The following is a 53,292-nucleotide window of genomic DNA, read 5'->3' on the forward strand; positions in this document are numbered from 1 at the left end:
AAGAAGCTGCCGCCTGCAACATACAGGCAACAGCTTCTTCACGTATCCTAACCTTTTTTAAAATGTCCTTTACAAGGGGTACAGTTTAGTATAAGGTCCCTCCTTTTTTTGTATTTCACTAACGCAGCACGCTATGTTGATGTGACTCATGTTGTTATCGGCAATCATGCAGAAGGTGTCTGATGTTCCGGAATAGGATCCGTCATCGCCTGATCCTCCTGGGACAGAAGCGCCTGTGCCCGTTTCTGCCGGCGTCTGCGGTTCAGATAAAGTCCGAGCAGCACCAGCGGCACGGCAATGATGAATATATACATAGACACATTCTTGACCATTCCTTCGGCACTTCGGCCATAAAAGTAAAACAAAATGCCTACTACATAAAACTTTGTCGCTCTCCCCAGAGCGGCATAAGCCATCAGACGCCAGAGCGGAAAGTTCAGACATCCTGAAAGAATAGTAAACACCTTAAAGGGAATCGGCGTAAATGAACCGACGAGTATAGCAGCCTCCCCATTTTTCTGGAAGCGGTCCGTCGCGGCATCAATCCATTCTTTCTTGAGGATTTTGTAAAGGACCGACTTGCCAAGAAGTTTCCCGATCATATAACCGACAGGGGTTCCCAGTAGACAACCGACAAAACCGGCGGTAGCCAGCCAAAGTGCAGATGACGGATGCAGGATACTCAGGGAAACCTGAAGAAAAAATGCCGGGACAGGAAATATAACGGCATCAAAAAAAGAATGAATGAACAACCCCCATGGACCAAACCTCATTAAAAAATCCATTACATCCTGAAACATAACTCAACCCCTAGATAGTTTCTCCTTACCAGACCCTTGCTTACAAAGTATATCATATAATGATGCCATAATCCGGTGCATATTGGTGAAAAAGGAGCACTCCGGGAGTCGATCCCGGCAGTGCTCCTGTATGGAGTAACGAATATTACGTTCTCAACGCGATGATCTGTGTGCTGAATGACGGGTAGGTCCAACGAACTCATTCAGCTGGAATCCGTTCGCAATCGCTTGGGTCACAAAAACTTTAGCCCGTTCAACAGCTTCGGGAACCGAGAGGCCATTGGCCAGATTCGCCGTGACCGCCGCAGAAGAAGTGCAGCCTGCACCGTGCGTAAACGCCGTTGTGACGGTATCCGACTCAAACCATTGAAAGTCTTTGCCGTTATACAGCAGATCCATCGCTTTGCCTTCTCTAATTTTGCCCCGGTCCTTGATCAGAACATGTTTTGCACCCTTACTGTGAATAACCTCGGCAGCTTCCTGCATCTGATCTATGGTACGAATCGGCCCGGATTTGGCTAGCTGGGAAGCCTCAAACAAATTCGGTGTCACCAGATCCGCACGAGGAAGCAGGAATTCAATCATTGCCTCCGTGTTTTCCGGTTGAAGCACTTCGTCTGTACCTTTACATACCATTACCGGGTCAATGACGACCCGTTCCAGCTGATAGCGGTCTATATACTTGGAAACCAGCTCAATGATCTCCACGGATCCCAGCATTCCGGTCTTCATGGCATCAAAGCCAATCCCCTCAATCACGGTTTTCAGCTGGGTTTCTACTATATTTAAATCAACGGGGAACACCTGATGATTCCAGGTGCCCGGCTCCATGCATACAATCGTCGTCAAAGCCGTCATGCCATAGACATCAAACTCCTGGAATGTTTTCAGATCTGCCTGAATTCCGGCGCCTCCGCTTGTATCGGAGCCTGCAATGGTCAGTGCTTTTTTTATCGTCATGATGATCTGTCCCTTCCTGATCCAAGATAAAAATGATTCCTCTATTATAAGGAACTTTACCGTTCCTTACAAACGCGATTGCTCTGTCAGAATCAATGGACCGTCTTTGGTGATCGCAATGGTATGCTCATACTGAGCCGACAGTTTACCGTCCGCCGTCCGGGCCGTCCAGCCGTCCTCATCGATCTTGACATTATAGGTACCGATGTTCAGCATCGGCTCGATCGTAATAACCATGCCTTCTTTCAGACGGGGACCGCGATGAGGTGGACCATAGTGTGGGACTTGAGGTTCTTCGTGCATCTCCTGACCGATCGCGTGGCCGACAAAGTGGCGCACAACAGACAGATTCTCGGATTCCGCGTAAGCCTGTATCGCATGGGAAATATCCCCGATACGATTTCCGATGACCGCCTGCTCGATGCCGAGATAGAGCGATTTGCGGGTTACCTCCATGAGATGCCGTGCTTCGTCTGAAATATCTCCTACGGCATAAGACCATGCCGAGTCAGCCAGCCATCCATCGAGACGAACGACCATATCAATGGTCACAATGTCCCCATTTTTCAGAGGTTCATCACGTGGAAATCCATGACAGATTTCATCATTGATCGATGCGCATGTTGCATAGGGATATCCGTGATATCCTTTTTGCTCCGGGGTCGCTCCGTTCTCTTCAAGGAACTTTTCTACGAACCGATCAATCTCTGAGGTGGTAACCCCCGGCTTGATCATGCCTGCTATCTGCCGGTGGCACTCGGCCAGGAGCTCACCGGCTTTTTGCATTTTAGTAATTTCTTCTCCCGTCTTGATAATGATCATACAGCACGCCTTCTTTCTCTCATCATTTAAAAAAGCCCTAACGGCCGGATTATCGCAAGGGACAAGGCCCTCGCGGCAAATCGACTGGTAAGGCTGCATTCTTGACGCATCCACTAAGACAGGTAACCGGACTTGCTGCGTCCGGCTCTGTCTTTAATGATATTATTGTACTCCGGGAAGGCTGTGAACACAACCGGGAACCAAGCCCGAATTCTAATGCTCCAGCTGTCTGCGCTCAGCATCGGTCATGTCCGATTTATCTTTGGACAAGAACCATCCCAATACCGCGATAAGAATCAGGATTCCCCAAAACGTCAGCTTCCAGCCTGCACTTTTCGGAAACGTCTTCGCAATGATAGCAATATCCGGATGTGCCAGTGTATATACGGCCAGCTTGATCCCTACCCATCCGACGATGAGAAATGCCGCCGTTTCCAGTCCGGGCTTGCGAACCAGAAGATTGACAAACTTGGAAGCTGCAAAACGCATAATGACCAGGCCGATCAGACCGCCGATCAGAATAACGAGGAACTGTCCGCCATCCATCCCGCCAATGGCCGGCAGGTTTGTTGCCGGGAGCGTCAGGGCCAGGGCTACAGCTGCCAGAATCGCATCCACGGCAAAGGCAATATCCGCAAGCTCAACTTTTAAAACCGTAACCCAGAAATTCTCTTCCTTCTTCTCGGCTTTTTCTTCATGCATTTTCTTCTTTACAAACAGCTGTTTCACAATGTGATTAATACTGATGTAAAGCAGGTACACCGCACCTAATGCCTGTACGTACCAGACGTCTGCCAAAAACGAGATAATAAATAAGGAAACGAACCGAAATACAAAAGCTCCGGCCAATCCGTAAAACAGTGCTTTCTTTCGCTTCTCTTCCGGCAAATGCTTGACCATAATTGACATAACAAGCGCATTGTCTGCTGCGAGTATGCCCTCCAATCCGATCAGTACCAGCAATACCCAGCCGTACTCCAATAATAATGCCGTGTCCAAGTGCATCGTTCCCTTCCGGTATAATAGATCCGTATGTCTCAGGGTTCCTGAAGGTAAAATAAAAAATACCTTTACCCCCGAAATTACGGCGGTAAAGGTATTTATCCATAAATCAATCGCAGGAATAGTACCTTTACCGTGTTCGGCAAAGGTCTCGCAAACAACTTTCGTTGCCAATAAAGCCGGAGACACGCATGGTGTCACGTAATGACGACTTTACTGTGAGAGCTACTCCCCTTTACTAATTAATCGCATTATAGCATGAGAAATGAAGCGAGCCAAGCATTAAATGCAGTGCTTTGCATTGTTTATGTGCAAGCCGTTTATTTATAAGCCGGCAGCCAGCTTCCATGGGCCTGAATCAGTTCATCGCATAGCGCTGTAATATCATCCAGAGACAATTCTGCAGACGTGTGCGGATCCAGCATGGCAGCATGGTAGATATGCTCTTTCTTGCCGGTAAGCGCCGCTTCCACGGTCAGCAGTTGGGTGTTGATATTACTCCGGTTCAATGCAGCCAGCTGAGGCGGCAGATCACCAACATATGTTGGTGTGATACCTGATGCATCAACAAGGCATGGAACTTCCACACAAGCTTCTTTAGGCAGATTGGTGATCAGCCCCGTGTTCATAACGTTACCGCCGATTTTGAACGGAACATTACTCTCCATCGCCTCCATAATATAGGAAGCATACTCCTTGGAACGGTTATGCTCGATATGTTCACTGGCAAACAGTTTCTCACGCATCTCTTTCCATCCGTTGATTTGCTTCACACAGCGGCGCGGATATTCATCCAGCGGAATATTGAACTTCTCGATCAGCTCAGGGTAGCTGCGTTTGATGAAATAAGGATGATACTCCGCATTATGCTCGGAGGACTCGGTTACATAATAGCCAAAACGGTTCATCAGCTCATAGCGGACCATATCATCATGCTGTTCCTTCTGCTTCTCTGCAGCGCGGCGTTTGATTTCCGGATACAGATCTACCCCGTTCTTCTTCACTTCCAGCAGCCAGGCCATATGATTAATGCCCGCAATTTTAGACTCCACTCCAGTGTGGTCCATTCCCAATGATTCGAATAGGTGGGATACACAATGCTGGACACTATGGCACAGGCCCACCGTCTTGACCCCACCCGCTGTGTTCATAACTGTTGTCAGGACAGCCATGGGGTTCGTGTAGTTCAAGAACCAGGCATCCGGACACACCTCTTGCATATCGCGGGCAAAATCAAGCATCACTGGAATGGTTCTCAAGTTGCGGAAAATGCCGCCAATCCCCACCGTGTCGGCAATCGTCTGCCGCAAGCCATACTTTTTCGGGATGTCAAAATCCGTGATCGTGCATGGATCATAGCCCCCTACCTGAATGGCGTTGACCACATACTTGGCACCTCTCAGCGCTTCTTTGCGGTCACTATAGGACTTGATCACACATGTGCTGCCCAGTGTATTCTTGATGCTGTTAAGCAGCCGCTCTGAATCCTGAAGACGTTCATGATCAATATCAAACAAAGCAAGTTCAAAGCCCTGCAGCGCGGATGTAGACATCACATCACCCAACACATTTTTAACAAACACGGTGCTGCCTGCACCGATGAAAGTAATCTTGGACATTATAATGATTCCTCCTAGTCATGACGCTCTGGTTAGCTCTAACTATACGTCTCACCCAGCATTTCAGACCATAGAACAACCCATTCATTACATGTCATAATCCCATTTTATCATCCAGAATGACGGACTCGCTGAGCAGATCAACCAGATGAACGGCCCGGACATGCTCTCCTGTTCCGGCACGCTCAATTCCCCATTTCATCTGCAGCAGACAGCCCGGATTGGAAGTCACGATCGTTTCAGCACCCGTCTGCTCAACATTCTCCATTTTATGATCCAGCAGGTCTGTAGACATTTCCGGCTGGGTCATATTATAGATTCCGGCCGAGCCGCAGCAAACCTCTGACCCCTGCAGCTCGCAGAGCTGCACACCCGGGATTCCCTGCATCAGTTCTCTTGGCTGCCCTTGAACGCGCATAACATTGCGCAGGTGACAGGAGTCCTGATACGTAACCTTGACCGCAGCTGTCTTTGGATCCTGCTCCTTGTGCAGCAGCGGCCGGCCAATTCCCTGCAGCAGCTCGGATATATCCTTTACCTGTCCGGCAAAGGTGACCGCTGCATTCCGGATGGAAGGATTCTGATCCTCTTTCATCAGATGGTCGTATTCCTTCAGCAGCGCACCACAGCCGCCCGCATTGCTCGCAATATAGTCTACGCCGGCTTCCTGAAAGGCAGATATATTTTTGGAAGCCAGATTCTTGGCATCTTCCATTTCGCCAGAGTGAGCATGCAGTGCACCGCAGCAGACCTGTGCATCCGGCACCGCCACTTCAAAGCCCGCCTGACGCAGCAAACGCACGGTATTTACATTCGTTTCCGCGAACATAACATCCATAATACAGCCGCGGAACATGCCAACTCGGGCGATTGTTTCGCCTACAGCGGGGATGATCAGCAGCTTGGCTCCGGAAGACGACTTTTCCGCACGAACCGGAAATCCAGCCTTTCTCCACAGATCCATCAAACCGTCGCCGCTAACCTCAGGCAGCGCCTTCTCCAGCTGCTGAAGGTGTTCTGGAAACATCTTCATTGCACCGGTCGAGCGTGCCAGCTTTTGCAGACCGGACTTCTGATAAAACTTCAGCGCTTTGCCCATAAATTTCATACGGCCCTGATGCGGAAACAGCCCTTCAAGAAAGGTCTTGCGTGCCAATTTGACCGGCATGGAGTACTTCTTCTCCTGGGCAATAGCTTCCCGGGTTTGCTCGATCAGCTGTCCATATTTCACATCGGATGGACAAGCCGGCTCACAGGCCCGGCAGCCCAGACACAAATCCATCTGAGCCTGAAAGGATTCGTCAGGCTCCATAATTCCGTCGACGACGGCTTTCATCAGCGCAATCCGGCCGCGCGGAGAAGCCGCTTCAAGGCCCGTCTCCAAAAAGGTCGGGCAGGCTGTCTGACAGAAGCCGCAGCGCATACAGTTCGTCAGCTGCTCCTCGTCCAGTGTCAGTCTCATCCGATCCGTTAAAGCTTGATGCTCTGTTCTTTGCATGGTCATCCCCCTATACCCCGGTCAGCTTCGGTTCCTGAACCACAATCCGCTTCCGGGTTTCCGCAAACATCTTGCCGGGGTTCATTATTCCCTGCGGATCAATGGCCTCTTTAATCCGCTTCATCATATCCATACCGGCTGCGCCAACCTTCCATTCCAGATAAGGCGCTTTGACATTACCAACACCGTGCTCTCCTGTAATCGTACCGCCCATAGCAATCGCCGCTTCGAAAATTTCTGCAAAAGCCTGCTCTACACGGTGAATTTCTTCCGGATTCCGTGCATCGGTCATGGCCGTAGGGTGAAGATTTCCGTCTCCGGCATGACCAAATGTACAGATCTGCACTTGATGCTTGGCCGCGATTCGCTGGACTTCGCCCACCATCTCGGCAATTTTGGAGCGGGGAACGGTTGCGTCCTCCAGAATGGTTGTCGGCCTTAAGCGTGACAGCGCCGCAAGTGCGCTTCGCCGTGCCTCCATCACTTTCGCACCTTCCTCCGGAGACGAAGCCACTCTCATCTGAACCGCACCGGATGCCATGCAGATTTCCTCTATTTTTTTCAGATCCCGCTCCACATCTTCTACCGTGCCGTCCTGTTCAATGGCCAGCATCGCTTTGGCTTCGACCGGCAGACCAATCTTGGCGAAATCCTCTACCACCTGCAGTGTGGGCTGATCCATAAATTCCAGGGTGCAGGGAAACATATGATTCGCGATAATGTTGGACACGGTTTTTGCAGCCGCTTCCAGATCATCGTACATCGCGACCATGGCCCGGCGGTAAACCGGCTTTGGAATCAGCTTGACGGTAGCCTCTGTAATAATTGCGAGCGTTCCGCCGGACCCGACGAGAAGACGTGTCAAATCATATCCCGCTACATCTTTAACAAGCTTGCCTCCGGTTCGAAGTATGCTCCCGTCCGGCATGACCGCTTCCAGTCCGAGCACATAATCCTTGGTCGTTCCATATTTCAGACCACGCAGACCGCCTGCACCCAAGGCAATATTGCCGCCCATGGTGCAGATAATCATGCTGCTGGGATCCGGCGGATAAAATAAACCCGTGCGTTCTACGGTCATGTGAAACTGCTTCGTATTTAATCCTGCCTGAAACGTCGCAGTCAGATTCTCACTGTCAATCTCCAGCAGCTTGTTCATGCGTGTCATGACCAGCACAACCCCGCCTTTCAGCGGTACGGTACCGCCGCACAGATTGCTGCCGGCTCCGCGGCCTACAATAGGAATGCTGTGCGCCGCACAGATTTTCACAATGTCCGAAACTTCCTGTGTACTTCCCGGAAAAATGACCGCATCCGGCATGGATTGATACAGCGGTGTGGCGTCATAGCTGTAGGAAACCAGGCTCTCCTGGTCATCCTTGAACCATTTGTCTCCGACCACAGCATTCATCTGTTCCCGAATATGCTGCTCCAGCATACATTTCACCCTTTTCTATTTCGATACTATATAAACTGAAATTAAGAGTTACCTTTCCGGATGGCTGCGATGGCAAGTGTTCTTACGACCGCTGTTGCCTCCAAAATGCTTGAATTATAACTGTCTGCATGTAGCATTTTGGAGGCAAAGCTTATGCTTCCGATGCTAGCTTTCCTCTGGAAAGCTTTGAGCCGACCGCTTCGCTTCTCCAGAATCACTTGTCACCTCCGCTATCGAAGGTAAAGTCTTTATTCATTCTTATATAAAATCTATATTACGGCAGGGCGATCTTGCCCATGACCGTCGATGTTTTGGCACCTGTTGCTGCCGGTATATTGTTAGGGATACCCTGCAGGCATGCATAACCGAGCAGTGCAAAGATGGCGGCTTCTTTGGCATCCTCATCAATACCGAGCGCTTTGCTTGTCATAATCTTCTGCTCCGGAAGCCGTTCCTGCAGCATACGGCAGAGCTCATGGTTGCGCGCACCGCCGCCGCTCAGAATGACTTCATCAATATGCATGACCGGAAATACATGGTGACGAAGGCTGGCTTCGATGGAACATGCGGTAAACGCCGTCGCGGTAGCGATCATGTCGGCATCACTGAGCCCTCTGTGACTGGCCTGCTCCATAAATGCTGCCGCATAACTTTTTCCGAACAGCTCACGTCCGGTCGATTTGGGCGGTGCCATTTGAAAGTATCGATGGGCCATCAGATCCTGAACCAGTCCTTCGTGAACATTCCCCTGAGCAGCCCAGACTCCGCCATCATCATAGGAGAGCTTGCCTCCGGAGAGAACCTGAACCATCTCATCGATGATCATATTCCCCGGTCCTGTATCAAAAGCTAGAAGCTCCCCGCTGGTGTTCCCTGCCGGGATGGCGGTACAGTTACCAATGCCTCCGATATTTTGCAGCAGCCGGCCCTTCTCCGGATGTCTGAACAGCATGAGATCGCCAAACGGAACGAGCGGTGCTCCCTGGCCGCCTACTGCCATGTCTGCGGGTCTGAAGTCGCCTACCGTCATCCTCCCCGTGTGCTTGGCAATAACGGACAAATCTCCGATCTGCAGTGTCGAAGGAATCAGGAAGAAATCCTGGGCCGAACGCTCCGGTATATGCCAGATCGTCTGGCCATGGGAGCTGATCAGATCAATATCCTCCAGCTTGAGTCCTGCACCTTCGGCAGCCTTCTGTGCTGCTGCTGCGAAGTGTTCACCCAGATACGCGTTCATTCCGCATACCGCTGCACTGCTGGAATGATCTTGACTGCACAATTTTTTAAGTGCTTCTCTCAGGTCTGGCGTGTAGGGCGCGGTTTCAAAATGAAGCAGTTTGCTCTCCAAGTCCATGCCGTGGCTGGTAATTTGAACAACCGCAGCATCAATGCCGTCGAGTGAAGTGCCTGACATTAATCCAATGACAACCGCTGAATCTTTATTTTTCCAGGCAGACAGCATGTCCGTAAGACCTCCCCATATGAAAACTATCGATTATAATGATGTATAAATACAGCTTGCAGTGATCGTGACTTCATTATAAAATTGTCGAAATATTATTTCAATAAAATATATTTATTTTAAAATTTTATTTTATAATATGGTATGCTGTTTTGTAAACTTTCAGGGAAAGTGATGTGAGCAAGTCATGAATATCTATATTGGCATGGATGGAGGCGGAACCAAAACCGAAATGGTTGCGGTTGATGAACACGGAGAGGTTGTATCCCGTTATGCCGGAAAATCCACAAACCCGTATGTCGTCACGTTTCAAGGGGCAATGGAGGAACTCGCCCGGGTGCTGGATGAACTACTGCCCCCGCTTCAGGTAACCGATCTTCTCTGCAAGGGAGCCTGCTTCGGCATGTCCGGTATCAGCTCGGAGGCGGAACAGCAGCAGGTGCAGGATTTTATGCGGGAATATCAGCAGCAGCGGAACCTGTCCTTCCCTCTGACTTTGACAACCGAAGCGGAAATTTCCTTAATGGCTGCACTGGAACAGGATTATGGTGTGCTGGTCATCTCCGGCACAGGCTCGAACACCTACGGCATTACAAATTCGGGGCAGCGATTCCGAGCCGGCGGATGGGGACATATTCTGGGCGATGAAGGCAGCGGATATCAGATCGGTCTGCTCACCTTAAAATCCATCATCAAAAGCCATGAAGGCATACTGCCGCCAACGATCATGACGGAGCGGATCAAGGAACATTATCATTTTCAATCCATGCTGGATTTAAAAGCTTATATTTATCAGCCTTCCATTCAAAAAAGCGATGTCGCCTCCTTCGCCCGCTTCTGTATTGAAGCAGCCCGTGACGGGGATGAGACGGCTATTGCAATCATAATGCAGCAGGCTGCAGAGATTGCGGATACGGCTGCTGCGCTCATAACCAGACATCCAGAGCTTTCGCAAACCGATGTGGTATGCACAGGGTCGGTTTTTAAATACTCAGAACTCTTTAATGAGACGTTTAAGCACCTTTTATTGGAGCGGTATCCGCAGATCACCTTCCCGAAGGCGCTGAATGATTACACGGCTGGCCACGGGGCTGCACTGCTTGCCCGCAAGATGTACCGCTGAACCCCTGCTCCTTGATCGCATCGATACAACAGGACCAGAAACATAAAAGACCTGGACACAAAAAAGGGCGCTTTCGCGCCCTCTTCCTGCAACAATGCGCAGGGGAGAATCATCTTTTTATCTCTCAATAAATCCGTTCAACTTCATATCCTTTCTCTTCAAGCTCACTTGGTACACTCGGATTAATTACAACATGCATGGAACCGATGATAGCAAAGTACGTCTGCCCGTCATCCTTTTGCAGAATTTCATCAAGCTTGTTCGCCATATTAACATTACGAATATCATTCATTTGTTGTTGATACTCATCATTAAAACCTTCAAAACTTCCTGACAACTGATCAACCATAGCATCGTTATTGTTATGAATCCAATGATATCCTAATTGATCCAATGAGTTCGCAGCATCCTCAAATGCCGCTACCGTACCTTCTAAAACTTGAACTTGTGTGTCCATACTAAAGCCGCTTAGAACATCATATTGTGATTCAATGGTTTCTAATTCAACGATCTTTTTATTATCCTCCAAAGCGCGCTTAAGAAAATATAAATCAACGCCATACTCTGGTGCTAACTCACTTTCTTGGTTACTAAGCTCGCCTAATAGCGATCCTACAAACCATGGCTGAAAATTTTCATAATCTTCTATCCTCATGTCGTTCTTCTCAAATATGCCTGAGAGCTTAGCATAAGACTCTTGCGATAAAACATCTTTCAGGTTCTTACCATCCTCAAATAATGCCATCTTATTATTTTCTTCTTCATCTACTTCCACTTCAAACATATTAATTTCTGGAAGTATAACATTTGAACGCTCATAAGCCTCTTCAATCTCAGGAGCAAGTGGATAAAAGTCTTCGTGACCCAAGTGTATAGTTCCTTGTACGTACACCGTTGTTTTGCCATGTACAACCTTCCACAAAAGTCCTCCATCACCTTCATATTTTGGACCTGTTTCACTTGTCTCCTGTTTCGTATCTTGCCCCGTTGAGACTTCATTTTGTTGTGACTCATTCATATTGTTTGAACAACCAACTGCTAAAATCACCAGGAGTAAAAAAGCAATCCCCATTAGACGTTTTACCATTAATCCTCACCCCAACCTGTAGTTTCGATATCAATTAACCAGTGATTCCGTAACATGAGAGCCCGTTCTAATCCAGCTGCAAATGCTGCAATGCCGATCCCGAGATTAGTCCCGACGGATAGTGTGATTGGAGATTGGAATGTTCCTAGATTTTCCGAAACCCATGGAATCTCCGATATTTTTTCCAACAATTGTGTCGAGCCTAAGGCGAGTGAGATGAATAAGATGATGACAGCAGCTACTCCAATACACGCACTAATCTTCGGCAGGCGTTTGTGGATCCACCATCGTAAACCTCTTATGGAGCGCTTATCCGGATATACGGAGAAACTGGCTTCTTGATCGGTAATAAAATGAATACCATTAATTCCACTTGAACTTTTAGTTACCTCAATGACGCCTTGATCAATGGGCAGCACTGCTGGAAGCTTAGAAAAGGCAATATGTCTGCCCTCCCGATACAAATCAACCATGGGCTCTTCCGTAAAATACCTGGATTTTATAGCGTACTTTGTGGTTTTCCCATCAGCAGCACTTCGTATTTCAACATGAAATAACGAGTGCGTGACTATATTCCAGATTTGATACTTTTTCAAAAGATGACCATCACCCCCCTTCACTTTTTTCATTTTTCGATAATGCCTGCGTTTGAGAGTAGATCGGAACATATTTACAACCTCCTTCTTTTAGCAAGAACTGATCATACATTTTAAATACTGATCGTTCAGTTAGTTTTAAGTCAAAAAAATATCACTTATAGTACATCACGAGTGCAATAAGATATTGCACCCGCTATTCTATTTAATCATCTTCAAAATGTTTTCCCTCACCTTTTCGCTGTAACCTGCCAATCTTGGATCATTTTCTTCTTGGGGTAAGGACATGGACAGTGAAATTGCACCTCTAATAATCATTGCAACTACTGTAACATCGAATGCCTGAAACTCTTTGGAAGTTTGTCCTTTGGTCAAGATTTCCTCTAACAAAAGATTCAACTCTTCTTCCGGATGCATTTCAACTCTAAAGTAAGGAACATTATTTGGTGTACGAACATTGAAGGCAATCTCTATCAAGGCAGTGGTATTCTCACGCTTAATACTTCGATAGGCAATACCTGCTTCTATAAAAGCCATTAATTGGCCTGTATAGCTTTGTTCCTTTTCAACTTTTTCTTTAATAAAGGCTTTCTCTTGTTCGGCCAGATAAAGCAACGTGTTATTCATCAGATCTTCTTTTCCTGAGAAATGATAAGAGATCAGCCCTGTGCTCGTTTTTGCTTGACTAGCTATTTTAGAAAGACTAGTGTTTATATAGCCATAGTCTCTTAACACCTCAATGGCGGCTTTAATGATCTGTTCTTTGCGTGCATCAGCTATTAAATATTGTTTGTTATTCATCCTTTACCCGCCTTCAATGTTTGTTCGACCATTTTTTATTCTGATCAGTTGATCAGTTTTATTGTAAAATGTATTTTTATTCCTGTCAATGTGCTGTTTAAAGATACTGCTAAATTAACCATAAAAAAAGGGCGCTTATGCGCCCCTGCCGACCTGCCCAACTTTAGGATTTACCCTTGTTGACTGCAAGTCCGATGATCATAACAATAAGTGCCAGCAATGCGATCAGCTGATCAATGCTCATACCGTCCGCCTCCTCATGTAAGGATGGCTCTTTTCGGACGGCTTCTGCTCTCCCGAACAAGATCGTGCAAATTGAAGATTTTGTTTCCCCAATCCTATGTCTATGCGGATGAATGAAGGATTATGATAAATATTAGAGATGCCGCACACAAAAAAGCTGTACCGATGTCATGACTCATGAACATGGGATACAGCTTGATTTTTATTCGTTTACAAGGTTGCTCGGTTCGTTACTCTGTTACGATGTCATGCACCAGCACCGGTGCTACTGCATCATCAGCAATCACGATGCTCTCATACAGCTTCTGGATGACATCGTCCACATTCTCACGGTTCGCATAGATCGTCACCAGTGACTCGCCCGGTTCCACAGCGTCTCCGATCTTCTTGTTCAGCATGAGACCGACAGCCAGATCAATTTGAGACTCCTTGGTTGCACGCCCCGCTCCGAGCAGCATAGCAGCCGTACCGATTTCATCGGCAACAAGCTCAGCTACTTTACCGGACTTCCGTGCAGGCAGCTCGATCTTGAACTTCGCCTGCGGCAGCTTCTCGGGATGATCTACAACAGATGGATCTCCGCCTTGGTTGGCGATAAACTCTTTAAACTTCTCCAGCGCTTTGCCGTTAGCAATCACTTCTTTAAGCTTCTCTTCCGCTTCTTCCAGAGACGACGCCTTACCGGCCAGGAATACCATCTGTCTGCCCAGTGCGAGGCACAGCTCTTCCAGATCCTTCGGCCCTTTGCCGCGCAGTGTGTCGATCGCTTCCTGTACCTCCAGCGCGTTGCCGATGGCTTCGCCCAGCGGCTGGCTCATATCGGAGATGACAGCCATGGTCTTCCGGCCAACATTGTTGCCGATCGAGACCATGGCATGAGCCAGCTCTTTGGCATCCTCTGTGGTCTTCATGAACGCACCTGCTCCGGTTTTTACATCCAGCACAATTGCATCCGAACCGGCGGCAATCTTCTTGCTCATGATAGAGCTGGCGATCAGCGGAATCGAGTTGACTGTACCCGTAACATCACGCAGGGCATACAGCTTCTTATCCGCAGGTGTCAGATTTCCGGTCTGGCCGATGACGGCAATTTTATGCTCATTCACCAGATGGAGAAACTGCTCCTTCGTGATCTCAACATCAAATCCTTGAATGGATTCCAGCTTATCGATGGTGCCGCCGGTATGACCCAGGCCGCGACCTGACATCTTCGCAACGGGAATATCCAAAGCCGCCACGAGCGGTGCCAGCACAAGAGTTGTCGTATCGCCCACACCGCCGGTGGAGTGCTTGTCGACCTTAACGCCTTCAATGCCGGACAAGTCAATCGTTTCACCAGAATGGACCATCGCCATGGTCAAATCCGCACGTTCACGGTCGTTCATATCCTGAAAGAAGATCGCCATAGCCAGCGCGCTGACCTGGTAATCCGGAATATCGCCTTTCGTATAACCCTGGATGAAAAAATTGATTTCTTCAGTGGTCAGTTCCTTGCCGTCACGTTTCCTGGCGATCAAGTCAACCATTCTCATCGTATATATTCTCCTCACTGTATAAGACTGTAGTTGGTGCGTATTCATGATGTTTTATAGTGGAAGATAGTGATCTATTATAGCGATGTTGCAGTATCCAGAGCGACTTCCATCATATCATTGAAGGTCGATTGACGCTCCTCGGCGCTGGTCTCTTCGCCCGTCAACAGATGGTCGCTCACCGTCAAGATGGTCAGGGCATGTACGCCTTTTCTTGCCGCAATAGTATAGAGTGCCGTTGTCTCCATTTCCACAGCCAGCACCCCGTGATCCATCAGCTTCTGTACAGCAGTTTTGTCCTCACGATAAAAGACATCGGAGGTAAAGACGTTGCCCACATGCAGGCTGAGCCCTTTATCAACACCGCGGTCATAAGCGGCTTTAAGCAGCGGAAAGCTCGCAATCGGCGAATAATCATAGCCTTGGAAATGATGGCGGTTCATCCCGGAATCGGTACATGCTGCCTGAGCCAGAATGACATCCCGTACACGCACATTCTCCTGCATCGCACCACAGGTTCCGACGCGCAGCAGATTTTTAACGCCATACTCCGAGATCAGCTCGTTGGTGTAGATTCCGATGGATGGTACCCCCATGCCTGTTCCCTGAACCGAAATGCGTTTGCCTTTATACGTACCGGTATAGCCAAGCATACCGCGCACTTCGTTATAACAGATGACATTCTCCAGATACGTGTCTGCGATAAACTTGGCTCGCAGCGGATCCCCCGGCAGTAAGATGGATTCCGCGATATCCCCCGGTTTTGCTCCAATATGTGTACTCATTTCATATGCCTCCCTTGTCTGTTTAACCCTTCAATTCTCCTAAAAAACTCGTGCCGTATTCCGGCATCTTCACGCCGAAATTGTCGGCAATCGTCGCACCAATATCGGCAAACGTTCTGCGCAGCGGCAGCTCTTTCCCTTCGCTCCAGCGAGGAGAGTACAGCAGCAGCGGCACAAATTCCCTCGTATGATCCGTCCCCGGATATGTCGGGTCATTCCCGTGATCCGCTGTAATGATGAGCAGATCATCATGCTTCAGCTTCTCCATCACTTCGGGCAGACGGGCATCGAACTCCTCCATTGCCCTGCCGTATCCTTCCGGATCCCGCCGATGTCCGAAAACCGCATCAAAATCTACCAGATTGAGGAAGGAGAGACCTTTAAATGTTTTATCCAGTACGATTGACAATTGATCCATACCGTCCATGTTCGATACCGTTCTGACTGCTTCCGTGACGCCTTCCCCATCGTAAATGTCAGCAATTTTGCCCAGCGCGATTACATCCAGGCCGGCATCTGCAAGTTCGTTCATAGTCGTGCGTCCGAACGGCTTCAGCGCATAGTCATGACGGTTTGACGTCCGTTTGAAATGACCTGGTGAGCCCAGAAAAGGACGGGCAATGATGCGGCCGAGCATATAAGGATCTTCTAAGGTGATTTCACGGCAGTATTCACAAATCTCATACAGCTCTTTAAGCGGCACTATTTCCTCATGTGCCGCAATTTGCAGCACGGAATCTGCGGAAGTGTAGATAATTAAAGCACCGGTTCTCATATGCTCTTCGCCGAGCTCATCCAAAATCTCCGTTCCGCTGGCCGGTTTGTTGCCAATCACCTTACGTCCTGTCTTCTCTTCAATCCGTTGGATCAGTTCATCCGGGAACCCGTTCGGAAACACTCGGAATGGCGTGTCGATATACAGCCCCATGATCTCCCAATGGCCGGTCATGGTATCCTTGCCGCTGGAAGCCTCCTGCATCTTCGTATAAAAAGCCTTCGGGTGATCTGCCTTGGCAACGCCCTGGATTTCCCGAATGTTGGACAGACCCAGCTGTCCCAGATTTGGAAGATTTAGTCCGCCGCATGCCTGTGCGATATGACCCAGTGTATCGCTGCCCACATCATGGAAAGCTGCAGCATCCGGTGCTTCACCGATGCCGACGGAATCCATGACGATGACATGTACCCGTTCAAAAGGTTTCATGAAAAGTTCCTCCACTTCTCGGATGTTATATAGAATGAGCTAAAGTTATCTTTTCGGAAGGCTGCCAGCCTATCCATGTATTGTAGCCCTGGTTGGTTACAGGAACAAGCCTGCAATTGTAGCTGAAAGCACGCTGACCAGTGTGGCACCATACAAGAGCTTTAATCCAAATCGCGCAACCACATTCCCCTGCTTCTCATTCAGCCCCTTGACTGCACCAGCGATAATGCCGATGGAGGAAAAGTTCGCAAAGGATACCAGAAATACAGATACAATACCTACCGTTCTGGCGGACAGATCCGTGAAATTCGCCAAATCCAGCATGGCGACAAATTCATTGGATACCAGTTTCGTGGCCATAATACTGCCCGCATCGACCGCCTCCCTGAAAGGCACCCCCATCACAACCGCAAATGGAGCAAAGAGGTAACCGAGCAGCTGCTGGAATGAGATTCCGAACAGGCTGTCAAAGATTCCGTTCACCATCGCGATCAAGGCAACAAAGCCCAAAAGCATGGCCGCAACGATAACGGCTACTTTGAAACCGTCCATAATATATTCTCCCAGCATCTCGAAAAAGGACTGCTTCTCCTCTTCTTGTACTTCCAGAATATCCTCATCCTTGGGCACTTCATAAGGATTGACGATAGATGCAATGATAAATCCGCCAAACAGATTCAGTACGAGTGCAGTTACGACATATCTGGGCTCGATCATCGTCATATAGGCACCGACAATGGACATGGACACGGTCGACATCGCGGACGCACACAACGTATATATCCGGTGTTTCGGAATAAGGGCAATCTGTTTTTTTACCGAAATAAAGACCTCGGACTGTCCCAGAATGGCAGACGCTACTGCATTATAGGACTCCAGCTTGCCCATACCGTTCACTTTGCTCAGAACGATACCGATATACCTTACAATAAACGGCAGCACTTTGATGTACTGCAAAATACCGATCAGCGCGGAAATAAATACGATCGGCAGCAGTACGTTCACAAAGAACGGTGCAGCCCCTTCGTTAGCCAGACCCCCAAACACGAACTCAATACCTGCCCCGGCATACCCCAGCAGCGCTTCAAAAGTATTGGCAATTCCCTTCACCATTACTTCTCCCAAACTGGTGTTCAACAATATATACCCGAGAATCAGCTGCAGCCCGATCATGACCGCAAGCGGACGGTAACGAATGTTTCTCTTGTCGTTACTGATCAGGAGAGCCAGTCCGAAAACGACTAATACGCCTAACACAGCAATTAAAACTTTCATCTGATGTTCCCCCAATAGTTGACTTGTCTGTGAATGTTTATTTACTGTTTGATGTTCAAAAAACTAGATTCATAGAGCGCTTTCATATTGTTTCTGTGAAACAGGGCTGTAATCAGCCCCGTTTATCCCATATCTTTAGCCTGGAATGCGCCAGGCAGCAGACGTTCAATATTCCACTCTTCTGTATGGCCGTGAAGATTACTCAGATAGATCCGGGTCCCGCTGTCGCAAAACTCGGCCAGCACCTGCCGACAAGCGCCGCAAGGGGATACCGGACCTTCGGTATCTGCTACAACAGCAATTTCTTCAATATGCTGATGCCCTTCGGAAACCATTTTGAAAATGGCAGTACGTTCTGCGCAGTTGGTGAGACCATAAGATGCATTCTCGATATTGCATCCCCGGTACACCTTCCCTCCGGCCCGAACCGCAGCACCGACCTGAAACTGTGAATATGGCACATACGCCTGTTTTCGCGCTTCCAAAGCTTCAGCAATCAGTTGTTCTCTGGTCATACCTAACGCCTCCTTCACCGGCAGGTGATTAGTAGTTCCCTTCCGACTGTCCGCCTTCCATAATCTTCACGCCAGAGCTCGCGCCGATCCGTGTAGCTCCTGCCTCCACCATGGCTTTCATATCTTCCAGACTGCGTACCCCGCCGGATGCCTTTACGCCTGCACGGTCACCGACGGTTTTGCGCATCAATGCCACATCTTTGAACGTTGCTCCTCCTGTTGAAAACCCTGTGGAGGTCTTCACAAAGTCAGCTCCAGCCTGCACAGCAAGCTCACATGCAGCCACCTTCTCCTCATCTGTAAGCAGACAGGTTTCGATTATGACTTTGACGAGTGCCCGTCCTTTAGCCGCATCGACAACCGCTTGAATATCGCGGAGCACCTGATCCTTCTGTCCCGATTTGAGCGCTCCGATATTAAGGACCATATCGATTTCGGCAGCCCCATTGTCAATCGCATCCTTCGTCTCAAAAGCTTTTACCGCAGATGTCGAGGATCCTAAAGGAAAACCAATCACTGTACATACCTTGACTTCTGTTCCCGCAAGCTGCTCTGCTGCATATTGTACCCATGTCGGGTTGACACATACCGAAGCAAACTCATATCTTTTCGCTTCCTCCGTCAGTTTGGTAATCTCCTCTTTCACCGCATCGGCTTTCAACAGCGTATGGTCAATCATTCCGGCTAAATTCATTGGGATTCACTCCTCATTGTAGGATGATATAACGTTTTCATAATGATGTCTTTGTCGGTTCGGGAACATCATATCATAAGGATGAACATATGTAAAATGTATACTGAACTTATGTTCATGGTCGTTTATGGAAGCATCACTTACATTGTTCTCCACCCCTTTCTATATCATGCATGCACAAAAAAAAGCACCGCGCGCAGATGATAAAGAGAACCTCCTCCGCAGCGGTACTTTCGCAACAATAATTGATTTAATTTACGCCCTCTTCAAGCAATGCCTGTGCTGTAAACTGATCGGTCACCAATGTATTGGCATACCGGCCATACAGAGCAGCCTTGATCGCCTCGATCTTGCGCTGCCCGCCCGCCACCAGAACTGAACGTTCTTTATACCGGAGATCTTCCAGCTCAATCCCGATCGTCCGGCTGTTAATGTCACTGCTGATGATCTCTCCCTGTGCATTAAAAAATCTGGAGCAGATGTCTCCAGCTCCCTGGCTTTGCAGCAGTTCCTGCTCATGCTCGTTAAAATAGCCGAGACGGAACAGAAGTGCATCATCTTTCACGGTCCCTACCGTAAAAACGGCAATATTGGCCTGCTTGCCCAGCTGAATGATGCGCTGGATGTGCCGGTCTTCCTCCACCATCCCCTTGAGCATCATGCTGTCAAAAATAACAGGAAGCGGCAGATGCCTCGCCATCGTGCCATAAGCCTCGGCGAACAGGTTGACGATTTCAGCAGCATACGTATTCACATGGGAATGACTCACCCCACCCTTCAGCTGAACTACCTCGACGCCCCGGACAGACTTCTGCTGCAACTGCTGCGCTACCGCATGCATCGTTGTTCCCCAGGTTACACCGATGATGTCTCCGTCCTCCACCGTCTCATCCAGAAATTGGGCTGCTGCCTTGCTGATATGTTTTTGAATCTCCTTGTACTCGTTACGAGGTGTATAACTGACCAGCACCTGATCTAGTCCGAACTTGTTTCTTACCTGTTCACCCAGGGCGCCAAGATCCTCCAGTGGATCCACAATGGTAATGACTACATACCCTTGTTCCTTGGCTTGCTGCAGCAAACGGGATACCGTGGGCCGTGATACACCAAGCCTGACTGCAATCTCCTGCTGGCTGTAGTCTGACAAATAATATAGCCGTGCTGCCTCAATGCTTAAGCGCTGCTTATCCTGATCCATATTGTTATCCCTGCTTTGTTTAGTGAATTGGCTACATTATACACAGTTCCCTGTTAAATATCGATAGGATGGCAGCACAAGAGACGGAATTCTCGCCGACAAGCAATTTTTCCGTCCCGTCCAATTGTGTACAAGCTTCATTTATGGTCTGTAGTTATCCACATATCACCAATGTGAACCCGCTCTTTTCAAGTTCCGGACAATATCATCAGTGGGTAACTGAAGTTATCCCGTATTTCATCCCCATTTGTTCACAAACCCTGTATAACTTTGGACTTCCGATTCACTGCTGCAGGATTTTATACACAGAGTCTGTTTTTCGTAAAATACATATTCTATACAACTAGTTCCGGTGTCCCGTTATTTGGCAGGTACAGGTTCACCCAGGCGACGTACAGGCCAATCAATACCGAAGCCAAGAGCAGAATGGATGCTATAAAGGTCAATTTCTTCAGTTCATATTGTGTCGATTTCCCCTGACGGACACTCTTGACCCTGACTTTTTTGGTCATTTGCAGCTCCCTCCCCCCATCCAACATCCGACTGCTTACAGCTTATGCCTTACACCGCACGATGGTTTCATGAAATGGACTCCCGCTGACAAACAAGGCCAAGAAGCCCTAATTCTAGTGTCAGGGGTTCTCGGCCTGTTCTTCCATATCGTTATTTTCTTCCGTAATCTGCTTTAATTTCTCCCCAGTCTTTCGTATGCCATTTGAGCACCTTATTGTTGTATGTATGTGTACGCAGCCAAGCCTCTGCCCGGTCAACCAGTTCCCAGATTTCACGCGTGGAAGCATCTCTCGGCAGCGTGGATACTGCCTTCTTCTGCTTGACCCATTTCAAGGCATTGGCGGAATCACTGTAAACCGTTTTGCTGCTCCCCTGCTGATGCAGATATGCCAAGGCATGTACAATCGCCAAAAATTCCCCCAGATTATTCGTCCCCTTCGGAATAGGACCACGCGAAAATATAATATCGCCGGTTTGGGTATCCACTCCCTTGTACTCCACCGGTCCGGGATTGCCTCGGGTCCCCACATCGACAGATATACTGTCATAGTCAATATCTCCGGGATCAACGGCCGGCGATTTACCTGTGCCTGTAGATCGGCTCTTGCCTGATTTAGAAGCTGTACTGGTTCCACCCTGCTTACCCCAGAAGGCTTTCCATCCCAGAGCATAAGCCTTTTCAGCTTCCGACCGGGATTCAAAAGCTTTGAATTTGGCCCCGGTAAACTGGTTGACCTGCTGCTGACACTCCCCCCAGCTTGAATATATGCCGGGCTGTGCACCGACCCAGACTACATAATATTTACTCTTTGCCACGTCCGTTCATCCTTCCTTTCAAGAAGCTTCTCTAGCGTACTATAGCAGTCCTCTTTCTGATGTGCAAAAGGCACCGATTCACACTTAAGCAGCCGCAACAAAAAAAGCGTCATCGTTTCCGATCCGCTTTTTATGCTTCACTTTTTGCAATATTTCCTGCTTGCCCGGTTTGATTCGAACATGCTGTGACAGGGCTCCAAAATCCTCATTCGTTCTCCTCATGCCTGATGCACACCAGGTTCCGGCCCGCTCCGCTTTACGGAGCGCCTTCTGTGTACGAGTACGCGCCATACGCTAATCACTCCTTGAACTCATTTGATGTTTCTTACTTCATTATATAGTATATTCCCCTTAAAAGCGCTGGCGTTCCGTCAACTTCACCCAGAATCCGCCTTTAAAGTTTTTCGGTTCATGCGAAATGATAAAGGCTTGTGGAGACAGCTTCTTCAATGTTTCCATCAAACGCTTTTCATTGCTTCGCTTCACAAGAACCTGGAGCACCAGACGTTTGCCTTCCTTTCCATCCGCGGTCCAGGAGGTCACGCCGTACCCTTTTTCCCGCAGCGTCACAGGCAGTTCAAGCTCAACAGAATCAACAATGACCTGTACGACCAGATATCCCAGGGCGAGGTACTCCTCAATTAAACTACCCAGATAAACGCCAAGGCCAAATCCCAGACAATAAGCTGCCATATTTACCGGATTGTCCAGATTTTGCAGCACCAGATTCAATCCCAGCAGGTATACAAAAACCTCCACCATAGCCAGAAAAGAAGCCAGTGCTCTCCGGCCCTTGATCATTAAAATGAGCCGCAGTGTAAAAATCGATACATAAACAACATTAATTCCGATGATGGAACCGATTAGTCCAAATGATAACGTCATGTAAGACCATCATCTCCTTATTTATATTATGAAGTGATATTACCCGTACTTACTCGTAAACACTCACACCTGCCATTTCCGTTTTAGGTTTTCGGATGTTTATATAATGTAACCGGATTGCTGAAAATAAGACGAGATAAGATCAGCGAGACCTCCATAGGAGATTCCTTCATTCCCGTGTTCAGCCAGTGCTGGATCACACCGAGCTGTGCGGAGATAGCATAGGAGGACAAATAGTCGATGGGTACGATTAATTCCTCCTGATCTTCGCCTAGCCGGGCCAGAATGCTCTGGGCCATCGTGCTGCTCATCACTTCTTTCAGCTTCACATGAAAGGCAGGATTTCCTCGGGGACCCAGAATCACTGTCATAAACTCGGCGTGCTCCTGTAAATATTCAAATAACTCCGCGACCAGCGGAAGCGGCTTATTCATGAAATCAAACACCGGAAGATCTTCTTTCTTGAGCATTTTCTTTTTCTTGGAGCGGATTTTTTGGACACCAGCCAAAATCTCCTCTTCACTCTGCTGCAGCAAGTCATATTTATCCCGGTAGTGGAGATAAAACGTACCCCGGTTAATATCCGCTCTCACCGTTAAATCGCTGACTGTAATTTCATCAAATGTTTTTTCCTTCATTAGTGAAGTCAGGGCGTCACGCAATGCTTTCTTCGTTTTTACAATTCTTCGATCCAGGACAGGTTCCTTCATATATCCCCCTTATGTCAACATTTAAATATGATTCCAAACAAAAATAGTAGACAAAAAACCTTACTCTGTCGATAACATGACAGATCGCGGAATATTGTTGATTGCATTGATTCATGGGTATATTATAATAGACTTCGCGACTATTAATAAACAGTTTGTTCATTATTTATTTTTATCGCTGCATATGGATTTTTATTTGACTGGAGGAAACATAGATGGAAACTACGAAGGAGCAGCCTCAAGTCGTTTCAAGATCGACTTATGGAATTATAGCCATCCTGCTGGCAGGGGCTTTTGTGTCTCTTCTCAGCAACACGCTGCTGAATATCGCGCTGCCGTCAATCATGAGACATTTTAACATTGCCAGCCCTTCAACGGTACAGTGGCTGACAACCGGTTATATGCTGGTAAACGGGATTATGATTCCTTCTACCGCGTTTTTAATCCAGCGTTTTTCTGTGCGCAGACTCTTTCTGATTGCGATGAGTTTGTTCACAATAGGTACGATTCTTGGCGGATTTGCCCCAACCTTCGCGCTTCTCCTGACAGGACGCATGATTCAGGCCTCCGGTTCTGCCATCATGATGCCGCTCCTTATGAACGTTATGCTGACAAGCTTTCCGGTAGAGAAACGCGGCGGGGCGATGGGCATGTTCGGTTTGGTCATGATCTTTGCTCCTGCTATTGGGCCTACCCTCTCCGGCTGGATTATTGAGCGTTATGACCGCTGGGATATGCTTTTCCATCTCATCTGGCCCGTCGCACTGCTTGTGCTGCTGCTTGGATTCTTCAAGCTGAGAGACAAAAAGGAGAGCATCGCGATTCAACTTGATGCACTCTCGATTGCTTTATCCAGCATCGGCTTCGGCGGGATCCTGTACGGCTTCAGTACAGCTGGAAATACAGAGCAGGGCGGTTGGGACAATCCCGTTGTATTCATCTCCCTGGCTGCGGGTTTTGTCAGTCTCATCCTGTTTATTGTTCGTCAATTCAAGCTGGATAAACCGATGCTGGACTTCCGGGTATACAAATACCCGATGTTCGCTTTATCCTCCGCCATTTCGATCTTTATGAATATGGCGATGTTCTCGGCCATGCTGCTCATGCCGATCTATCTGCAGACCATCCGCCAGATTTCTCCGCTGGATTCCGGACTGCTGCTGCTGCCAGGTGCCATCTGTATGGGAATCATGTCGCCGATCACCGGCAAATTGTTCGATAAGTTCGGTGCTAAAATATTAGCTTTCACAGGTCTTGCAATCTCTGTTGTTACGAGTTACATGTTCAGTCAATTAACGCTTGAAACACCATACAGTACATTGATCATTATGTATACCTTCCGGATGTTTGGCATGTCGATGGTTATGATGCCGATCATGACCAATGGTCTGAACCAGCTGCCGCTCCGGTACACACCGCACGGAACAGCGATGAACAGCACGCTGGCCCAGGTTTCAGGTGCAATCGGCACCTCACTCCTGATCACAGTGATGACCAACCGGACCAAGTCGTATGTGGAGAGCATGGTGAGTGACGCAGCCGCTGGGATGGGAACCCAGCCAACAGCCGCTGAACTGCAGCAGCTGACGGCGCAGGTATCCGGTCAGGCTACGGTACACGGAATCAATGATTCCTTCCTCGTGTCCGTGATACTTCTAGTGATTGCGATGCTGATGAGCTTGTTCATCAAACGTACCTCTCCTGCTGAGGATAAAGATCCTCAGACGTCTCCCGTGTCCAAGGTACGGCAGGTAAAGCAGGCATAATACAAAAGGCGATAGACTGGCTCTTGATGAGCAGCAGTCTATCGCCTTTTTTTGATTTGTAAGTTTTTCTAAGGGTGATGCTCCCGCTTCTTAAGAATAAATTGTCCCCAAACATCCACGTTTTTGCCCCTCTAACGGACTCCATGTCCGTTAGAGGCATCCTGGTTTTCGTTCGGTCCTGCGATGTCTCTTCTACCGCCAACATTAATGTCCTATGTATAAAAACCGCTCCTTTATATATGGCAGCCTCGTCACTGCCATTCTACATAAGGAGCGGTCTTGGGTAATGCACAATGCAGCGCAGCGTCTCCCTATATAGGAACAGCACCGCTTACTTCATCAAGTATTACAGTGCTTTGTCGTCCACGCTGTTCAGCCAACCTTGAATTTGATCAACCACAGACGCCACACAGCCATCTTCAAACGGAGACTTCAGTCCGGCGTATTTCACCAGCTCTACGAACGAACGGCTGCCGCCAACCTGACACAGCTTCAGATAATCCTTCCATGCCGCTTCATAGTTATCATGAAGCCTTACCCAGAACTGAAATGCACAGATTTGGGCCAAGGTATAGTCAATATAGTAGAACGGTGTTCTGAAAATATGAGCCTGCTTATGCCAAAATCCACCGTTCTCCAAGTAATCGTTATCGGCATAATTGCGGTGCGGCATAAACTTTTGTTCAATCTCGCGCCATGCTGACTTCCGCTCGGCTGGCGCTGCTTCCGGATTGGCATATACATAGTGCTGGAATTCATCTACAGCAACACCGTAAGGGATGAACTGCAGGCTATCCGCCAGATGATTGAATTTGTACTTGTCGCTGTCTTCCTGGAAGAACAGCTCCATCCAAGGCCAGGTGAAAAACTCCATGCTCATGGAATGGATCTCACAAGCCTCATATGTCGGGAAGTTGTATTCCGGAACCTGATATCCACGGCTTTCGTACACCTGGAAAGCATGGCCTGCTTCATGCGTCAGTACATCGATATCTCCGGAAGTACCGTTAAAGTTTGAGAAAATATACGGTGCGCTGTAGTCCGGAATGTACGTGCAGTATCCTCCGGCCTGCTTGCCTTTCTTGCTGACCAGATCCATCAGGTTATTGTCGATCATAAAGTTGAAGAACTCGTTCATCTCCGGGGAGAGCTCACTGTACATTTTCTTGCCGTTCTGGACGATCCAGTCTGCATCACCTTTTGGCGCTGCATTACCCGATTTAAAGCTGAAGCCTTCATCATAAAATAACAGATCCTCCACGCCGATCCGGCTGCGCTGACGCTCTCTAAGCTGGGTCGCCATCGGTACAATGTAATCCTGAACCTGTTTCCGGAAATTTGCCACCATCTCTGCATTATAATCCGTACGGGCCATCCGTGCATAACCCAACTCCACGAAATTGTTGAACCCGAGTTTCTTAGCGATCGTATGGCGGACCTTTACCAGTTCATCATAGATGCGGTCGAACTCCGCTTCATGCTCTGCCATGAATTGATAACGGGCCTGGAATGCAGCCTTCCGCGTCTCCCGGTCTGTAGACAACTCAAACGGAGTCAGCTGGGACAGCGTCAGCTCTTCTCCTTGAAATGGAATTTTCGCGGATGCGATCAGCTGGGAATATTCTGTAGACAGCTTATTCTCCTGCTGCAGGTCTTGAATGACCTCAGGACTAAACGTTTTCAGGGACAGCTCTGCAAGTGCAAACAGCTGGCGCCCCCATTTGGCCTCAAGCTGCTCACGGAAACGGGATTGGGTCAGTGCTTTGTAATAGTCAGTTATGTATTCCTGATACACCGGCTCAGCTTCATCCATATAATCCTGTTCCTGTTTATAGAACTCATCGTTCGTGTCAATGGAATGACGGATGCTGACCAAGGTCGACTGGGTATCCACGTTCTGGCGCAGCTTGTTCACAGCCGTCATCGCCTCGTCCTGCTCTTCAAAAGTAGATGCTTCGTTAAACTGTTTCAGCAATTCTTTAAACCGCTGTTCAATTTCTTTCATGTCCGGACGCTGATATGGATACTCTGTAAATTTCATGGAATAACCCATCCCTTCTAGTGTTTATAGGATTTTATTATACTAAATATTAATGGACTTAAATACCATAAATTTTCAGTCATTATAAGCTTCTTTACAAAAAAGCTGTCCGATGCATCCTTTCTCAATCGGATGTAACGGACAGCTTTATCAACATTAGGATGCCTGTCTTATGATCATATCCTCCAGAATTCCAGCAATATATGCCGGACCTTGCTGCAAATCCTGATCGTCCAGCATTAAACGGCCTTGCCGCTCATCCATATCGAAGGAGCGTTCCATCCAGCCGGAGATCCCTTTTCCCCTGCGGTCTACTTCCACAATAAGGGACAACCCGTCATGTTCAAGGAACATGATCAGCTCCAGCTCACGTACCTCAGAGAAGCCGGGACCTGGATAAAATTCAATCTCCTGTACAAAAGGTACTCCGCGTCCAAGGCGGGGATGGTATTCACATGTCGATCCTTTAAACTGGAAACCAAGCTGTGAGACAGCTTCCAGCACGACAGCAGCATATGGATGTGCCGTGACCTCAATATAGTCACGATCCTTTGGATCAATGGCATAGTCAATGTCCAGTCCAGTATGGATCCATACAGGCTGGCGGGACAGGGTCAACGGGGTTTCCAGCGGCAGCGGAAACTGAAACGGAATCTCCAGCTTCTCCCCCTGCTTAACATGGAGTCCATCCGAAACCTTGATCTTTGCTACAGTATACGACTGGTTGTACTTGCGGTCATCCTTTTCCTGAATGTATTCCGTCATCAGTTTGACATAGATCCCGTCTACCTTTTGATCCACACTGCCACCGGAAATATGGACGACCCCCTTCAAATCTTCGCCAGGCGCGTAAGAGGATTTCTCCAAACGTGTATCCACCTGTACAGCATCAATACCTACACTTGCCAGCATTTTATTGAAAAATGACATACATTCTTCTCTCCCAACAATTTCAATTTGTTGGAATATACGCCATGTATCACGCTTAGTTTCAAAATATTTATGATGTCCTCTTTTGCTTGATGCATCTTCCTAGATAAGCCTGTTTTCCAGGCTTATCTCTGGATGGGCTGGGCTCGGATGGGCTACCCTAGATTCGGCTGATCTGGGCTCGGCTCGGCTGGGCTGGGCTCGGCTAGGCTAGGCTAAGCTACCCTGGGCTGAACTCGCCCCTTCTACTCTCACGAGATTCCTCTGTCACGCCGGATTTTCGCACGATACTCCATACCGAGCACGGCAATGAGTACAGCCAGACTCATACTTATGACCGCCATCAGAATCCAGACATGCTGCTCTCCGCCGTTCTCCTGCTGCATCACGGACGGACTGCCTGTGTCACCACCCCCGGATGAAGAAACTGCAGGTTCAGTCTCTTCATCCGGATCCTCTGAAGTCAGCGGATCCTCCTTTTCACTCAAAAACGCCAGTTCCTCTGCCGCATCCGATATGTTCATCGTAGGAGCACATAACGGAAGTACCCACTGGTCCTCCTGTTTGTTTAGAAAGAGAAGATATTCTTTGCCAATATCTTCTGGTCCCCTTACAGCTCCCCAGGTGATATCGTCTTTCATCGTAATCTGCTGATTCTGAATCTCTTTGAAGCTCTTAATCACAGTGACCTTAACCTCATAATGATCCTTACGGCGAGTCACTTTCTCCACACGGCCGTGAATAACCGCGTCATACTTGTCATAGGCGTCTTCAGTAGACGGAATCTCTACACAGGACAAGGCATAGATGTCCGAAGCAGGCTGCATAGGGACTAACATCAGTAATGTAAGAATGATCATCATCGTTTTACGCATATTCCATCCCCCTTTGCTTATCCAGACGAAGAGAGTATGGTTTTAGTTGCCATTTCCAATAAAACAAATGAATATCGCTTGGATGTCTAAAAAGTCCCGATTCCCCGGATGAGCATTATACCCTTCAACCTCCAGCACCCTGATACCGATTCACGCCATACATCCAAAACCGATATCCCGCAAGGCAGCAGAGCGGCCCCATTAACGGCACCAGCCACATCACTTCATCAGACAACAGCATGGTATCGCGCGACAGCAGAAACGAAGCCGGGTAGTAATTGATAAAGGCAAATGGAATAACGAATGTGAGCAGAATCTGAATGAACGTGCCGAATACAGGAAGCGGGTACGAGATAAAATCTTTTATTTTGAAAAACAGATTAAACAGGAATCCCGATCTTACCCATATAAATGAAGTCGCTCCGATTGTGGTCAGAATGCCGGTCTGAATCAGTGCACCGCTGATTATTGTAAGCACGAGGTAAATAATCTGCATAGCGCTCCATTCCAGATCCAACGCCGTCAGTGCCCAGATCAGGACTGAGCCGGAGACGACCAGATGAGCAATATAACCCAGGTTAAATCCTCGGCAGATCAGATAAAGATACGGATTGACAGGTTTTACGAGCAAAGCATCCAATGTGCCGTTGTTCACCTGCCCCTCCAGATCACGCATCTGCACGAACGAAAAGGCTGCCCCGAGTGCGTATGTAAACAGACTGATACTGTAGAGCAGCGCGATCTCCGGCCACGTCCAGCCGGCAATGTGATTAAATTTCTGAATGAACAGCCATATAATAATGTAGTCTCCTGTATAGCTGATGATCTGAGCAGCAATGGCGAGAAAAAAATCTCCTCGATACTCCATCCTCTCTTTCATCAGCAGGCGAACCAGCTTCCAAAATAACCGCAGTGTCATACCTACCTCCTACATCTCATCCGCCTTGAATAACAAGCCGCCGAACTGCTTTTTTCCACAATTTATGTACAATCACAAGCAGGATGGCTGACCAGGCCACCCCCTTGACCAACAGCACCATGGTTTCTGTAACACTTAAGGTACCCAGATATACTGCGGCAGGAACATACCCTAGAAATTGAAATGGAAGCCAGCCTGCAGCGGACTGCCACGCTTCCGGGAAGAACCAGAGCGGCAGAAACGTCCCTGAAAAAATCGTAATGAATCCGCCCAGCATCCAATCCAGCGCAAAGTGATTCATCACCCAAAACGCGATCAGGGAAATCAAATATCCCAGCAAAAATGAGATGGATAACGCCAATCCAATCGCTGCCAGAAAACCTGCGAAATGAAGACCTGAAGCGGGTGGAATGAGTCCAAATGCGAACCAGGCGATCAGAAGCGACGGAATCACCGTAAACACCAGCTGATATCCTGAGCTCCCCAATCCGCTCGACAGCAGAAAGAGCGGATAGGACAGCGGCTTGGTCAGCTCGGATGCAATCGCTCCGGACTTCAGGCTTCCATCTACCTGGCTGCTCATGCGATGCAGTAGCAAGGCAAGCATGAGTGTGTTAATAATACTGTATGTAATCATTTGCTGAGCCGAGACACCGTCCACTTGTCCGCTGCCGATCACGGCCTTCCAGATCTCTGCCTGAATGAAGATTACGGCGAAATTACCCAACAGGCGCAGCCACACCTCCGAACGATAGGACATTTGCTTGGTGAACGATTTAACGCCGAACATGATATAAGCCTTCAAGTAACTTCCGCCCCTTTCACCCGATCTCCCGCCGTTCCCGCTCTTTCTGATCCAGCTGCTGATAGAGCTTTCGGATGACCGAATCAATATCCTCAGTCTCGATGGATGCATCCTCTACCGGATACTGGGCTGCTAATCGGCTGACGCATTCAAATACGGTGGTATGGCTGCGTTCGAAGAGGAAGGTTTTCCGGACACCGTTATCCTGTATCAGAGTTAAGCCTGGTGTCTCGATCGTTCCCGGATCGAAGCGGAAGTCAATCGTGACCCGCTGTTCATTCCCCAGCTGATTCCGCAGGTGAGAAACCGAACCGTCATAAACGAGATTTCCTTTGTTCACAACGATCATCCTGGAGCAGATGGCCTCAATATCCTTCATATCATGGGTCGTCAAAATTATAGAAACTTTCTTCTCCTCATTGACCGTTCTTAGAAACTGCCGGATTTGATCTTTTGCGATGACATCAAGGCCGATGGTCGGCTCGTCCAGAAACAGAATACGCGGCTCATGCAGCAGAGACATCGCGATTTCCACCCTCATCCGCTGGCCCAAACTTAACTGCCGTACTGGCTTTTGCATAAAAGAAGACATGGACAGCAGCTCCGTGCAGAAATCCAGATTGCTTCGAAATTGTGACTCGGGAAGCCTGTACACATATTTATGAAGATCGAAGGAATCCATCACCGGCAGATCCCACCACAGCTGGCTGCGCTGGCCGAACACCACGCCCATCTCGCGTGAGTTCTGCTTTCTCTTCTCATGGGGGATGTTCCCCAGTACACGTAAACTCCCTGAAGTGGGGACCAGAATGCCAGTCATCATCTTGATCATCGTCGATTTGCCTGCACCGTTCGGTCCCAGATATCCGACAGCTTCCCCTTCCCCAATGGAAAAGCTAATATCCCGCACGGCAGTCTCTTCTACATACTGCCTGGTAAACAAGCTGCGAACAGAGCCGAGCAGCCCCGGAAACCTCTTATACTGGCGGTATGTTTTTGTGACTCCATCTACCTCAATGATACTCATTTTTGTAATTCAACCCCCCGCCTGATGATCTATACTTTCATTATAGGTATGGATGAATCTTCCAAAGTACCTCAACATTTAGAGATCATTTCATATGGGAATCAGTGATTTAAACACAAACAGTCCGTAAACCAACCGGTTTACGGACTGTTTGATAGAACGTTTTTAACCTTTGATCGCGCCTGAGGCAAGTCCTTTTACAAAGTACTTCTGCAGGAACAGAAATATAATCAGGATCGGAATGATCGACATCGTCGTTCCGGCGAATATCATATCCCATCGTGAGGAAAACTCGCCGACATAATAGAAGATTTCTACAATCATCGTCTTCGGCTGTCCGGATGGAAGCACAAGCATCGGCATCAGAAAGTCATTCCAGATCCCCAGGCCTTGCAGAACAATCATACTAGCCGTGCAGGGCCCCAGAAGCGGAAACACGATTCTCCAGAAAGTCCCGAAGCGGGTGCACCCATCGATCTCCGCCGACTCCTCAATTTCACGGGGAACCCCCTTAAGAAAGCTCGTATACAACAAGCAGCCAAATCCCACTGAGCCTGCAACATATACGACGATCGGACCCGCCAAATTCCCGTACAAGCCGAACATTTTGAGTTCCTTAAATAAAGGAATCATGTAAGCCTGGAATGGAATCATCATCCCTGCCAGATAGAACGTGAAAATTACACGGGTCCAGGTCCTGTTATGACGTTCAATCGCATAGCCCGCCATGGGAATAATAAGCACCATGAACACAACGGACAGCACGGTAAGCAATAAGCTGTTCAGCATAGCCGCCGGAAACTCGGTTTCGGTCAGCAGATACTTGAAGCTTTCGATATTCAGCGATTTTGGCAGTGCAATTGCATCCCGCATGATCTCCGGATTTGTCTTAAATGCCGACATGAGATTGAAAAAAATCGGAAAGAAAAAGATAACGGCCAGGAGTAATGTAGCCATGAACATGAGCACATCATTCACCTTTCGGCGCTTTTCCATTACAACTGCACCTCCCTCTTACGGAAAAATTTCACCTGGATAATCGTAACGATCAGAATGAGCAGGAACAGGACTAACGCCATCGCCGTACCAAAGCCTTGACGCATCTCTCCGAATCCGACTTTGTAGATGATATAGGTCAGCGTTTCTGTAGCGAAACCTGGGCCGCCATCCGTCATGACGGCAATTTGATCGAATATTTTCAAGGCAGCAATCATGGACAGGACCATACATACCGTCATCGCGCCTGCCAATAGTGGGAAGGTAATATGCCGGAACTGCTGCCAACGGTTCGCACCGTCAATGCCTGCTGCTTCTGTCAAATCTCCAGGCACACTTTGAAGCCCTGCCAGATAAATAATCATATAATAGCCGGCCGATTTCCATACGGTGGAAAGGATGATGGACAGAAGAGCATAGTTGGGATCACCAAGCCAGTCCTTCATCCAGGATTCCAGACCCACCATAATTAAAAGCTGATTGAATACACCAAAGTTATAATTCAAAATAATCGTCCAGATAAAACCCATAACAATACCGCTAAGCAGAACAGGGAAATAAAAGATACTGCGGAACATGTTACGGAACCAGCGAACCTGATCGACAAGGACAGCGAGCACCAGGGCTGCCAGGTTTTCAAGAATAACCAAAGCAACCGTAATAATGATCGTATTCCTGAGCGCATTATGGACGCGTTCGCTCTGTATGATTTCTTCGAAGTTGGAGAGTCCGATATACCGGACCTCTGTGCTAATGCCGTCCCAGGAAGTAAAGCTTAAGTACACACTGCTCAGCGTAGGTACAATGACAAACAGGGTGTAGAGTATAAATGAAGGCAGTATGAACAGTAATGCATACCACTGCCATTTTTTTCTCTTCTTTTTGACGGCCGGCATGGCGATGGCTTTTGCTGGATCATTATGCTGCTGCTGAACAACCATGCTTGCTCCTCCTTTTCCTTAAAAAGCTGTTATAGCTTAAGAAAACCTCTGCCCAAGCAAGCAGCAGAGGTTCTCACATCATCCAATTACTGATTGTTTGCTTTTACCTGCATGTCATACTCGGTGTCTGCTTTCTTCATGTATTCAGCTACGTCCCCATCTTTCAGCACAAGATCCTGCATCAATTTATAGAACCAGTTCCGGAACTGAGGCGGGATCTGGTTTTCTCCCCACCAGTTATTAATGGCCAGCGACTTCTTGATCGACGAATCTGCCATTATATCAAGCACGGTCTGCATCTGCTCTGTCGCCTCATAGCTCACCTGCTCCTTCGTGGAAGGAATGCCATTCGATACTTCCAGGAATTTGGAGTACTGCTCTTTAGAGAAGAAAAATTTAATGAATTCATTAATCGCGTCCACTTTATCCGAGTCTGTAGATGCTTCTTTCGATAAACTCCATCCTGCTGGAGAAGGCAGTCCGAGCACATTGCGGTTTCCATTCCGATCCGGCAGCGCATAGAACCCAAATTCAAAGCTTGGATCCGCTTCCTGAATCTGTGTAAACATCCACGGTCCTGAGAACAGCTGTGCCGCTTTGCCTGAAACCAGAATCGAAGCGGTCTGATTGTCAGCCGTGCTCAGCCAGCCTTTATCCACATACTTGGTAAACAGTTCTTTATAATCTTTCATCGCCTGTACGACATTTTCGTCCGTAAAGCTGACTTCCTTCGCCGTACGTTTGGAGTTCCAGTCTGGATCCCCTGCATAGACCTGATCAATCAAAAACTTGTTCAGCCAGAAGCCCATGTGGAAAATATCTTTTCCTCCTACGACGATCGGGGTAATTCCGCTGGTTTTCAGCTTTTCCTGAATATCCAGGAATTCATCATATGTTTTCGGAAGCTCGGTAACGCCAGCATCCTCATATGCCTTTTTACTGTAAATGATCCCTTGCGGCGAAGTTAACACCATCGGTGCGTTATATATCTTTCCGTTTACCTCCGGCAGGGTATTGAACAATCCGCGTACTTCTTCTGGAAGCTCAACAATTTTATCCGCTTCCAGGAAAACCTCGGTATCCCTCATTTCTACTAGGTCTGGAAACTCCCCAACCGCGTCCATTGTTTTCAGCCAATCCAGGTAAGATGACGTCGTCCCTTCACTGACATCGGTAATCTTGATATTCGGGTTCTTTTCCATGAATGCCTTGATGGATTCCGAGATCGCCTTTTTACCAGCCGGGTCTCCTGTGGCATAACCAATCGTAAAGTTAACTTCTTTGGCCTCCGGTGCTGCTGTGTTTGGCGTTTCTCCGCTTGCTGTCCCGTTATTGCCTTCATTACCTCCGCAAGCTGAAATCATAAGTGTCATCGCCATGAGTACGCTTGCAAGTGTCTTTGATCTGCGTTTCATATTTATACCTCCCTCTGATATTAGGTAGACCTCCCGATATACTGCGGTCAAACTTCGCAGGAATGAAACTTCCTGTACAAAGATTATCAAATTGCTCCGTGAATCGTAATGAAATTTTTTTAGTTCCATGTGCGGTGTTTTCGAGTAAATGAAAAAACCGGGCTGTATGCCCGGTTAACTGCTGGATGGATGATGTTGTCTGTAATCATTAGGGAGCTGGCCATAGATTTTCCGGAAAATGTCGCTGAAATGCCGGGCGTTATTATATCCGACTTTATCCGCAATTTCATAAACCTTCATATCGGTGTGCAGCAGCATACTTACCGCATGCTTCATCCGAATTTCAGTAACATATTGTTTGAAGTTATGTCCGGTATGCTTCTTGAAGAAATAACTGAAATAACTGGGATTCATAAACGCAACACCCGCTGTGGATTCCAGCGTAATATCCGCATAATGCTCGTCGATATACTGCATCACTTTCGCCATCAAAGCCTTATCCTTACTTCCCGACTCTGCTTCAATGGCATGGAACAGGATTTCGCAGTATTCCAGCATGACCAAGCGAAGTGCATCAAACGCAGGAATCTGCTCCAGCCGGTGCTGGATTTGCTGTTTGTCCGGACCTCGTTCCGGCTTAATCAAGCCGCTTTTCCCCAATGCCTGACCCAGAACCATCAGGGTGGAGAAACAAATAGAGACCGCGAGGGACCGATTGCCGTAAGCTGCAGAGCGCACAACATCCAGCAGCCGGTTCATGCCTTCCCGCACTGCGATCCGGTCGCCGCTCATAAACGAATCTGCAATACGGTACTGCATCTCATACAGCTCCTCGTTATAAGACTTCGAAGCTTCAGCACGTTGATATTCAATGACTTTAAATGAAACGAGGAAATATTTCATATCCAGTGAATGCCGGGCTTGCTTGTACGCATCGGAAAGCGAATGAATGGATTCCATAACACTGCTGGTGCCAACCGCGGCTCCCAGTTTCAGAAATGTGGTTACCTTATTATGGATGTCATACGCCACCTGCCGTACATCATCAGGGTGATCATGACAGCACAAATACACCGGGTTCCCCTCCAGAACAAATACGTGTCCGGAGCCGCTGTCACGAACCACTTCCTGTACAATATTGACGACTGCGAATTCAATCAGCCGGTTCTCCTTCTCGCTCCACTTGTGCGGATGGCCTGCAAGGTCAGCTTCAATGATTCCCATACTGTACAGCGGACCAGACCAACGGCTGCTCAATAAACGGCAGACTTCGCTGTTGACATCCATCGTACCGTCAATCAGCGAGCTAATCCATTCCGTCAACTCTTCCTCATGTACTTTGCGTTCGTACAGTTTCAGCTTTCCCTTCCGCCGTTCTTCTTCATTATGCTTGTGAATGAATGAGGCTGCTTTGTGCAGCACCTGTTCCAGCTGTAATTTTTGAATAGGCTTGACCAGATAATCAACAGCTCCAAACGCTACGGCATCCCTTGCATAGGAAAACTCCTGATAAGCACTAATAAAAATCACCTTGATATCCCAGCCGTGTTCGTGCACATGCCTGATAATGTCTATACCTGACAAGTGGGGCATACTAATATCGCTGATCACAATATCGGGCTGCAGCTCTTTCATCTGCTGCAGCAGTTCCCTGCCATCACCGGCCTGCCCCACAATTTCCATACCCATACCGTCCCAGTCGATCAATTTACGGAGCCCTTTGATAATGAGCGGCTCGTCATCTGCCAGTACGATCTTAATCATTGTCCAGGATGCTCCTCTCTAAGCGGAAATTCCATTGTAATCACGGTACCGATGTGCTGCCTGCTTGATACTGATACACCGTACTCTTCACCGCACAGGGAGCGGATGCGTTCATGCACATTCTTCATCCCTACATGTCCCGCAGGCGTTCCGCTCTCAGAAAGCATATTTTGCACACGCAGCAGATCGGGCTCATCCATCCCTATGCCATCATCCATGATCATAATCATAAGCCGGTCTCCCCGCTTGGTGGCCGTTATACTCACCGTCCCCCGGCCCTGCGGCTGCAGCCCGTGCTGAACGGCATTTTCCACAAATGGCTGCAAGGACAGCTTTAGGACCGCCGTATCTCTGGAGACATCCTCTGCAATGTGAACCTTCAGGCTGTAGCGGCTTTCGAAGCGGACATCAATGATATAGAAATAATCTTTTAAGTGATCCAACTCTTCTTGGAGCGTGACCCATTCTTCCCCGTAGTCAATGACGTATTTGAGCTGGTTGGACAACGAAAGAATCATGTCTCCGACCTCGGGGTCATCATTATGTACAGCATTCATCCGGATGACCTCCAGCGTATTATAGAGGTAGTGCGGCCGGATCTGGCTTTTTAATGCATTCAATTCGGTTTGTTTCTGCTTCAGTTCGGCAACATAAGCTTCTTCGATGAAAGTCTCAAGACGCTCCACCATCCGATTAAAACCATGGCCCAGTCTGCCAATTTCATCATTCCCTTTCACCGCAACCCGAGCCTCCAGATTCCCGGATTCCACCCGGACCATCTGCTGAATCACCCGGCGAATGGGAGCCGAAAGCCTGCGGGAAAACCATACGCCCAGGCATACCAGAACAATTGAACAGATCCCCAGTGCCAAAAAAACAGTGAATCGGGTAATACTCAGCTGCTCAAACAAGTTATATTTCGAGATATTTGCCACAATATTTCCACCGAGATATGGAACAGGCTCACTAAGCGACAGCATATCCTTGTCATTCTGCTCCTGCATATCCAGCGTCTGCCCATACACGTCCTGATTGCTGAAGTATACTTCTCCATTCCGATCAATGAGATAAATTTCGTCCAGGCTGCCAAGCTTCAGTTCGGAAAAAAACTGCTGAAACACACTGACATCCACATCAAAAAACAGGGTTCCCACCACTTTGGGCTCCGTCGTTAAAGCCCCCGATATATCAATTAAATTTCTTCCGATGGTCATCACTTTTTGATTGGAGCCTTTAAAGTAAGCGGTCTCATGTGTCGGGAAGAAAGCACTCTTTCTAGGCTCGGCGTTCAAAGCTTCAAGCCACTCGTTCACAGGCAGTTTATCTTGAATAAACGCTGTGTTATAGCGTGAAGCATAATACAGCTTTCCGTCCATTTTCCGGACAAAATACGCACTGCTGATATAGGAATCACTGTAAAGCAGTGTTTTCAGATACCCTTCAATCGGAACAGAATTAATCTGCTCCAGTGTGTTCACCTTCTGGGCCTGATTGTCACTGGAACCCTCTACATATCCGTCATATCGTCCCGTGTACATGAGCTTGGACACCTCATCATATTCTTTCATGGCGGCATTCACGTTGTAGCTCATATACAGGACCATCTGCTGCAGATTATCCATCGTATACCGTTCCACATGAGAAGTGAAGGTTTGAATCGAATAGAAACTGAGCGATAAGAGCGGAATCAGTCCAGCCAGCAGGAAAGCCAGAGAAAATTTAAAAAACACACTTTTAGCCAAAAGCTGCAATCTTTTCACGGCGGTGGCCTCCCTCAGTATGACAGTATCATAATGTATTCAGCCTGCCTACTGATAGGGGATGAAGTTTTTTTAGCTCAATGTCTGATTTTTTTGGCTTATCTCGTCTTTCTGATCTCCCTGCTCCATAAGCCATGCTGGCTGCAGTGTGCGTAAAGGGTACCGCGGTACATTTTGGGGATACGGGTTTCCGCATTCTGTTCCGGATACAGCTTCACAAAGATCATCCGGTCATAAGCTACAAATGCGATAAATGAAATGAAGTGTTCCCGGCTCATCTCATGCTGGATCGTAACGTAATAATCGTCTTCAACTTCCTCCACAATCATATGATGATCTTCGTTCTCCCGCTGTGCGATCAGCGGCGCAAGCTTTCTGCCGCAGCAGGAAATGCCGGCATCGCCGGTGCTGCTCATGACATTCCCGCAATAGGAGCATGCATAAAATTTAATGTTTTTCATATTGCCTCCATCCGCTTCATTAGGATCCAGGTCCCCGTTTAATATCTGCTCAATGTTTACGCCAAGCGTATGTGAAAGATCGCGCAGCAATGATACATCCGGACATCCCAGACCACGTTCCCATTTGGAAATAGTCTTGTCACTGATATGCATCGCATCCGCTACCTCTTTCTGTGTCAGATGCTTCTCTTTCCGAAGACGGAGTATCAGTGCTCCGACTTTCCTGCAATCCATGTTCTTCGCCTCCTGATTACAGCATATCCGCTTCACCGCATTCTCACAATCCACGCTCCGTAGAGTGGTGCAGCCGCATACTGCGCGCTGTTTGCTGCATAAAAAAGAAGCCCGTGTAAACCAGGCTCCACCGATTGTTTCACACTAAGCGGGATATCCCTGCCGCTGGTTGTTCGCCTCTCTTTAACCTCCAAACTCTTTATAAAAATAAAGAGTAGCGTCCAGATCGCCGCTGGAGGACTTGGCGTACCGGGGAATCATCCCTGCCTCCACATACCCTTCTGACCTGTACAAGATATTGGAAGGGTCGCCGTGCCTCGTATCCAGTACCAGCAAAGTCCTGCCCTCCATGAGAGCCCTGGATTCCACTGTTTTCATCAAAGCTCTGCCAATGCCCTTCTGGCGCATGCCAGGATGTACCATTAATTTGGCCACCTCGGCCCTGTGAAGACCGTTTTCTTTTAAACATAAATGCAGTTGAATGGTCCCGCATACTCGTTCCTTATCTCTGACAACCCACAAAAGAACCCCTTCGCCCAATACCTCTCGCCAATAGTTCTGCGCCTTCGCCATATGCAGCGGAGCCAAAAACCCAATGGATGCTCCATCATCAACCACTGCGATTAACAAATCGCTTAACTCCTGAACAAGCGCTTCATCCATGCTCTTTATTTCTATGCACTGCAGATGACTATTCATAACAGATATCCTCACCCTTTCGCTGCTCATGTTCAGGCTAATTGAACCTTTTCCCATAATTTCCTTATCATACTCTGCAATTGTTGTGATTGCTCCCATCGATCACTGATCTCACTTTTACGTTCTGCATATTCGTCCACGGTTATAGCATATGGCGGGGGGCCAAGCTCGATGACGAACGGAAGCACGTCGCCTTCAGACGCTGCCGACAGCCAGTTCCTCATACCTTCGCTCCACCAGCGTTCGAAGTGTATGGTCATGGGATGTTCTCCCTGACGACCAACGTCTACTTGGATTTGTTCACCATTCGACATCCTGGCATGGAATGCCGCGGATCGTGTTAAGAGACGTTGAAACCATGCTTCTGCTTCGTCCGACACTGAATGCATTTCACCTGCAAGGACATAATGTGACAAGTCCATAGTCAATCGAAGCTCGTCCACCCTTTCAATATACTGTACCGTTCGCATTAAATCCTGCGTCATCGTCCCCCGGTGTGTTTCTATGTATGCGGGAATGCCAGCTTTTCGAGACAACTCGCTAATCTCGCGAAGCATCTGTACAGCAGGGTCCCCAGTCAAAAAAGGTCGCATAACCTGAACGTTAATATGCTGAACTCTTCCGAACTGATGAGCCCGCTCCAGGAACTGCGCCATGTCCTCCGATGTTTTCGGGTAAGCGTTCACACTTAAGGTTAAGCCATAACGTTCCAATAGCCGGATCCACTTCTCCTCTTCCTCGGAGGGCGGAATAAATCCGTTAATCCCGTCAAAACCTGCTTCTGCAATCATCTCAAATTGTTCTTCAAGCGATCCATTATGATTCAACCCCGACATAGCCCACCAAGACATCTGTACATCAAGTTTAGGCAAATTCAACACTGCGAAATCCTCCCTTCCAGATTAATTCCAAATCCACTTCTATCCCTAAAATAGAATACTTAAAGTACAGTATATTTTCAAAATGCTCACAAAGGGAGTAACTATTCTGCTGTTTAGTCACACGATTCTGCAAAAAAAGCCGAGCAACCCGGGAATAAGTCCTGGATATGCTCGACTCTGATACTACTCTTTTATAATTTAATACAAGAACTCTCTACTCCACCGTCACACTCTTCGCCAGGTTACGCGGCTTATCTACGTCATGGCCGAGGGCCAGGGAAGCATAGTAGGCCAGCAGCTGCAGAGGAACGACCGACAGGGCAGCTGTAAGCACTGGAAGGGTCTTCGGAATAGCAAACGCCTGATCCACCGACTTCAGCAGGTTCACGACATGCTCTTCATAAGTGATGACCATCACATCGGCGCCGCGGGCTTTGACTTCCTTGATGTTGCTCACGGTTTTCTCCATGACATCCTCTTGTGTCGCCAGTGCGATTACAGGAATGCCGTCCTCGATCAGCGCTAGCGTACCGTGCTTCAGTTCACCGGCAGCATAGGCTTCCGAGTGAATATAGGAGATCTCTTTCAGCTTCAGTGATCCTTCCTGGGCAACGGCATAGTCCTGACCGCGGCCGATAAAGAACAGGTGCTGATGCTTGGAGATCTGTTCGGCATAGTCCTTGATCGCTTCGGTGTTGGATAGCATGGATTCTACCTGCTCCGGCAGAGACCCCATCGCTGCAATGATCTCAGCAGCTGCCTCTTCTGCCAGTGTACCACGGACTTGTGCCAGGTACAGACCGAACAGATAAAAAGCAATCAACTGCGAACTGTACGCCTTCGTCGAAGCCACCGCGATTTCCGGGCCGGCTAATGTGCCGAGCACATCATCCGCTTCACGAGCGATCGAGCTGCCAACTACGTTGGTGATCGCCAGTACATGCGCGCCTTTGCTTTTCGCTTCACGCAGCGCAGCGAGGGTATCTGCTGTTTCCCCGGACTGGCTGACTACGATAACCAGCGTTTCCGGAGTGACGATCGGATTGCGGTAACGGTACTCGGATGCGACATCATTCTCTACTGGGATACGAACGAGCTGCTCAATCACGCTGCGTCCGACCAATCCGGCATGATACGCTGTACCGCAGGCCACGATTTGAATATTGGTAATGCTGCGAATTTGCTCTTCGCTCAGCTTAAGATCCTTGAATACGATTTTACGTCCGCTCTCATCAATGCGGCCCAGCATTGTATCGCGGTATGCCTTAGGCTGTTCGTGGATCTCCTTCAGCATGAAGTGATCGAAACCGCCTTTTTCCGCAGTCACTGCATCCCAATCGACATGAATCATTTCCCGAGAAATAAAATTCCCCTCAATCGTCATCAGTTCGACAGCATCAGCGGTAAGCAGCGCCATCTCCCCATCGTTCAAAATATAAACATCACGCGTATATTTCAAAATCGCCGGAATATCTGAACCGATGAAGTTCTCACCTTGACCCAGACCGATAATGAGCGGGCTCGCTTGACGTACCGCCACGAGTTTATCCGGTTCATATTCAGTCAATACGCCAAGGGCAAAAGCACCACGCATATGAGTGATCGCCTGCTGTACAGCTTTCACGATGTTCCCATCATACTCGCGTGCAATCAGGTGAGAGATCACCTCGGTATCCGTCTCGGATACAAACTGATGCCCCTGCTGTATGAGTTCTTCCTTCAGCTCCAGATAGTTTTCCACAATCCCGTTGTGCACGACCGAGAATTTCTGGCTTTCATCCGTATGCGGATGAGAGTTCACATCTGACGGCTTGCCGTGTGTAGCCCAGCGGGTATGGCCGATACCTGCGGTTCCTACCAGCGGAGCATCCTCCAGCTTCGACTCCAGGTTCGCTAGACGTCCCTTGGCTTTGGCTACTCGCAGACCTTCGCTCGTAAATACAGCAATCCCCGCAGAGTCATAACCGCGATACTCCAGCTTCTTCAATCCTTCGATCAGCACCGATTGCGTCTTTTCATTTCCAATATATCCGACAATACCACACATAGTATGATTCCTCCGTTCGGTAATCCATGATGGATGTGCGGAGAAATTGCGCAATATGCGGCATCGCGAAAGAAGATTGTACTATGCAGTTATCAAAAAACCGTCATGAATGCACACTTCTTTCCGCCGCGAATCATCGCGCTTCTCGCACACTCATGGTTCTCGTTTTTGTATAGTGGCACCTGCCGGCACGTTGTGGGAACAGTCGCCCATTCCTTTTCCGATCCGGCTTACGGCTGGTGCATCATACCGGGAGGTCCCCGCCGAACGTTTCGAACACCTCCACCTCGTCAGCTTGATATACCGATGGCCTTAAGAACACTAACTTCATGTTCCTTTGCCGTTCCCCGCGTATCCTCAAGCTCTGGCGCTTTGTACTGCTTAGTAACCTCACGACCCTGCCTCTCTATTCTTGAATAACATTCTCTATTATATGCATGCCATACTGCTTTGGCAACTGGACTTGTCACCCAGTTCAAACTTCCTCTATCTTCTAATCAACCCTATTTAAAAGCCGATGAAACGTCAAATCTCGTCCCACCGGCCTATTTATGAACTAGCCCGTTTGACCCCGTTCGAATTAACGCAGCCTATGCCAGCTCTTTCTTCACAACTTCCGCAATCTGATTAACATAACGATCCAGCTCTTCCTTGTCCGGACCTTCTGCCATCACCCGGATCAGCGATTCTGTACCGGAAGCCCGCACCAGTACACGTCCGTTATCGCCAAGCAATCCTTCTACTTCTGCGACCGCAGAGCCAATACCGGCGTTGCCTTCATATTTACTTTTATCTCCTACACGTACATTAACAAGCACCTGTGGGTATTTGCGCATGCTCTTCTTCAGTTCACTCAGCGGCTTGCCAGCGGAAACGATGGTATCCACCAGCTGGATGCCTGTGAGAATGCCATCCCCAGTCGTATTGTAATCCAGGAAAATCACGTGCCCGGACTGCTCCCCGCCCAGGTTATAGCCGCCGCGGCGCATCTCTTCCATCACATAACGGTCGCCGACAGCCGTCTTGGCTGTTTTGAGCTTCAGAGTTTCACAAGCCTTATAGAAACCAATATTGCTCATGACCGTAGAAACGACGGTACCTTCCTTCAGCTTGCCTGAACGGTTCATCGCATCGCCGCAAATGCACAGAATAAAGTCCCCGTCCACTTCTTCACCGGTACTGTCAATTGCAATGAGCCGGTCCGCATCACCGTCAAAAGCAAGACCCAGATCGGCTCCCTGACGCAGCACTTCTTCCTTCAGGTTCTCCGGATGGGTGGAGCCGCAGGATTCATTGATATTCAGGCCGTTCGGCTCTGCTCCAATAGCAATCACTTCTGCGCCCAGATCACGGAACAGCTGAGGTGCCAATTCAAAAGCCGCGCCGTTCGCGCAGTCCAGAACGATTTTGAGTCCGTCAAAACGATTGGTGATCGTGGTCTTCAAATACTCCAGATACTTGTACTTCGACTCCAGATCCACTGTCATGACGCCGAGGTCCTTGCCTACAGGCCGCGGGAGTTCATCCGTCTGTGCATCCATCAACTCTTCAATACGAAGCTCGGTTTCATCAGACAGCTTAAAGCCGTCTCCGCCAAAAAATTTAATCCCGTTATCTTCTACCGGATTATGAGACGCAGAGATCATAACACCTGCATCGGCCTGCAGCAAACGCGTGATATAAGCAACGGCCGGCGTGGATACCACACCGATTCGAATCACATTCGCTCCGATCGACAGCAGACCTGCTGCCAGCGAGGATTCCAGCATCGCTCCCGAAATTCGGGTATCCATCCCGATGACAATGGTTGGCTTCTCCTTGTTTCCGGTCAGGACATAACCTCCACAGCGACCGATACTGTAAGCCATTTCAGCAGTTAATTCCTGATTGGCAACCCCTCTAACTCCATCTGTTCCAAAATATTTCCCCATGGTTCTTGATCTCCTTCTGATATATGCTTCTTCATCATATGATTTATTCCGGTGGCGGGTCGCCGGATCCACTTGGAGGCTGATTATTTCCTTCCTCTTCCTCCGCTGGTGGTGTGTCAGTGTTCCCGTTTTCCGGGGTTTGATCATTACTGGTATCTTCCCCATTCCCGGAATCGGTTCCCGATCCGTTTCCAGGTGTGGTACTGCCATTATTGTTACTGCCATTACTGCCGTTATTTGTATTGCCACCGCTGCTGCTGCCATTTCCAGACCCCGTACCTCCAGATCCCTGATCCGGTTGTGGGTCAGGTTCCTCTTGGGGCTCTGGCGGCGGTGTGGTTTCATTATCAGGTGGCGGTGGGCTGACAGGCTGCGTTACCGCTGGCTGATCCGGCTGCTTGTCCGGTTCATTCAGCTGCACCTTGATCCGCAGCGAGCCTCCCTGAACGCGGGTGACAAACCTGGGAAGTGTGATCTCAAGCGGAATCTCATGGACTCCAGGATCCAAGCCTGCAGCATCTGCGGTAAGTTCCACATCTGCAGGCTCCAGGCTGTTCAGCAGCTCGGGTGCGCCTCGGAGTGCCATAGACATCAATGAATTACTCGGCTCCATCATGACCGCTTCAAGTCCTTCTGGTACATTGATCAGCGAGACCGGAATATCTTCCAGCGTCCGTTCGCTGTTGGCTACAGCCGTCACTTCCACTTCCAGCAAGCCCGGCTCGATTCTCTCAAATCCCGGCGGCGGCGTCAAGTCGGTCGAAAGCACCGTTGTTCCAGCTTCGGTAACATCCCCCAGATTGATGACAGCACCATTATAGGTCTTTATTCCTTTTAGGACATCACCGCTACCGAACAGCGTCACTTCCTCGATCCGTGGTTTTACCTCCGAAAGAACCAGTCCATCCGGCAGCCGGCCAGTATATTCAATCTCCAGCGGAACCTTCACAAAACCCGCTTCCACCGGAATTTCTACCGAGACCGCAGCTGGTGTAATAACGGCATCTTCCATCGCATTTCCATCTTTATCGAAAGCGGTCAGCTTCACCCTCTCCTCCGTAAAGGAGTCCTTCGCCCCGTCCAGATCGACAGTGCCTTTCACCTGGGACAAGCGGGCAAGCTCCGACTCAGGCAGCGTAACCTGAACATTCCCGGGATCGGCCTTTAACGATCCGGACAGCCGGTAATTTTCTGCCAGCTCTCCCTTCGTGCCTATAGCGACCGGGACAGTCTGAGACTGACGTTCTTCTACCGTAACGGTCACCACAGCCGGATCCATGGAGACCAGCTCTACTCCGCGCGGCAGCGCATAAGTCAGCGGCAGGGTCTGTGTGCCAGGGGACTTTACGCTGCTGAGATCCAGCTTCACTCTATATTCATCTGCAAAAATGGTCGTGATATCGATTTTTCGGCCTTTCACCTGCAGGGTTACCTGGTTAGCACTGATGCCAGTGAGGGCATAATCTGTGTCATCGAACCCATATGTTTGTATATTAACCTCAACTGTTTTAGTATCAAACGAAGTGGTTGGGGGCGCTGGTGCACCATTCTCCATGTGAACCATGGCCCACAGCAGCATACTAACCGCTAATGCGATGAGTTTGGCCGCCGTATTATTTTTAATCCATTTATCCATCTTTACGGTCTCCCTTCCGTTTCCAGAAGAACGAACGTTTCTCCTTTACGGTAGTAGCAGGGCGCAGTTCATCATAGAGTTTGGAAATGAGTGACTCTTCCTTAATATCTCTGACAACCTGGCCGTTAATCGCCAGTGACACCTGCCCTGTTTCCTCGGAGACGACTACGGATATGGCATCCCCCACCTCACTGATTCCGATCGCTGCACGGTGCCGTGTACCCAATTCCTTACTAATAAAAGGGTTCTCCGACAATGGCAGATAACAGCCGGCAGCTGCAATCTGATTGCTCTGTACAATAACAGCACCATCATGCAGCGGTGTATTGGGAATGAATATATTGATAATCAGCTCCGAGCTTAGCACGGAACGCATTGGAATCCCGGATTCTACAAACTCGTTCAGCCCCGTCGTCCGTTCGAATACGATCAGCGCTCCAATTTTTCTACGGGATAAATAATTTACAGCTTTAATCGTTTCACCGATTAACTTATTGGTCTCTTCGTCCATATCGGCGGATCTTCCAAAAAGTTTCCCCCGTCCCAGCTGCTCCAGTCCTCTCCGAAGCTCTGGTTGAAAAATAATGAATATCGCCAGCACTCCGAACGTAAATATTTGATTCATCAGCCATTTGAGTGTATATAAATCAAACCATGTACTCAGCGCCCAGATCACGACCAGCACCAGAATTCCTTTCAGCAGCTGTACCGCCCGCGTTCCGCGAACCAGAAGGATCAAATGGTAAATGATATAGGTGACGATGAGAATATCGATTATATCTTTAATGGACTCTCTCCAGGTTAAGTCCGAAAAATACTCCATATAGTAACCCCCGCCATTTTCTTTAAATAACGCTTGATATATGTAGTATGTGCTCTACACACTCTAGGTTATAACGTTCACCCTTCCGATGCAAGTCAGAGGAGGTTTCACGGTACAAATGATTACAAATATACAAAAAGACGCCATCTTCTCGAAGAAAAGAGGCGCCGTTATTCATGAAGAGTGAGGCACGCTTTCGTTCATGATTAGCGGTGTGCAACATCCGTGAAAAGATTGGTAATTTTGTACCATATCCAATCCATAGCTCTATCTATATCTTTAACCTGCCCGGAAATATGGGCTGTAGAAGCTTGAAATAATTCTCCATCAATGACGGTCACGTTACCCTGTACCTGTCCGTAAACTTTCGTCTCCCCGTTCTCCACGGTAATATCACCTGTGATGGTCTGATCCGGCGGAATGATCACCGTACGACCCTCTATAATGAGCTTGTCGAGCTCACTGCCTTTGACAATAAGCTGATTCTCCTGACTCCAGAAGCTGACGGTACTGAAAAGCATCACGACGAGAAAAAGAGCTGCCGCTGTAATGGCCGGATGTCTTTTTACCCAGGTCACCCAGGCCTTCTGCTTTTTCTCTTTCGGCAGCATTCCCATAATCCGGTCACTTAAATCATCCGACGGCCCTGTGGAATGATGCGTCATGGAGAACAGCAGCATATCGGTTTTCTCCAATTCTTCTAGTCGGTTCCGGCAGTCCATACACTGCAGCAAATGTGCTTTCAACTCCAGCTGCTGCGGCTTCGACAAGTCATTATCCAGATAATCGTGCATCAAAGAGACGGCCAATTTGCAATCCATATAAGCCAATCCTTTCTTGAAATCTCTTTGCTGGGTCCAGCCCTTCTTCAAGGTCATAAGACTTGCTTCATGTTCATACGCACCGGAATGGTTCATGTTTCAATTATTTTTAAAAATAATTTTACAGTTTAAACTCCAGTTTCTTTCTCAGGAACTCACGTCCGCGATGAACCCTCGTCTTGATCGTAGTCACCGGAAGATCCAGGATCTCACTGATTTCCTGAAGAGACAGGTCCTGAATGTAACGCAAAATCATAATGCCCTTATACTTTGCCGGCAGGGTCTCCATCGCCTGATGAATGATCCGCTGCGTCTCGGACAGCAGAACTTCTGACTCCGGAGAGCGGTCGTCACTCGGAATCATGGAATAACCGTCCATCCCCTCCTGATCATTCATATCGGCGTCCAGAGAGTAGGATGGTTTGCGTTTACGCAGCCGGTCTATGCAAAGGTTTGTACCAATACGATATATCCAGGTTGAAAACTTCTGATGCTCATCGTACCGGTCTAAGTTTTTGTACACCCGTAAAAAGGTTTCCTGCACAATATCTTCCGCCTCATGCCGGTTATACAGCATCCGGTAAGCGAGATGAAAGATTTTGTCCTTATACAGCTCTAATAATTCAGCAAATGCCCGCTGATCTCCTTTACGAGCCAGCTTTACCAGTCTTACATCCAAATTGTCCACCATAATTCCCCCAGAATGGTCTGATGGGTAACGTTTAAACGCATCATTAAAATCGTAATTCATCAGTATGTAAAAAGCAACACTAATCGTTTAACAACGATAAAAAACGAGACTCCCTCACAGGGAGCCTCGTTGTACTATCCCTAACTTGTTTAGAAAAATGGGATCAGCCGGTATTCCGAAGGCCTGCAGCGATACCGTTAATCGTAAGCAGCACTTCGCGCAGCAGGTCCGGATCATCCTGACCGCTTTCTCTCAGTTCGCGCAGCTCGTTCAGCAGCTGAACCTGCAAATAGCTGAGCGGATCGACATACGGATTACGCAGACGAATCGACTCCTGCAGCACAGGCTGGTTGTCAAGAATCTCCTGTTGGCCAGTAATCTTCAATACCATTTCCTTGGTCAACTCGAACTCTTCCTTCATCAGTCCAAAAATACGCTGTCTGGCTGTTTCATCCTTCGTCATCAGCGAGTATTCCTTCGCAATGATGAGGTCTGCTTTGGCAAGCGCCATTTGGAGCGTATTAACCAAGGACGTGAAGAATGGATAATTCACATACATATCCTGCAGAACCTTCAAGTTCTCTTCCTTGCCCTGGTAGAAGCTGTTCAGTCCTGTACCCGAAGCGTACCATGCCGGCAGCAGGTAACGGCTCTGAGTCCAGGCGAATACCCATGGAATTGCACGCAGATCTTCAAACCGATCACTGTTCTTACGCTTGGATGGACGGGAACCGATGTTCAGTTCGCCTACCTCAGGCAGCGGTGTGGATTCCTTGAAGAATGTCAGGAAATCCGGATCGCGGAAAATCAGGTCCTGGTATTTGTTCTGAGACACCGAGGAAATCTGTGCTGCAATCTTCTCCCACTCCTTCTCCTTCGGGTTCTCCTGTGGAGAACGGGCTTGGATTGAAGCCGTGATCAGAGCAGATGTCGCTTGCTCCAGACTGCGGTATGCGATACCTTTCAAGGAATAGCGGGAAGAGATAACCTCACCCTGCTCAGTGATCTTGATACCGCCTGCAATGGTATTCGCGGGCTGTGCCATAATACTGCGGTTGAGCGGCATGCCTCCACGACCCAGTGAACCACCACGGCCATGGAAATACTTCAGCTTAATACCAAACTCATCCCCGACAGCTGTAATGTCCTTCATAGCAACCTGCAGCTCCCAGTTCGCTGTTACAGCGCCTCCGTCCTTGTTGCTGTCGGAGTACCCCAGCATGATCTCTTGGAGATCATTCATCGCTTTCACGCCTTCACGGTAAATCGGAAGGTTAAACAGACGACGCATAATGGCTGGTGCAGCATGCAGATCTTCAATTGTTTCGAACAATGGTGCAGCCTGAAGTGTTGCAGATACATGACCTTGATTGTCCTTACGGAACAAGCCGACCTCTTTAGCGAACACCATAACCTCCAGAATATCACTCGCACCCTCAGCCATACTGATCAGGTAACTGGAAATACAGTTGGTTCCGAATTCTTTTTGTGCACGATATACCGTCCGGAATACCTCAAGACACTCTTCAGTGCTGTCACTGTATTCCTGGTATGGCGTAGTCAGTGGACGAGGATCGTTCAGCAGCTTGTTCAGCAGTTCGATTTTGTCCTCTTCTACCATGGAAATATAATCTTCGACTACATTCATCTTGGCGAGGATTTCAGCCATCGCGTTCTCATGTTCTTTACTGTGCTGACGAATGTCCAGCGTTGCGGTATGAAAGCCAAAGAGTTCCACTTGGCGAATGGTTTGTTTAATCGATGTATCGGCAACATAATCTGCAAAATGATGGCGCAGACTGCGGTCGATCACCTGAAGATCTTCAATGAATTCTTGAGGAGACTGATAGCGTTCAGCTCCGGTCATGGCAGGATCCAGAACATGCGTCATTTTGGCAAGCATATAGGCAAGCTTGATGCGGTAAGGTTCCTTATCGTTATGCCAGATCTCCATCTTCTTCAGCGTAACATTCTCACGGTCCTTACGAATCGACTCCAGCAGTTCATCGGTAACATCCACAATGGTTGCGCTGAAGCTGAGATTTTTCATAAGCCCAGTCAAAATACGCTGATACTCACGAACCGACAGCTTACGCTGCATCTCAAGTGTCTTCCAGGTCACATCTGCTGTTACGGAAGGATTTCCGTCCCGGTCCCCGCCAATCCATGAGCCGAAGCGCAGGTAGGTCGGTACATGCCAGTCATGTCCAGGATAATACTTATTCAGGCAGCGCTCCAGTTCGAGATATACTTCTGGCAGTACATGAAACAGCGTTTCATGGAAATAGTACATGCCGTTACGCACCTCGTCGAGCACGGTAGGTTTACGGTCGCGCAGCTCATCCGTCTGCCACAGGGTAATCACATCATTCAGCAGCTTCTCACGGAGCTGTTCGCGTTCACGGAACGTGAGCGTCGGATTATCCAGCAGCATCACATCTTCGGAAATCCGTTTGTGGATATCCAAAATAGCGCGGCGCATCGCTTCTGTTGGGTGAGCTGTCATGACCAGCTCCAGAGACAGTCCCTCCAGAATATTTTGAACCTGATCGATGCTGAATTCCCGTTCTCTTAATTCCTGAACAGCACTCTCAATCGAACCAGGCTGTACGCTTTCCCCGGCAGAACGTTCATAATCACGTTTGCGGCGAATACGATGATTCTGTTCTGCAATATTCACCAGTTGAAAATAAATCGCAAACGCACGAATGACCTGATGCCGACTATCCGGATTCAATGTGCTCACGATTCTTTTGAAATCCGCAAATAACTCAGGTAAAAATTCCGAACGCAGCGCTTTGCTCGTTTCCCGGATTTTCTCTACAATATCCAGGAGTTCATTGCCACCTTGATGGACAAGGACTTCACCGAGGATATTTCCTAGGAATCGTACATCACGGCGCAGCAGATTGTTGGAATTACTTTTTGCGGTTACAGTAAGTTCAGTCATGTTACTCCTCCCATCTAAACCCGTCAACAGTTTATCTTATTTTTGCTTCCTAATATCATACAATAAATACTCCCGAAAATCTTTACCTAACTGTCAAAAAAATCACGATATCGACAAAAGAAGACGTTTACAAGATGTCAACTTTTCATGAGATCAACAAGATCTCCCTCTGACCGGCGATTAAAATACTCCACAACATGTTCAGTTCACTTTACCACAGTGATACTTCGCAGGAATACGGCGTCGATATGTAAAAAAAACATCACACGCGGTGATGTCCTGCTTTATGTATGGAGCGGGTGATGGGAATCGAACCCACGCTACCAGCTTGGAAGGCTGGAGTTCTACCATTGAACTACACCCGCAGATGTAACAATCGGGATGACACGATTTGAACATGCGACCCCCTGGTCCCAAACCAGGTGCTCTACCAAGCTGAGCTACATCCCGTTACATTCTAAATATAAAATGGCGTCCCCTGAGAGATTCGAACTCCCGGCCTTTTGATTCGTAGTCAAACGCTCTATCCAGCTGAGCTAAGGGGACACATGGAGCGGACGACGGGAATCGAACCCGCGACCCTCGCCTTGGCAAGGCGATGCTCTACCGCTGAGCCACGTCCGCATAAAACATGGTGCGCGTGGAGGGACTTGAACCCCCACGTCAAAGACGCTAGATCCTAAGTCTAGTGCGTCTGCCAATTCCGCCACACGCGCACAAAGTAAAACTAAATGGTGAGCCATGAAGGACTCGAACCTTCGACACCCTGATTAAAAGTCAGGTGCTCTACCAACTGAGCTAATGGCTCAAACAATGGCTGGGGATATAGGATTCGAACCTATGCATGACGGAGTCAAAGTCCGTTGCCTTACCGCTTGGCTAATCCCCAAAAATGTATCACCTTCGTAGTTTGTCCAGAAAAAGACAAAGTATGAAGTTATGGTGGAGGCTGAGGGGATCGAACCCCCGACCCTCTGCTTGTAAGGCAGATGCTCTCCCAGCTGAGCTAAGCCTCCATATGTATTCATCTAAACTTGATGAACTCAGTAGTGTAAGTGGTGACCCGTAGGGGATTCGAACCCCTGTTACCTCCGTGAAAGGGAGGTGTCTTAACCCCTTGACCAACGGGCCGCGATATGGAGCTTCCAACCGGGATCGAACCGGTGACCTCATCCTTACCATGGATGCACTCTACCTACTGAGCTATGGAAGCAAGTGGCTCCCCGAACAGGACTCGAACCTGTGACAACTCGATTAACAGTCGAGTGCTCTACCAACTGAGCTATCAGGGAATATGTATC

47 protein-coding genes and 11 tRNA genes are annotated in these 53,292 nt (G+C 48.4%); 2 read left to right on the top strand and 56 right to left on the bottom strand.

Annotation, left to right across the window (positions count from 1 at the left end; genetic code table 11):
* Positions 1 to 164: 164 nt before the first annotated feature.
* From HII30_RS19415 to HII30_RS19450, 8 genes are all read right to left on the bottom strand, one after another.
* Positions 165 to 800 (bottom strand): YqaA family protein, encoded by a 636-nt coding sequence (locus HII30_RS19415; protein ID WP_169506705.1) that lies wholly within the window; start codon positions 798 to 800, stop codon positions 165 to 167.
* 153 nt (positions 801 to 953) lie between these two features.
* On the bottom strand, positions 954 to 1,760 hold the full coding sequence (gene thiD / locus HII30_RS19420) for a bifunctional hydroxymethylpyrimidine kinase/phosphomethylpyrimidine kinase (RefSeq protein ID WP_169506706.1): 807 nt from the start codon (positions 1,758 to 1,760) through the stop codon (positions 954 to 956).
* Positions 1,761 to 1,826: 66 nt separating this feature from the next.
* Positions 1,827 to 2,582, bottom strand: coding sequence for a type I methionyl aminopeptidase (map, locus tag HII30_RS19425; RefSeq protein ID WP_169506707.1), 756 nt, complete (start codon positions 2,580 to 2,582; stop codon positions 1,827 to 1,829).
* A 213-nt stretch (positions 2,583 to 2,795) separates the two neighbouring features.
* On the bottom strand, positions 2,796 to 3,581 hold the full coding sequence (locus tag HII30_RS19430) for a TerC family protein (RefSeq protein WP_169506708.1): 786 nt from the start codon (positions 3,579 to 3,581) through the stop codon (positions 2,796 to 2,798).
* A gap of 323 nt (positions 3,582 to 3,904) precedes the next feature.
* On the bottom strand, positions 3,905 to 5,203 hold the full coding sequence (gene melA / locus HII30_RS19435) for an alpha-glucosidase/alpha-galactosidase (protein ID WP_169506709.1): 1,299 nt from the start codon (positions 5,201 to 5,203) through the stop codon (positions 3,905 to 3,907).
* Positions 5,204 to 5,297: 94 nt separating this feature from the next.
* Positions 5,298 to 6,701, bottom strand: coding sequence for a (Fe-S)-binding protein (locus HII30_RS19440; RefSeq protein ID WP_169506710.1), 1,404 nt, complete (start codon positions 6,699 to 6,701; stop codon positions 5,298 to 5,300).
* Positions 6,702 to 6,711: 10 nt separating this feature from the next.
* Complete coding sequence (locus HII30_RS19445) at positions 6,712 to 8,139, bottom strand: FAD-binding oxidoreductase (RefSeq protein WP_169506711.1); 1,428 nt, start codon at positions 8,137 to 8,139, stop codon at positions 6,712 to 6,714.
* Between the two features lie 274 nt (positions 8,140 to 8,413).
* Positions 8,414 to 9,601: an anhydro-N-acetylmuramic acid kinase gene (locus HII30_RS19450; RefSeq protein ID WP_169506712.1), complete on the bottom strand. Its 1,188-nt coding sequence runs from the start codon at positions 9,599 to 9,601 to the stop codon at positions 8,414 to 8,416.
* A 187-nt stretch (positions 9,602 to 9,788) separates the two neighbouring features.
* On the opposite strand from HII30_RS19450, the gene HII30_RS19455 reads away from it, so the two are divergent.
* Positions 9,789 to 10,724 (top strand): BadF/BadG/BcrA/BcrD ATPase family protein, encoded by a 936-nt coding sequence (locus tag HII30_RS19455; protein ID WP_169506713.1) that lies wholly within the window; start codon positions 9,789 to 9,791, stop codon positions 10,722 to 10,724.
* A 124-nt stretch (positions 10,725 to 10,848) separates the two neighbouring features.
* Here HII30_RS19455 and HII30_RS19460 read toward each other — a convergent pair whose 3' ends face one another.
* The 16 genes from HII30_RS19460 to HII30_RS19535 all read right to left on the bottom strand — a co-directional run bounded on the left by HII30_RS19460 (position 10,849) and on the right by HII30_RS19535 (position 23,578).
* On the bottom strand, positions 10,849 to 11,811 hold the full coding sequence (locus HII30_RS19460) for a TraB/GumN family protein (protein WP_246246736.1): 963 nt from the start codon (positions 11,809 to 11,811) through the stop codon (positions 10,849 to 10,851).
* Positions 11,811 to 12,479, bottom strand: coding sequence for a hypothetical protein (locus HII30_RS19465; protein ID WP_169506714.1), 669 nt, complete (start codon positions 12,477 to 12,479; stop codon positions 11,811 to 11,813). Before HII30_RS19465 ends, HII30_RS19460 begins: the two co-directional genes overlap by 1 nt.
* A 129-nt stretch (positions 12,480 to 12,608) precedes the next feature.
* Positions 12,609 to 13,208, bottom strand: coding sequence for a TetR/AcrR family transcriptional regulator (locus HII30_RS19470; RefSeq protein WP_169506715.1), 600 nt, complete (start codon positions 13,206 to 13,208; stop codon positions 12,609 to 12,611).
* 163 nt (positions 13,209 to 13,371) lie between these two features.
* On the bottom strand, positions 13,372 to 13,512 hold the full coding sequence (locus tag HII30_RS19475) for a hypothetical protein (protein WP_169506716.1): 141 nt from the start codon (positions 13,510 to 13,512) through the stop codon (positions 13,372 to 13,374).
* A gap of 169 nt (positions 13,513 to 13,681) precedes the next feature.
* Positions 13,682 to 14,983 carry a pyrimidine-nucleoside phosphorylase gene (locus tag HII30_RS19480; RefSeq protein WP_169506717.1) on the bottom strand — a complete coding sequence of 434 codons (1,302 nt, stop codon included), beginning with the start codon at positions 14,981 to 14,983 and terminating at the stop codon, positions 13,682 to 13,684.
* Positions 14,984 to 15,060: 77 nt separating this feature from the next.
* Positions 15,061 to 15,768, bottom strand: a complete 708-nt coding sequence (gene deoD, locus HII30_RS19485; RefSeq protein WP_169506718.1) for a purine-nucleoside phosphorylase — start codon at positions 15,766 to 15,768, stop codon at positions 15,061 to 15,063.
* A gap of 22 nt (positions 15,769 to 15,790) precedes the next feature.
* Complete coding sequence (gene deoB / locus HII30_RS19490; RefSeq protein ID WP_169506719.1) at positions 15,791 to 16,972, bottom strand: phosphopentomutase; 1,182 nt, start codon at positions 16,970 to 16,972, stop codon at positions 15,791 to 15,793.
* A 96-nt stretch (positions 16,973 to 17,068) separates the two neighbouring features.
* Entirely contained in the window at positions 17,069 to 18,247 is a 1,179-nt protein-coding gene (locus HII30_RS19495) for a NupC/NupG family nucleoside CNT transporter (protein WP_169506720.1), read from the bottom strand.
* Between the two features lie 122 nt (positions 18,248 to 18,369).
* Positions 18,370 to 18,762, bottom strand: a complete 393-nt coding sequence (locus HII30_RS19500) for a cytidine deaminase (protein WP_169506721.1) — start codon at positions 18,760 to 18,762, stop codon at positions 18,370 to 18,372.
* A gap of 28 nt (positions 18,763 to 18,790) precedes the next feature.
* A complete protein-coding gene (deoC, locus tag HII30_RS19505) occupies positions 18,791 to 19,456 on the bottom strand; it encodes a deoxyribose-phosphate aldolase (protein WP_169506722.1) in 666 nt (221 codons plus the stop codon).
* Positions 19,457 to 19,706: 250 nt separating this feature from the next.
* Positions 19,707 to 20,654, bottom strand: a complete 948-nt coding sequence (gene deoR, locus HII30_RS19510) for a DNA-binding transcriptional repressor DeoR (protein WP_169506723.1) — start codon at positions 20,652 to 20,654, stop codon at positions 19,707 to 19,709.
* A gap of 335 nt (positions 20,655 to 20,989) precedes the next feature.
* A complete protein-coding gene (locus HII30_RS19515) occupies positions 20,990 to 21,166 on the bottom strand; it encodes a hypothetical protein (RefSeq protein ID WP_169506724.1) in 177 nt (58 codons plus the stop codon).
* Between the two features lie 151 nt (positions 21,167 to 21,317).
* A complete protein-coding gene (rnhA, locus tag HII30_RS19520; protein WP_169506725.1) occupies positions 21,318 to 21,983 on the bottom strand; it encodes a ribonuclease H in 666 nt (221 codons plus the stop codon).
* Between the two features lie 84 nt (positions 21,984 to 22,067).
* On the bottom strand, positions 22,068 to 22,274 hold the full coding sequence (locus HII30_RS19525) for a hypothetical protein (protein ID WP_169506726.1): 207 nt from the start codon (positions 22,272 to 22,274) through the stop codon (positions 22,068 to 22,070).
* Positions 22,275 to 22,334: 60 nt separating this feature from the next.
* The gene (locus HII30_RS19530; protein WP_169506727.1) at positions 22,335 to 22,868 is read right to left on the bottom strand and encodes a DUF2179 domain-containing protein; all 534 of its coding nucleotides are present in this window, start codon (positions 22,866 to 22,868) and stop codon (positions 22,335 to 22,337) included.
* 83 nt (positions 22,869 to 22,951) lie between these two features.
* The gene (locus tag HII30_RS19535) at positions 22,952 to 23,578 is read right to left on the bottom strand and encodes a TetR/AcrR family transcriptional regulator (protein WP_169506728.1); all 627 of its coding nucleotides are present in this window, start codon (positions 23,576 to 23,578) and stop codon (positions 22,952 to 22,954) included.
* Positions 23,579 to 23,793: 215 nt separating this feature from the next.
* Here HII30_RS19535 and HII30_RS19540 point away from each other — a divergent pair, with 215 nt between their 5' ends.
* Complete coding sequence (locus HII30_RS19540) at positions 23,794 to 25,344, top strand: DHA2 family efflux MFS transporter permease subunit (RefSeq protein ID WP_169506729.1); 1,551 nt, start codon at positions 23,794 to 23,796, stop codon at positions 25,342 to 25,344.
* A gap of 346 nt (positions 25,345 to 25,690) precedes the next feature.
* On the opposite strand, the gene HII30_RS19545 is transcribed toward HII30_RS19540, so the two are convergent.
* From HII30_RS19545 to HII30_RS19700, 32 genes are all read right to left on the bottom strand, one after another.
* On the bottom strand, positions 25,691 to 27,385 hold the full coding sequence (locus tag HII30_RS19545) for a M3 family oligoendopeptidase (protein ID WP_169506730.1): 1,695 nt from the start codon (positions 27,383 to 27,385) through the stop codon (positions 25,691 to 25,693).
* A gap of 156 nt (positions 27,386 to 27,541) precedes the next feature.
* A complete protein-coding gene (locus tag HII30_RS19550; protein WP_169506731.1) occupies positions 27,542 to 28,315 on the bottom strand; it encodes a sporulation protein in 774 nt (257 codons plus the stop codon).
* Positions 28,316 to 28,566: 251 nt separating this feature from the next.
* A complete protein-coding gene (locus HII30_RS19555; RefSeq protein ID WP_169506732.1) occupies positions 28,567 to 29,190 on the bottom strand; it encodes a hypothetical protein in 624 nt (207 codons plus the stop codon).
* A 124-nt stretch (positions 29,191 to 29,314) separates the two neighbouring features.
* Complete coding sequence (locus HII30_RS19560) at positions 29,315 to 30,109, bottom strand: ABC transporter permease (RefSeq protein WP_169506733.1); 795 nt, start codon at positions 30,107 to 30,109, stop codon at positions 29,315 to 29,317.
* Between the two features lie 16 nt (positions 30,110 to 30,125).
* Positions 30,126 to 30,914, bottom strand: coding sequence for an ABC transporter permease (locus HII30_RS19565; RefSeq protein ID WP_169506734.1), 789 nt, complete (start codon positions 30,912 to 30,914; stop codon positions 30,126 to 30,128).
* A 16-nt stretch (positions 30,915 to 30,930) separates the two neighbouring features.
* Positions 30,931 to 31,941, bottom strand: a complete 1,011-nt coding sequence (locus HII30_RS19570) for an ABC transporter ATP-binding protein (RefSeq protein ID WP_169506735.1) — start codon at positions 31,939 to 31,941, stop codon at positions 30,931 to 30,933.
* A gap of 165 nt (positions 31,942 to 32,106) precedes the next feature.
* On the bottom strand, positions 32,107 to 32,937 hold the full coding sequence (locus HII30_RS19575; protein WP_169506736.1) for a carbohydrate ABC transporter permease: 831 nt from the start codon (positions 32,935 to 32,937) through the stop codon (positions 32,107 to 32,109).
* On the bottom strand, positions 32,937 to 33,833 hold the full coding sequence (locus HII30_RS19580; protein WP_169506749.1) for a carbohydrate ABC transporter permease: 897 nt from the start codon (positions 33,831 to 33,833) through the stop codon (positions 32,937 to 32,939). The genes HII30_RS19575 and HII30_RS19580 overlap by 1 nt, the downstream gene beginning before the upstream one ends.
* A 131-nt stretch (positions 33,834 to 33,964) precedes the next feature.
* Positions 33,965 to 35,293 (bottom strand): ABC transporter substrate-binding protein, encoded by a 1,329-nt coding sequence (locus HII30_RS19585; protein WP_169506737.1) that lies wholly within the window; start codon positions 35,291 to 35,293, stop codon positions 33,965 to 33,967.
* Between the two features lie 174 nt (positions 35,294 to 35,467).
* Positions 35,468 to 37,057: a response regulator transcription factor gene (locus HII30_RS19590; protein WP_169506738.1), complete on the bottom strand. Its 1,590-nt coding sequence runs from the start codon at positions 37,055 to 37,057 to the stop codon at positions 35,468 to 35,470.
* Entirely contained in the window at positions 37,054 to 38,817 is a 1,764-nt protein-coding gene (locus tag HII30_RS19595; protein WP_169506739.1) for a histidine kinase, read from the bottom strand. The genes HII30_RS19590 and HII30_RS19595 overlap by 4 nt, the downstream gene beginning before the upstream one ends.
* Before the next feature lie 98 nt (positions 38,818 to 38,915).
* Positions 38,916 to 39,512 (bottom strand): helix-turn-helix domain-containing protein, encoded by a 597-nt coding sequence (locus HII30_RS19600; protein ID WP_169506740.1) that lies wholly within the window; start codon positions 39,510 to 39,512, stop codon positions 38,916 to 38,918.
* A 183-nt stretch (positions 39,513 to 39,695) separates the two neighbouring features.
* On the bottom strand, positions 39,696 to 40,211 hold the full coding sequence (locus HII30_RS19605) for a GNAT family N-acetyltransferase (protein ID WP_169506741.1): 516 nt from the start codon (positions 40,209 to 40,211) through the stop codon (positions 39,696 to 39,698).
* 32 nt (positions 40,212 to 40,243) lie between these two features.
* Positions 40,244 to 41,089, bottom strand: a complete 846-nt coding sequence (locus tag HII30_RS19610; RefSeq protein WP_246246741.1) for a sugar phosphate isomerase/epimerase family protein — start codon at positions 41,087 to 41,089, stop codon at positions 40,244 to 40,246.
* Between the two features lie 217 nt (positions 41,090 to 41,306).
* Positions 41,307 to 43,139, bottom strand: a complete 1,833-nt coding sequence (gene glmS / locus HII30_RS19615) for a glutamine--fructose-6-phosphate transaminase (isomerizing) (RefSeq protein ID WP_169506742.1) — start codon at positions 43,137 to 43,139, stop codon at positions 41,307 to 41,309.
* A gap of 590 nt (positions 43,140 to 43,729) precedes the next feature.
* A complete protein-coding gene (gene glmM / locus HII30_RS19620) occupies positions 43,730 to 45,070 on the bottom strand; it encodes a phosphoglucosamine mutase (RefSeq protein WP_169506743.1) in 1,341 nt (446 codons plus the stop codon).
* A 43-nt stretch (positions 45,071 to 45,113) separates the two neighbouring features.
* Entirely contained in the window at positions 45,114 to 46,706 is a 1,593-nt protein-coding gene (locus HII30_RS19625; RefSeq protein WP_169506744.1) for a CdaR family protein, read from the bottom strand.
* Complete coding sequence (cdaA, locus tag HII30_RS19630) at positions 46,699 to 47,529, bottom strand: diadenylate cyclase CdaA (protein WP_169506745.1); 831 nt, start codon at positions 47,527 to 47,529, stop codon at positions 46,699 to 46,701. Before cdaA ends, HII30_RS19625 begins: the two co-directional genes overlap by 8 nt.
* A gap of 206 nt (positions 47,530 to 47,735) precedes the next feature.
* Positions 47,736 to 48,350: a zf-HC2 domain-containing protein gene (locus HII30_RS19635; RefSeq protein ID WP_169506751.1), complete on the bottom strand. Its 615-nt coding sequence runs from the start codon at positions 48,348 to 48,350 to the stop codon at positions 47,736 to 47,738.
* Positions 48,351 to 48,471: 121 nt separating this feature from the next.
* Positions 48,472 to 49,041, bottom strand: coding sequence for an RNA polymerase sigma factor SigW (gene sigW / locus HII30_RS19640; protein ID WP_169506746.1), 570 nt, complete (start codon positions 49,039 to 49,041; stop codon positions 48,472 to 48,474).
* A gap of 163 nt (positions 49,042 to 49,204) precedes the next feature.
* On the bottom strand, positions 49,205 to 51,991 hold the full coding sequence (gene ppc, locus HII30_RS19645; protein ID WP_169506747.1) for a phosphoenolpyruvate carboxylase: 2,787 nt from the start codon (positions 51,989 to 51,991) through the stop codon (positions 49,205 to 49,207).
* A gap of 291 nt (positions 51,992 to 52,282) precedes the next feature.
* Positions 52,283 to 52,356 (bottom strand) — tRNA-Gly (locus HII30_RS19650).
* 11 nt (positions 52,357 to 52,367) lie between these two features.
* Positions 52,368 to 52,441: transfer RNA gene (locus HII30_RS19655), tRNA-Pro, on the bottom strand.
* Positions 52,442 to 52,460: 19 nt separating this feature from the next.
* Positions 52,461 to 52,537, bottom strand: a tRNA-Arg gene (locus tag HII30_RS19660).
* A gap of 3 nt (positions 52,538 to 52,540) precedes the next feature.
* Positions 52,541 to 52,615 (bottom strand) — tRNA-Gly (locus HII30_RS19665).
* 8 nt (positions 52,616 to 52,623) lie between these two features.
* A tRNA-Leu gene (locus HII30_RS19670) sits at positions 52,624 to 52,707 on the bottom strand.
* Positions 52,708 to 52,723: 16 nt separating this feature from the next.
* Positions 52,724 to 52,799 (bottom strand) — tRNA-Lys (locus HII30_RS19675).
* A gap of 6 nt (positions 52,800 to 52,805) precedes the next feature.
* Positions 52,806 to 52,880: transfer RNA gene (locus HII30_RS19680), tRNA-Gln, on the bottom strand.
* Positions 52,881 to 52,931: 51 nt separating this feature from the next.
* A tRNA-Val gene (locus HII30_RS19685) sits at positions 52,932 to 53,007 on the bottom strand.
* A 40-nt stretch (positions 53,008 to 53,047) separates the two neighbouring features.
* A tRNA-Glu gene (locus tag HII30_RS19690) sits at positions 53,048 to 53,122 on the bottom strand.
* Positions 53,123 to 53,128: 6 nt separating this feature from the next.
* Positions 53,129 to 53,204, bottom strand: a tRNA-Thr gene (locus HII30_RS19695).
* 3 nt (positions 53,205 to 53,207) lie between these two features.
* A tRNA-Asn gene (locus tag HII30_RS19700) sits at positions 53,208 to 53,283 on the bottom strand.
* Positions 53,284 to 53,292: the final 9 nt, after the last annotated feature.

It is taken from the genome of Paenibacillus lemnae, from assembly GCF_012933385.1.
Classification (GTDB): Bacteria; Bacillota; Bacilli; order Paenibacillales; family Paenibacillaceae; genus Paenibacillus_AQ; species Paenibacillus_AQ lemnae.

Coding starts and splice junctions, on each gene's coding strand:
- HII30_RS19580 (WP_169506749.1), bottom strand. CDS start 33,833: ATGCCGGCCGTCAAAAAGAAGAGAAAAAAATGGCAGTGGTATGCATTA.
- HII30_RS19495 (WP_169506720.1), bottom strand. CDS start 18,247: ATGAAAGTTTTAATTGCTGTGTTAGGCGTATTAGTCGTTTTCGGACTG.
- thiD (WP_169506706.1), bottom strand. CDS start 1,760: ATGACGATAAAAAAAGCACTGACCATTGCAGGCTCCGATACAAGCGGA.
- glmM (WP_169506743.1), bottom strand. CDS start 45,070: ATGGGGAAATATTTTGGAACAGATGGAGTTAGAGGGGTTGCCAATCAG.
- HII30_RS19525 (WP_169506726.1), bottom strand. CDS start 22,274: ATGGCGCGTACTCGTACACAGAAGGCGCTCCGTAAAGCGGAGCGGGCC.
- HII30_RS19540 (WP_169506729.1), top strand. CDS start 23,794: ATGGAAACTACGAAGGAGCAGCCTCAAGTCGTTTCAAGATCGACTTAT.
- deoR (WP_169506723.1), bottom strand. CDS start 20,654: ATGGATCAGGATAAGCAGCGCTTAAGCATTGAGGCAGCACGGCTATAT.
- HII30_RS19440 (WP_169506710.1), bottom strand. CDS start 6,701: ATGCAAAGAACAGAGCATCAAGCTTTAACGGATCGGATGAGACTGACA.
- HII30_RS19570 (WP_169506735.1), bottom strand. CDS start 31,941: ATGAGTATCATTGAGGTAGATGGAGTCACAAAAACATACCGCCAGTAT.
- HII30_RS19500 (WP_169506721.1), bottom strand. CDS start 18,762: ATGACCAGAGAACAACTGATTGCTGAAGCTTTGGAAGCGCGAAAACAG.
- HII30_RS19455 (WP_169506713.1), top strand. CDS start 9,789: ATGAATATCTATATTGGCATGGATGGAGGCGGAACCAAAACCGAAATG.
- HII30_RS19460 (WP_246246736.1), bottom strand. CDS start 11,811: ATGGTAAAACGTCTAATGGGGATTGCTTTTTTACTCCTGGTGATTTTA.
- HII30_RS19545 (WP_169506730.1), bottom strand. CDS start 27,385: ATGAAATTTACAGAGTATCCATATCAGCGTCCGGACATGAAAGAAATT.
- glmS (WP_169506742.1), bottom strand. CDS start 43,139: ATGTGTGGTATTGTCGGATATATTGGAAATGAAAAGACGCAATCGGTG.
- HII30_RS19575 (WP_169506736.1), bottom strand. CDS start 32,937: ATGGAAAAGCGCCGAAAGGTGAATGATGTGCTCATGTTCATGGCTACA.
- HII30_RS19515 (WP_169506724.1), bottom strand. CDS start 21,166: ATGACCAAAAAAGTCAGGGTCAAGAGTGTCCGTCAGGGGAAATCGACA.
- map (WP_169506707.1), bottom strand. CDS start 2,582: ATGATCATTATCAAGACGGGAGAAGAAATTACTAAAATGCAAAAAGCC.
- HII30_RS19635 (WP_169506751.1), bottom strand. CDS start 48,350: ATGGATTGCAAATTGGCCGTCTCTTTGATGCACGATTATCTGGATAAT.
- HII30_RS19445 (WP_169506711.1), bottom strand. CDS start 8,139: ATGCTGGAGCAGCATATTCGGGAACAGATGAATGCTGTGGTCGGAGAC.
- HII30_RS19530 (WP_169506727.1), bottom strand. CDS start 22,868: ATGACGTTATCATTTGGACTAATCGGTTCCATCATCGGAATTAATGTT.
- HII30_RS19470 (WP_169506715.1), bottom strand. CDS start 13,208: ATGAATAACAAACAATATTTAATAGCTGATGCACGCAAAGAACAGATC.
- HII30_RS19450 (WP_169506712.1), bottom strand. CDS start 9,601: ATGCTGTCTGCCTGGAAAAATAAAGATTCAGCGGTTGTCATTGGATTA.
- HII30_RS19535 (WP_169506728.1), bottom strand. CDS start 23,578: ATGAAGGAACCTGTCCTGGATCGAAGAATTGTAAAAACGAAGAAAGCA.
- HII30_RS19600 (WP_169506740.1), bottom strand. CDS start 39,512: ATGGATTGCAGGAAAGTCGGAGCACTGATACTCCGTCTTCGGAAAGAG.
- HII30_RS19605 (WP_169506741.1), bottom strand. CDS start 40,211: ATGAATAGTCATCTGCAGTGCATAGAAATAAAGAGCATGGATGAAGCG.
- HII30_RS19590 (WP_169506738.1), bottom strand. CDS start 37,057: ATGATTAAGATCGTACTGGCAGATGACGAGCCGCTCATTATCAAAGGG.
- HII30_RS19555 (WP_169506732.1), bottom strand. CDS start 29,190: ATGCGTAAAACGATGATGATCATTCTTACATTACTGATGTTAGTCCCT.
- HII30_RS19585 (WP_169506737.1), bottom strand. CDS start 35,293: ATGAAACGCAGATCAAAGACACTTGCAAGCGTACTCATGGCGATGACA.
- HII30_RS19550 (WP_169506731.1), bottom strand. CDS start 28,315: ATGTCATTTTTCAATAAAATGCTGGCAAGTGTAGGTATTGATGCTGTA.
- cdaA (WP_169506745.1), bottom strand. CDS start 47,529: ATGGAGTATTTTTCGGACTTAACCTGGAGAGAGTCCATTAAAGATATA.
- HII30_RS19480 (WP_169506717.1), bottom strand. CDS start 14,983: ATGAGAATGGTTGACTTGATCGCCAGGAAACGTGACGGCAAGGAACTG.
- HII30_RS19465 (WP_169506714.1), bottom strand. CDS start 12,479: ATGTTCCGATCTACTCTCAAACGCAGGCATTATCGAAAAATGAAAAAA.
- melA (WP_169506709.1), bottom strand. CDS start 5,203: ATGTCCAAGATTACTTTCATCGGTGCAGGCAGCACCGTGTTTGTTAAA.
- HII30_RS19560 (WP_169506733.1), bottom strand. CDS start 30,109: ATGACACTGCGGTTATTTTGGAAGCTGGTTCGCCTGCTGATGAAAGAG.
- HII30_RS19415 (WP_169506705.1), bottom strand. CDS start 800: ATGTTTCAGGATGTAATGGATTTTTTAATGAGGTTTGGTCCATGGGGG.
- ppc (WP_169506747.1), bottom strand. CDS start 51,991: ATGACTGAACTTACTGTAACCGCAAAAAGTAATTCCAACAATCTGCTG.
- deoC (WP_169506722.1), bottom strand. CDS start 19,456: ATGAATTTAGCCGGAATGATTGACCATACGCTGTTGAAAGCCGATGCG.
- HII30_RS19625 (WP_169506744.1), bottom strand. CDS start 46,706: ATGGATAAATGGATTAAAAATAATACGGCGGCCAAACTCATCGCATTA.
- deoD (WP_169506718.1), bottom strand. CDS start 15,768: ATGAGTACACATATTGGAGCAAAACCGGGGGATATCGCGGAATCCATC.
- deoB (WP_169506719.1), bottom strand. CDS start 16,972: ATGAAACCTTTTGAACGGGTACATGTCATCGTCATGGATTCCGTCGGC.
- sigW (WP_169506746.1), bottom strand. CDS start 49,041: ATGGTGGACAATTTGGATGTAAGACTGGTAAAGCTGGCTCGTAAAGGA.